This is a genomic window from Methanobrevibacter sp., from assembly GCF_015062985.1.
GTDB lineage: Archaea > Methanobacteriota > Methanobacteria > Methanobacteriales > Methanobacteriaceae > Methanocatella.
Window position 1 is genome coordinate 41,200 of the sequence record NZ_SUTI01000005.1, and the last position, 57,671, is coordinate 98,870.

The window sequence follows — 57,671 nt, forward strand, 5'->3', positions numbered from 1 at the left end:
TAGCAACCCTGACACCATCAGCCAATAAATAAACAGTAATATTAGCAGGTCTAGTACCCCAAGCATTATTACCATCATTCCAAATCTTGGTAGCATTAACAACAGTAACCAAAGTGTTATTAACAGTCCAATTATAAGCAGTGCTATTATCAACCACACTTACATACTCAACAGAAATAACACCAGCAGGAACATTAGTCATATTAACAGTAACATTCAATTCCTCAATAGAATATTTAATAGGATCATTACCATTAAAGACAGTCAAATTAGTAAACTCATGATACCAACCATTAGACTCATTCAAAGTAGCATTAGCAACCCTGACACCATCAGCCAATAAATAAACAGTAATATTAGCAGGTCTAGTACCCCAAGCATTATTACCATCAATCCAAATTTTGGTAACATCAACAACAGTAATCAATGTGTTATTAACAGTCCAGTTATACGCAGTACTATTACTAATCACACTTACATACTCAAGAGCACGAACACCAGCAGGAACATTAGTCATATTAACAGTAACATTATCTTCTTCAATAGTATAATTAATCTTTTCAGTACCATTAAATACTGTTAAATTTTCGAAAGAATGATACCAATTATTAGACCGATTCAATGTAGCATTAGCAATCCTAGTACCATCAGCTAATAAGTAAACAGTAATATTATCAGGTCTAGTACCCCAAGCATTATTACCATCATCCCAATATTTAGTAACATTTACACTAGTCATAGGAACATGAATGTTAGTAACAGTCACAAATGCAGTAGTTCCATTAGTACCATTAATTACAGTTAAGTAACCATCAATTGGCAATTCTCGAATTGTATAATTAATTACACTATCATTTTCATCTGTAATATTTAAATTATCGAAAACATATGTCCAATTGTTAGTGTCGTTTAAAACTACTTCACTTACTAAACCAGTGTCATTATACAATTGAATAGTAACATTATCAGGTCTGATACCATCATAATCGTCATAATCATCCCAAACCTTAGTTACATTGATTTCGGATACATCATAGATGATAATCCATGTCACGTTTGAAATCTCTGTGTAATAAGTAGTTCTAAGATAATTTGCATCGATTCTGTATCTTCCAACAGAATATCCTGTAAGATTTAAGCGTATACTACCTCTAATATCAGTTATATCGGAAGGATCTGGTTCTTCGCCAACACCGATTTTGGTTATAGTGTAGAATATCTCTTGATTGTCTTCTAAATCATCAAGATAAACAAGATTACCATCACCACTGTTTTCCCAGCCAATGACCGGAGTTTGGTCAATAGCGTCTGTTGTTTTGGTAGTTCGGTTACCATGATTATAGAACTCATATGTAATATTATTTATAGTAACATTACTTTGAGCATCCTTACTATGGATACCGTTAGCGATATTGTCTCCACCTATATGCCAGATTTCTACAATTATCTCTTCACCTAAACGGTAAACTGTACCTTTTTTAGGAGATATTGGTAAGGCCCAAGAGTGTGCCAAGTTGTCATATAACCTTGTGTCATATACTTTCAAAGTAGAGTCTTCAACATAAATTGCAGATCCGTTTCCGAATTCCGCAGTATTGTTGTAGAAATTACCTTGAATGGTTGCATTGGCTGTACCTGATACGATGAATGCACCACCAATACCATAACCATCACTAATATTTCCTAACGCATGATTGCTTATGAATGTTGAGTTTTCAACATCTAAATCGTTAGAAGAAATGATGTTTGCAAAACCACCTTTTAGAGCAGTGTTATTAAATGCATAGATTTGGTTAAAGTTTAAACTTTCATCTTCACTGTATATTGCACCACCAGAGCGGGTAGCACGATTTGATGAAATGTTGTTGCTTGTGAAATTAGTAACCTCATCATCATAACCATAAATATATACTGCACCACCATAGGAGGTAGCTTTATTAAATGTAATGTTGTTATCAGTAAATTCTGAACTTGATCCGTCTATATAAATTGCACCACCGAAGTTAGCTTCATTATAGGACATTTGGTTGTCTGAAAATTCAGAGCCATGTCCGGAAATATAAACTCCACCACCGGAATTTGCATCATTATATAAAATGTCATTATTTGTAAATGTGGCATTATCACCTTCAATATCTATTGCACCACCGGCCAAAGCATGATTATCTATGAACTTAGAATTATTAACGGTAGCATTAACTCCAGAGAGATATGATGAACCACCATAAAATCCTGCAGTGTTGTTTGTGGATGTGACATTATCCAGAGATGTGAAATTACCATCAGTAAATATTGCACCACCATTTTCTTCAGCAATACAATTTGAAAGGCTTACATTTACAAACTTACAATCGTTACCATCAACGTATACTCCTCCACCGGTATAAGCGATATTATTGTTCAGGTTACAATTCATAATTGTGGTATTGTTACCATTAATGTAAGATGAACCACCATGATATGCAGTGTTGTGAATGGAAGTAACATTGTCGAAAACATCGTTGTTACCTTCAACGTAAACAGCACCACCAAATTGGGTAGCATTACAATTGGAAAGAGCCACATTTTCAAAGGTACAGTTGTCACCAGAAACGTATAGTCCACCACCATTGTCAGTAGCACTATTATTGTCCAAGTTACAGTTCCTAACAATTACTTCATTACCCGCAATATATGAGGAACCACCTTCCACAGCAGTGTTGTGAATAGAAGTAACATTATCAAATAAGGCTTTATCACCTTCAACGTAAACAGCACCACCTAGAGTACCAGCCTCATTGTTGGATGCGCTAACGTTGATGATTTGAGAACCTATACCGCCACCAATGTTCAATGCTCCACCACGTAATTCAGCAGAGTTATTGTCAAGGTTGGAATTTTTAACTGTTACGTTACTACCACGGATGAATGTAGAACCACCAAGTCTAGCAGTGTTGTTGTTAGAGTGAGTACCATCTACAAGAATATTGTCACCAACAATATCGAATGCACCACCTAAACCGGTATTCTCAGATCCATTGTAAATAGCTCTGTTATTGTTCAACTCACCACCTGTAACGATAATGTCAGTACCGTTAATGAATGCAGCACCACCACGTTGAGCAGTGTTGTTATCAGCAGTAATATTAGTCAATCTAGTACCATTTGAGTTAACATAAATAGCACCACCCATAAGGCCTGCCCTATTGTTAGATACGCTAACATTTTCAACTGTACAACCATCACCAGCAATGTTAATACCACCACCACGTAAATCAGCAGAGTTATTGTCCAAGTTACAATTTTGAACAGTTACATCATTACCACGGATGAATGTAGAACCACCACGATAAGCAGTGTTATTGTTAGAGTGAGTACCATCTACAAGAATATTGTCACCAACAATATCGAATGCACCACCTAAACCGGTATTCTCAGATCCATTGTAAATAGCTCTGTTATTGTTCAACTCACCACCTGTAACGATAATGTCAGTACCGTTAATGAATGCAGCACCACCACGTTGAGCAGTGTTGTTATCAGCAGTAATATTAGTCAATCTAGTACCATTTGAGTTAACATAAATAGCACCACCCATAAGGCCTGCCCTATTGTTGGATACGTCAACGTTTTCAATAGTACAGTTGTCACCTGCAACGTTAATACCACCACCACGTAAGTCAGCAATATTGTTGTCCAGGATACAGTCTTTTACAACGGTGTTGTTACCACGAACGAATGTGGAACCTCCACGATGAGCTGTGTTGTTTACTGAAGTAACGTTGATGAATTTACAGTCGTTACCTACAACGTCTACAGCACCACCAAGACCGGAAGTTTCAGGTTCACTATCATTGTAAATAGCTTTGTTGTCGTTGAACACTGAATGTGAAATGGTAATGTTGTTACCTTCAATGTATACAGCACCACCACGTTTAGCACTGTTATTGACAGAGTGGATATCATAAATGTCTAAATCACTGGATTTGATGTATATTGCTCCACCTTCATTGGTTGCGAAGTTATTGGACACATCGATGTCGTGAACATCACAGTTTGCACCAGCAAGGTCTAATCCTCCACCTCTACCGGATTCTTCAGTTCCGTTGAAAAGAGCTCTGTTATTATCTAAAGTACAATTGTAAACTGTAGTATCGTTACCTATAATAAATGTAGAACCTCCTCTGGAAGCGGTATTGTTAACGGAAGTAACATTGTAGAATGTTGCATTGTTACCTCTAACATATACAGCACCACCTTCGGCACCTGCATTGTTGTCGGATACATCTACGTTATAAACTGTACAATTGTTACCGAAAATGTTCAAACCTCCACCACGGAGAGTAGCATTGTTTCCGTCAAAGATACAATCGTGAACAACAATGTTTTCACCGTAAATGAATGTTGAACCACCAAGCAAAGCTGTGTTGTTGGTAGAGTTAATATTATAAATTTTTAAATCATCGGATTTGATGTATATTGCTCCACCTTCACCGTCTGCACGGTTATCGGACACTTCAAGGTCGTGAACTTGACAGTTTGCACCAGCAAGGTCCAATGCACCACCTCTACCGGAACCTTCAGTTCCATTGAAGATAGCTCTGTTATTGTCTAAAACACCATTTATAACTTTAGTATTGTCCCCTTCTACAAAAGTGGAACCTCCTCTGGAAGCTGTATTGTTAATGGATGTTACATCTTCAAATGATGCGTTATGACCTCTAACATAAATAGCACCACCGTCGGTACCTGCATTGTTGTTGGACACTTCAACGTCTGTTGCGTTGAAATTGTTACCGTAAACGTTTAAACCTCCGCCTCTAAAGGTAGCGTTGTTATTGTCAAATGTTGAGTTTGTAACTTTTGTATTATTACCACGGATAAATCCGGCACCACCACGAGAAGCAGTGTTGTTGGTACAAGTAACAGTTAAAAGAGTACAATGGTCACCAATAACGTCAATAGCACCACCTACACCGGAGTCAGGATCTGCAGTGTTATTATTGAAGTTTGAATTGGCAATGTAGGTATTTTCACCTATGATATAAACTCCTGCACCATTGTTCGCAGTGTTATCGGTAAAGTTTGTATTGATAACTTTTGTATTTGGACCTTCGATGTATACTGTACCATTGACAGCAGAGTTATCATGTAAGGTTGAATTTTCAAAATGAGTTCCCCAACCATAAATGTAAACAGCACCACCATCATTTGAAGCCTTATTGTTCTCAAAGACGGTATTGAAGACTTTGGTATCATTACCATACACATAAACAGCAGCTGCATTACCGCTTGCATTGAATGTCAAATCCTCATCATGCTTCCAATACCATTCACCATTTTGATCTGGAATGTATTGACCATTTTCATATCTGTAAAGTGTTTGATTTGTACGTCCTCCATCCTCTACATTATGCCATCTGGCTATACACAATGAACTAGTTTGACCTTCAGTTTTTGCAACATTATTTATAAAGTTACAATTGTCAAGTGTAATATTATTTCCTTGAGTATTAAGACCCCAGAATCCGTCATGGTCGTGGTCAATTCCACCAACCATAACAGCGGAACCTTGTCCACCAGTGTTATTGATGAAATCACAGTTTCTTATAATTACATTGTTATGACTTATTCCAAGTGCACCACCATATTCGCCTGTTCCTGTACAATTAATAAACTTACAGTTATCAAGCACTTGAGGTCCTGAAATATAATAACCAGTCTCGGTGTAATTTCCATGTATATAAACTGCAAACCATCTAGAAGTAATATTGATAAAATTACAATTAATTAAACTACTTGCAACTTCTTGAGGACCACCACGATATTCGTCTGAAAGACAAAAAGCACCACCGTGATTAGCAGAGCTTGTATTAATAAAGTTACATCCAACCAGTTTGGCACCGAAGAGAACACCGAACTGACCGCTACCGTCATCAACACCATTATCACCAGGATAAGTTTGTTTACAGTTGGTGAAATTAACATTAGTCAGTGTTGTTGGCTGAGGATTACGAGCACCAGTAGAATCATAGGCACTTCCATATATGAAAAACATTTGCTGATTTGTCTCAATATTATTAAAAACAACATTTGTCAAAGATCCGCTACAGAATTCAAACATTCTCCCGGAAGACTTTAAATTTTCAAAAGTAACGTCCACTAAATCATAACCATTAGCAGTAGTATATTTCCCGTTTTGTTGAGCGCCTCTGAAACCAAATACATTTCCATCATCACCCACTTCAAATGTAGCAACTTGAGATGGATCATCTTCACTTCCTCCAAAAATCTTAACATTTTGAATAGTATGCCGCCCTGAAACAGTCTGATAAGTTCCCTGTCTATAGGTTCCACCATTTAGATATATTACATCTCCAGGTTGAGCATTTATAATTCTATTAAATATATCAGCTATTGTGTCACCAGTATGAAAATTATATGTAGCACCTAGCACAGGCTCATCATTAACAGCACCAAGAAGTTCAGAATCTTTCTCAGCGCCTAAAGTTGTTAAACTATCATCATTATTTATTTCAAAATCATTACTAGCACCAAGAACGTTTAAACCGTTCGCAGCACCAAGTATTTTATCATCATTATCATTATTTATTTCTGTATTATTACTAGAAAGCAATAATTTAGTTTTCTTTTTATAACCATCTATTTCAATTTCATCTATTTCACTGTCCGTACGCAATGAATTGTTACCTGCTTCATCGATAGAATCCACAGCCAAAGTGTTTGAAGTTCCCTCGAATGGATTTGCATCAGACATCGATAGAGTATTTAGTTCACCCGTGTTTTGGTCGTATGTTAGATTTTCACTTGCCGCCACAAATGAAATCGAAAATATCGTTAAAAATAGTATTAAAGTTAAAAACATATATCGCTTGAAATGCATAAATATCTCCTTTTCTAAACTTAATACCGTTTAACTTTAATTCTAATGAAAACTTTTTGCCTTTTAATAATAAGAAATAATGGAAAAAAACTTGCGAAAATTAATACATATAATACTAAAATATAGCACTATCGTTTTAATTTAACCAACGGAAAACTTTGCCTTAAATAATATACAAATACAAAAAAACTTCGAAATACAATAAATAATACTAAATCAGCACTATCGTTAAATTTAACCAAGTGAAAACATTTGTCCTTAAATAATATACAATATAATAGAAAAAAATTTTGGAATAATACAATAAAATACAAAAAAGCACTTTAAATGTATCAATTGATATATTGAACTTTAACTTATATAAATCTTTATATTGTAACCTGGAAGATGTAAAATAAATTAAACTCTTAAAGAATTGATAAAAAAAAGTAGGATAATAAATAAAATAAATATATAACTATAAGCGGCCACTGAAAAACATTAGATCCCTAATGATTTAAAGTAACCGGTTTGACTGATGCCAATACCTATGTAAATATAGCAAATAGTTATATTTAGATTATTTATTATTGGGTTAATACCCAATTCTTTCTATTTAAAATTTGGACTAAAATTAAATAGAAAGCCCGATTGTTTTTTTTACTAGGTTAGCTCCTAGAATTGAATCATGATTGCTCATGATTAAGCTTGGTTAAAGCTTTCGACAGTCCCTAAATTTAAGTAGGAATCTATCTAATTCCGATTTTTTTCAAATATTTAATACTATTTTTTAACAAATTTTTCATTAACATACATGCTCTAATTATATCTGCTATAATCCAAACATATATGCATATTAATTTATTACAAATTGTTCAATATAAAGTTTACTATAATATTTTGTTTTTATACAATAGAACAAAAAAAAATCTGAATAGTATATTTAACATTGAGCAAAAAGATATACTAAAAAATTAAAATTTGGAATTTTATTAAAAAAAGGAATGTAATATTTATATTACATTTGTAGAAATAATTGCATAAAATATACCCAGTCAAATGAATTCGTTCATAATTATTGTTAATTAATAACATCACAAAAAATACTGTGAAACTCAATTTTTATTTAATATAATATTAATATATAATCAGTATGAGTACATTAGAAAAGATGAAAGTCCTAACAGACTCTGCGCAATATGATCTTTGCGACTATGTCAGCCACAACAAAAGTTCACAGATCAATTTGCCTGGAATTTATGAAGCGATAGGCCATAACGGCTGTAAGATTCCTCTTTTCAAAACATTGCTTACCAACAAGTGTAAAAATGACTGCAAATACTGCATTAACCAATCTAAAAGGAACTTTACAAGATTGGAACTGTCACCTGAAGAACTTGCAAAGGCATTTCTTGGATACTACAACAGAGGTCTGGTTAACGGTTTATTCTTAAGTTCAGGTATATCAGGCGATGTGGACTCTACTATGGAAAAGCAAATAGAAACCATCCATCTGCTTAGAAACAAATATGGTTATGATGACTATATCCATCTTAAAGTTGTTCCCGGAGCAAGCAAGGATTCCATTGCTAGGGCAATGGCGCTGGCTAACAGGGTAAGTATCAATATAGAGGCCGCAACACCATCCGGTCTTGCTGAACTGTCATCCACAAAAGATTACAACAAGGATATATTAAAAAGATTGTCATGGATAAACTCTCTACAGAACAAAAGCACTACATATCCAAATTCTACCCATACTACACAGCTGATTGTCGGTGCAAACAATGAAAGTGACAAGGAAATATTAAGTAGAATGGAGAAAATTTACAAAAAATCCGATTTAAAGAGAACATATTTCTCCGCATTTACACCAATCGAAGAAACGGATTTTGGAAATAAACAAGCCTGTTCAACAGATAGAACTGCAAAATTGTATAATGCAGATAGTCTGCTTAATGATTATCATTATAAGGTTAAGGAACTTGTATTTGATGAAAACGATAAGTTATCACTCGAACAGGATCCGAAGATTCTGGCTGCAAAAAATATGGACATCTTTCCTGTAGAAATTAACAGCGCACCCCTTGTGGAACTTATAAGAGTTCCCGGAATCGGTGTGAAATCAGCTCGCAAAATCATATCTATTCGCAAAAAAAGGCCATTCTCCAATAAAGAACAGCTTAGAAATTTAGGTGTTGTAGTCGATAGGGCAGAACCTTACATAAAAATAAGTGGTGAATATCAAACCACTTTTGATTTTTAGGTTTTTCATTAAATTATATTAATATTGAAAGAATTTGACCTGATTAAAATTACAGGAAAATGAATCATAATAATAGAAAATATCAATATATAATATATTATTAATAAAATATACCAAATACGATTTCAAGTGTAAAATAGATTAAAAAAATTATATTAAAAAAATTTAGTAATCATCAAACAATGCCCATATTTCAGGGTATTTTTTAGCAACGGCCTCTTCAATTAAAAGGGATGCTTCTTTTGAAATACTAAATTCCGGTTCGGTTTTTCTTAAATATCTAAAAACAGCTGAAGATCTTGAAGACCATAAGGTAATTCTTGGATTCTTATCAACAATCTCTTTTACCTCAGCTACATGTTCTTCTTGAATTTTGATTTCTTGTGATGTTTGTACAGTTTCTTCGCTGCTACTATCGCCAGATAAGTTTTCGGATTCGCTAACAGCCACTTGTACCTCTTCCTGTGGGACAGGCTCTTCAGAGACACTGCTTGCAGCGGAATCTTCAGTATTCTCTTGATCATCTTCTTCCTCAATTTGTTCGAATATGGTTTTTTCTTCTATGCTAGATTCTTCATTTTCATTTAGCAAATCTTCAAGAGATTGGGTAGAATTACTGTCAAAATCTTCATTATAATAATCAGGAATCAATGAATCTAATCCTTTTCCAAGACCTTTTCTAGCCATTATTTACCTCCCATACTCCTTTCCAAATTTCTTTTAACCATCTTAAATTGGCTTTTGCCTTTAACGTCAATATTTTTTCTAGCTTCATTCAATTGAACATTTTCATCTCTTTGAATAATTTCCTTAGCTAACTTCAAATAGGCTTTTGTACCTGTACTTTCAGGGTCATAAATTAAGCAAGGTTTTCCGAAACTAGGAGCTTCAGCTAATCTAATATTTCTTGGAATGATAGTTTTAAATAATAAATTTGATTCACCAAAGTAACTTTTAAGTTCCTTGTGAACATCCTTACTAAGCCTTGTTCTCCTATCAAATAGAGTAAGGAGAATTCCTTTTATTGGAGTGGGACTTCTAAGTCTTCTTTCAACTAATTTTATTGTATTAATTAAATCAGCGACACCTTCCAAAGCATAATACTCAGCTTGGATAGGTATTAAAACACTATCTGAAGCTACTAATGCATTGACAGTAAGTACGCCTAATGAAGGTGGTAAATCTATGAATATGTAATCAAATAATGGTACAACATCTTTAAGAGTTTCCTGTAGGACAATATGATAATTTTCACGTCTGGAAAGCTCCATTCCAGCACCACTCAGGGATATATTACTTGGGATAATAAATAAATTTTTAATAAACGTAGGAATTGTTGCTTTTTTAACATTAATATCCCCAATTAGCGCATCGTATATTGTATTTTCTATCTTGGTCTTATCAATCCCAAAACTGGTTGTTGCATTAGCTTGGGGATCCATATCTACAACCAAGACAGATTTACCCATTACGGCTAGGGATGTTGCAGTATTAACAACGGTTGTTGTTTTTCCGCAGCCCCCTTTTTGATTCATCACAGCAATTACTTCACTCATTTAAAGAATTCTCCTATATCTGATAAGATTTAAGTTATCAGTTATGAATTATAACTTAAAATGCTTAAGGTTTAAAGAATAACTTTAAAGTTATTCAGTATAAGTTAAAAGGATTAAGTTAAATCTTTTAATTTAAAACTTAAAGGAAATAACTTATCAGTTTTAACTTCTAAGGGATAGGAATTAAGTTTTAAGTTAAAACGTTTAAGTTATAAAAAATAAGTTTTAAGAAATAACTTATCATAACTAACTTTTAACAAATAAGTTATATTTTATAACTTCTCTCTTATAAAGTATTTGTTTTCACAAATAAGTTATTAGTTATTTGTTAGTAGTTATAAGTTATAACATATAATAAAATACTAATAAGTTATAAGTTATAAGTAAAAAAAATTAAAAAAAATAAGAGGAAGAATTATTTAGCATTTTGCATTGTTCCTTCAAAATAGCTAGCATATCCTTTTAAATCCAACATTCCATGACCTGAGAAGTTCATGACAATTGTTTTCTCTTCACCAGTTTCTTTGCATTTTAAGGCTTGATCTATAGTAGCTTTAATTGCATGTGTAGTTTCAGGAGCCGGTAAGACACCTTCAGTACGTGCAAAAGTAATTCCCGCTTCGAAACAGTCTCTTTGATGGACGGCAGTAGGATTAATGAAGCCTTCCTTAGTTAAAAGTGAAACAATAGGAGACATTCCATGGTATCTTAATCCTCCGGCGTGGACTGAAGGAGCAACAAAGTCATGACCTAAAGTAAACATCTTGAGCATTGGAGTAAATCCGTTGGAATCACCAAAGTCGTAGTCATAAGATCCCTGGGTAAGTGTTGGACATGCGGTAGGCTCAACTGCGATAAATTCAGTTTCGGAGTTTCCATCTATTTTATCCTTAATGAATGGGAACAAAGAGCCTGCGAAGTTACTTCCACCACCTGCACATGCTATCATCACATCAGGAGTTTCTTCAGCAATCTCCAATTGGGTTTTCATTTCCTGACCGATGATTGTTTGATGGAGCATTACATGGTTTAAAACACTTCCTAAAGAGTATTTTACTTCATCATTTTCTAAAGCCTCTTCCATAGCTTCTGAAATAGCTACACCCAATGAACCAGGATGGTCCGGGTTGTCAGCCAGGACTTGGCGTCCGACATTTGTATTTTCACTTGGGGAAGCGTAAACGTTTCCGTTATAGATGTTCATGATGTTTTTCCTGTCAGGCTTCTGGTTGAAAGATACCTTAACCATATAAACTGTACATTCCAAATCAAGAAGATTACATGCAAGGGATAAAGCAGTACCCCATTGGCCTGCACCTGTTTCTGTAGTCAACCTTTCAACACCTTCCTTTTTAGCAAAATATGCCTGAGGAATAGCGGAATTTAGCTTATGGGAACCTGTAGGGGAGGTGTCTTCCCTTTTGAAGTAGATTTTAGCGGGGGTATTGAGGTACTCTTCAAGCCTGTTGGCCCTTACCAAAGGAGTAGGTCTTCCCATTTCCATATATAATTCTCTCACTTCTTCAGGAATTGTAATATAGCGTTCACTGGCAAATTCCTGTTCTAAAGCTGATTTTGTAAATGCGAGTTGTAATGATGCGATTTGGTCTTTTCCTTCACTGTTTTTAGGAGCGGGAAGTTCACAAGGCAAATCCGCAAGCATATTGTACCATTTTTTTGGCACTTCATCTGATGATAATTCAATTTTATAAGTCATAATAATAAGTTGTATGATGTACTATTTAAAGCTTTGTTGTACAAAAATGTACTATTAAATATATTAATATCATAAGAACCAATTAAAGACTATGAGAATATTAGCAATTGATGTGGGAACAGGAACCCAGGATATAATGATATATGACACTGAAAAGGAACTGGAAAACTCAATTAAGATAGTTCTACCCTCTCCGCACCTGTTCATATCCCAACAGATAAGGGAAACAGAAAATGACATTTATTTCAATGGAGAAATCATGGGCGGAGGAAAAATTAAAAAGAGTATCCTGGAACATATGGAAAAAGGATATAAAGTCGTGATGGAACCTAAATGCGCTAAAACCATTCGTGACAATATCGAACAGGTAAAGGCATTGGGAATTGAAATAGCTGACGATTCAAAGGAATACAAGGATTACTCAAAAATCACCTTGGGCGACATAAACATTACAAAACTATCCGAATTCCTCTTGGGCTATGACCTTGATTTCGACATCGATAAGATTGCAATAGCTGTGCAGGACCATGGCTATAATGAAAACATGGGCGACAGGGACTTCAGATTTGAAAAGATAAGGGAAAAGGTATCCGAGCCGATATCCCCACTTGAATTCGGCTTCAAAGATGACATACCGGATTACTTTACAAGAATGAAGGCAGTTAGAAGACAGGTTAAAGATGAAGGAATCGACGATGTGCCTTTAGTGATGGATACAAAGTTCGCATCAATTGCCGGAATGTGCTATGACGAAGAGGCCATGAAATTAAACAGTTACATCGTCATTGATATCGGGAACGGACATACGACAGCCGCTTCCATAGAAAATGATAAAATTCAGGGTGTCTTTGAACATCACACATCAAGCCTAACCGGAGAATCCCTTGAAAGATACATCAAAAGACTGGCTTCCGGTGAAATTACACATGAGGAAGTTCATGAAGACTTTGGGCACGGCGCACATGTATTAAATCCAATATCAAAAATTGAGAAGGTCATTGTAAGCGGACCGAAAAGAGAACTGATTGAAAAGACCGGCTTGGACTGGCACCATGCAGCTCCCGGAGGGGACGTCATGATGACCGGAACAGTAGGTTTGATTAAAACAGCAATGAGATAGATAAAATGTTTAAAATGGACTCCCACATTCACAGCGAATACTCGCCGGATTCAAATTCAAAAATTGATGATATTCTAAAAACCGCCAATGAAAGAAATATTGACATAATTGCAATAAGTGATCATAATACCGTTGACGGAACAAGTGAAGTTATGCAAAAAACAAGGAATACAGATATACTTGCCATTCCATCTATTGAAATTTCTTCAAGTAAAGGCCATATTCTTGGTTTTGGGTGTGAGGAAAATATACCTCGTGACTTAGAACCGGCAGATACTATTGACAGAATTCATGATTTAGGTGGTCTTGCAATAATACCTCATCCATACTGTTTTTACAGACATGGTCTGTTATGCAAAAGTGATTATAGGGACTTGAAAATTGATGCGATTGAAACAAAAAATGCCAGATTCATAGTGGGATACTGCAACAGAAAGGGAAAAAATCTATCAAAAAAGGAAAGCATTCCCGGATTGGGTGCAAGCGATGCTCATTACTGGAAATTTGTAGGAGATTGCTACAGTTTAATAGAATGTGAAAAAGATATTGACAGTGTATTGAAAGCAATAAAAAAAGGCAAAGTGAAAGCCCAAGGAAAAGGAACTTCAAATATTCTGCTTTCAAAATATCTCTTTGAAAGGAATATCCTAAAGAAATTTGATTAAAAAGAGTTTCATTCACTCTTTTCAATTAAAATTTCTATAATGGAAACATTAGTTTTTTCGTTGTTATAGTTTTCAATTTCTTCAGTAGAAATTTGAATATCTGTAACATCAGCTTCTGGAACAAACCTATTTCTAACGATTTCAGCAGCGTCAACTGCACGACTAATAGCTTTTCCCCTTGCACGAAGAACAACACTATCAGATCCTTCATTAAATTGAGTAACAACTGCCAAAACATAATTCATAACAGGTTTACTTCCAACAAATATTGTATTATTCTCCATTTTAATTCACCATATAACTATTAGTCATAGATGTATATAAAATTTTACATATTTAACTAATAATTATTAAACAGTGAAATACTATTAATGAATATTTTATAAAGTATATATAAATATAAAAATGAATTTTTGAACATAAGAAAGCATTAAAAAAAATAAATAAAAAAAATATAAAAAAATTGAAAAAAATTAAATAATATTAAATTGACCTTTTAATCAGCAGCAATTTATTTATCGAATCAAGAATCGCCAATATACTGGCCATTACAATATCCTGATTGATTGACCTTCCGGTGGACGTGTTGCCCTCAGGATCCGAACAGATTACAAATACGTCCGCCAAAGCATCGGTACCGCCGTTAATAGCTTCCAGATTATACTCTTCAAGTTCAATATTGACTGTGTCATGAATCAAAGTACGAATAGCTTTCAATGATGCGTCAACAGGACCTACACCAGTACTTGCAGTTTCCTTTTCGACGCCGTCGATTTCCAGCTTGACTGTAGCAGTAGGTGAAACGTTTGCCCCCATGGAAATGCTTAATCCTTTAATGACAATAGGAGTTTCGCGAGCTGAAGAAAGTTCAGTGATTGCAATAGCTACCAAATCATCGTCGGTGACGCATTTACCACTATCGCCTAAGGATTTGATTTCATCAAAAACTTTGCAGAACTGTTCTTCATTCAAGTCAATATGATACTCCTTAAGCTTGGATTTCAATGCATTGGCTCCGGTGTGTTTGCCCAAAACAATGCGCCTGGAGTGACCCACCATTTCAGGAGAAATCGGTTCATAAGTTGATGAATTGTTTAAGATACCATGGACATGGATGCCTGATTCATGCGCAAAGGCATTGTCGCCGACAATAGGCTTGTTTACAGGCATCTTCACACCTGTCAATCTGCCTACCAGATTGGATAAACTGTATAGTCTAGTGGTGTCAAGACCCAAATCTATTCCATAGGCAACCTTAAGCGTCATGACCAATTCCTCCAAAGAGCAGTTACCTGTCCTTTCACCTAATCCATTGACTGTTACATGAGCCTGATTAGCTCCGCATTCAATAGCTGTCAATGTATTTGCGGTAGCAAGTCCGAAATCATTGTGGAAATGTACGCTTATTGGAATGCTGAATTGATCTTTAAGATATGTAATCAGTTCGCGGGCATGGACCGGAGTCAATACGCCAACAGTGTCTGGAACATCCAAAAAATCACATCCGGCATCAATAACTTCGCCAAATACCTCAGTCAAGAATTCTTTTTCTGTTCGTGTGGCATCTTCAGCTGAAAACTCCACAGTCAGGCCATGGTCCTTAGCATATTCAATTGCTTCGACAGCGGTTTCGATGATTTTTTCCTTTGACATTTTAAGTTTATAATCACGATGTAGCGGGGAAGTGCCAATGAAAGAATGAACATAGCCTAAATCGGCATCAATGACAGCATCGATGTCACTTTTAAGTGAACGTGCCAAACCAACAAGGGTTGAATCCAAATCTAAAGCACCAATTCTTTTGGCTGATTCTATTTCACCTTTGGAAGATGCGGGAAAACCGACTTCAATCTTGTCAACTCCCAGGTTGTTGAGCTTCTGGGCGATTTGGATTTTTTCATCAACAGTCAAGGCGACGCCGGGAGTTTGCTCGCCGTCCCTTAAGGTTGTATCAAAAATGTAGATTTTATCGGCCAGATTCATATTTTCATTTTTCTGAATTTCAATATTTCTCATCGAATTACACCTTGATAATAGTTATATCTTAATGAAATAAAAAATTATTTTTTATTTTTGAGTTTTCTTGCAACAACTATGGCTAAAACAATTACAATTATTAGAATAGCTATTGAATAATACATTTGGGTTGATCCCGGAACTTCATGCTTATCTATATTCAATGAATAAAGATATCCTGCATCGTCACCGAAAAAGAGGCTGTTGCCATAGATGACCGGTGAGGAAGTAATTGCAGAATTGAACAATACAGTACCAGGATTATAAGTGAATTCCTCAATACCTGTATATTTATTCAAGACATATAAATTGCCGTTGTTGGATGCGAATGCAATCAAATTATCCTTTAATGCTGCTGTTGAGCGAATCTTATCACCGACAGGATGGCTCCACTTTACGGTTCCGTCCCTGATGTCGATGCATGTCAAATTGCCCTCATCCGAACCTATATATACGCTGCAGTCATGTTCATTGATTGTCGGTGAAGAAACTATCTTATTGTTCAAATCCACTTTCCAAATCAAATCCCCTTCAGACTCGTTCAAGCAATATAAATTGCCGTCGCTTGAACCGAAAATGACAGTATCGTTGACAAAAGCCGGAGAAGAGAGGATTTCATCGCCTGTTGTAAAATCCCAATTTGTCTTATTATCTGTTCCAACGCAGTATAATTTGGCATTTGTTGAACCGATATAGATTGAATCGTTGACTACTATCGGTGAAGACTTAAGTTCACCGTCCAATTTTACATCTAAAACCGCATCACCCTTCTTATCCAAACCGTATAGATGACCGTCATTGCTTCCAAAGTATACTACATCATCATCGAAAAATGGAGTTGATTCAACGCAATCGCAATCATATTCCCATTCGATTTCATGGTCGTTGATGTCAATGGCCTTCAAACCATCTTCACATCCTATATACAGCATGCTGGAATTCAGGATTGGTGAAGAATTTGTCTTGGCGTCCAAATCCAAGTCCCATTCCTTTTCACCGGTCTCCATGTTTATGGCATTCAAAATTCCATCCGCTGAAACTACATAAATATAATCCTCATAAATTGCAGGGGAGGAATGAACAGGAGATCCCATATTGAAAGTCCAAAGATTAGTTACGAAATCGGATGCGTCCTCCCTATAACCGCTGTGGTCTATTCCACCAGCAAATGAATTCCAATTTTCTGCAGCAATTGGAGATAAGCATACAAGACATATTATAAAACCAATTAAAAATTTTTTAAACATTATTAAACCCCCTATACATCCCTGTTAAATCTTTTTACTCCAACTATAAAGAACAAAAGAGTAAAACCTAATAAAACTACTAAGTCAAACCAGACATCACCTAAAGTTTGTCCCTTAAGCATGATTCCCCTCATGGCATCATTCAAGTATGTCAATGGAAATATGTAAGCCAGCTTCTGTAAAATCCAAGGCATTGTTTCTATCGGATAAAATACTCCTGAAACAAACATCATTGGCATCGAAAACGGAAGGGATATCTGAGCATAGTCCTCCTGTGTTGAAGTTCTTGCAGAAAGCATGATACCAAAGCCGACAAAACACAATGCTCCAACGACAAGGACAATGAAGGTCTGCAGGAAACCGCCCTTGATGCTGACATTGAACAATAATACCGCCATGAAAATTAATATCAATGCCCTTACCAATTCGATTAATAGCTTTGCGGCTATCTTTCCGCCTATAACTGTGGAGACTGAAGTCGGGGTCATGAACAATCTTGCAAGTTCGCCTGTTTCCCTTTCACCTGCTATTGTTGCGCCCATACCCATCATACAGCTCATCATTATTGTCATTCCTAAAATCGCCGGAACCAAAAAGTCAATGTATTTGATATTCCCATAAATCCTGTTGATGTGTAGACTGATGTCATCCTTAAAATTATTCAACGAATGGCCTAAGGAAGGAGCCACATTGGCATTCTGTGTTGAAACGCTGGTTTGAGCGGCTACCATATTGGACAATCTATAAAAGATTCCCTGGGTTGAAGATTCAAGGATTTGAGATGCCATCTGATCTGACGTATCAAGGTAAAGGGACACTGATTTCTGCCTGGACGAATTGTCATCATAATCGGATGGCAGAATTATGGCCGCTTTAACCTCGCCCGAATCTACCCTCTCTTTACCGTCACTCAGGCTGTCAATCACTTCAACAACATGATATGTTTCTGTTGATTTGATTGTGTCAAGTGTCAAATCAGTCAAATTGCCGTCACTTTGGGAAACTACAACTATCGGCAAATCTGTCATTTCTCCACCCATTCCATAACCAAAAAGCAAAATCATGATTATTGGAAAGGCCAGGATTGATATCAATCTTGCAGGATGTCTTTTTAAACTGATCAATTCTTTTTTAATCATCCACCAGAATTTCTTAGGCTCTATCATCTTCATTCACCTCAGATGTTGATTTAATAAATACATCTTCAAGAGACGGTTCTTCAGTGTAAATCGATTTGATAATAGCTCCTGAAGAAATTATCTGATTCAATACATTTTGAACAGCCATATCATCAAAGCTGTCAATTCTTAAATTTATTCTGCCGTTTTTAGCTATTTCCATACTTTTTACATCTTCTGATTGGTTAATGGATTCAAGAATGCTGTCATCACAATCCTTTAAAAGAACTGACATCTTCTTTTGGCTAAGCTTTTCCAAATCATCATTGCATGAAAGTGAAACTTCATTCTCATCTGAAATCTTGCTCAGGGCATTTGTGATTTCCTGCTTATTGCTTTCCAAAAGAGCATCCTTAAGACCTTGAGGCGTATCATAAGCTACAAGATTGCCTGTATTGATGATTCCAACATTGTCACAAAGCATATCCACTTCGTGCATATCATGGGAACACAATATTATTGTATGCCCATTATCATTCAATTCCCTTATCAAGTCCCATAATGTGCGTTTTGTAGTCGGATCAAGCCCTATGGTAGGTTCATCCAAAAATAGAATGTCAGGCCTGTGAACCAGACTGGCAACAAGGGAAGCCTTTTGTTTTTGACCTCCTGAAAGCTGTCCAACACGCTTGTCCTTTGCATATTTAATGTCAACAAGTTCCATTAAATCCTCTATACGTGAATCCCTTTCATCCTTGGGAACTCCATAATAGTCCGCACACAACTGTGAGTTTTCCATTACAGTCAAATCCTTATACAAGCTGACCTGCTGAGGAACCATTCCCAAAAGGTTTCTTACATCATCAGGATTTTTTTGAACATCAAAACCACCGACAGTTGCTCTTCCTGATGTAGGCTGTATCAAACAAGTGAGCATTTTAATTGTAGTTGTTTTACCCGCTCCATTCGGACCCAACATTCCGAAAATGGTTTCTTTGGGAATCTCCAAGTTAAGAGAATTAACAGCAATAAAGCCCTTATCGTAAATTTTGGTAAGATTTTCCGTTTCAATTGCGTTTTTCATTGTTAAACTCCCTTCCTGTCATGTCTTCAAAAAAAGTTAACCAATAAGGATTTTCCAATAAGGAATTCATACTTTTCTGAATCTGATTAAGAAGTTCTGTTCCCTCATCGGTTATTGAATAATACTTTACCCGCTTATTATTTTCATTCACTTTCCACTCACCAACAATCAAACCCTTTTTTTCCATTTTTGATAAAATCGGATATATCTTGCTGGAATTGAAGTTCAATTCGCAATTCGAATTCTCAAAATTAAAGAATTCCTCCAATTTCTTCATGATGCCATAACCGTGAATAGGCTCCTTAGAGATAATCCAGAGAATCAGCTTATGTGTTATTCCATTGGAAAAGTGTTTAAGGAGCTTTTGGCGAGTTTCATCAAAATTTTCATCTGTCATTTTTCACCTTATGTCAAAATTTGATATATATAAGCATTTATTATATTTACATTACTAATATATAAACATGAAATTAGGTTTCACAACACTTTCACTATTCATGGAAGACAACAACAAGATAATTGACTTGGCAAAAAAGCATGGATTTGAAATAATTGAAATTCTCGGGGAAGGTCCCTTCTATGAAAAGGATAACTTTGAATTCAGGGATTGTGGCCTTGACATGAGAATCCATGCGGCAACAGTAGACATAAACATAGCAAGCCTGAACAAGGGAATCAGAAATGAAAGTGTAAAGCAAATGATTCACTGCGGCCAATATGCCGAAGAAATAAATGCAAAAACAATAACTGTACATCCGGGAATAATCGGTAGAAACGAACCGCATTTAAGAAAATGGGCCTTGGAAATAGCATGTGAGAGCATTGGTGAGATAATCGACAATACCAATGTTGAAATTTCTGTGGAAAACATGCCTGTCCGAGGAAAATTCCTAGGAAATACCGTTGAAGAAATAGAAATGATTCAGGAAGCGACAGGCTGCAGCCTGACAATAGATACCGGTCATGGAAACACATGCGGCAATCTGGAAGAAATGCTGGAGTTAAAAAATATAAGCTATTGTCATTTGAATGATAACGATGGAATTAAAGACCAGCACATCACGCTGGGTGAAGGAACTTTAGACCTGAATCTGCTTAAAAAGATTGATACTGCAATCATCGAGTTAAACAACTTTGACAATATCCTGAAAAGCCAAGAAGTCATTAAAAATTTATTTAAAAGTCAATCATGGTGACTTCGAAAATGTCTTCGATAATATAATCCGTCTTGTCCATCATCTTAGGGGATACCTCTTCCTGCTGTTCGATTGTCAGGACACTTACATCGGCCTTTTTAAATGCGAGTATGTCATTGAGGCCGTCTCCAACCATCATTACCTTATATCCGCCTTCCTTCAGGATTGATACGACTTCGCATTTGCCTCGGGTAGAAACAGTTCCGAAGGCATTACCTTCCGGAACATCCAACATGTTAGCCAATCTATTGATGGCACCTTTTCTGTCTCCTGACGCGATGAATATTTCGATTCCACGAGATTTTAATGTTTCAACAGTTTCAAAGACCTTAGGGAAAAATTTGCCTGCTGAAGTGATGGTGTATGCAACAACGCCCAAATCCATATCAACAATCAGTGCAGATCCGTTGCACAGCTCCATGTGCGGAATCTTTTCACGCAAAATGTCAAATCCGTCGGTAATGTCTGAAACTTTCGTGAGACTTTCACGGTCAAGAATCTCCTTAACATCAGCCTTTGAGACCTGACGGGTTGAAAAACTTATATCAAAATCAATATCATATTCCTTAATGACATCGGAAATCAAAGTATCGGAATCCAGTTCTATAAGTTTATTAGTATTGAATTGAAGTACAACTAAAGCCAAGGCATCGGCTGCTTCAATCAAATCCAAAGAGTTAATATCAGTAAATATATTGCCATTTAAAACATCTTTAATAACTCTAAATCTTTCTATTAAAGTTCCGGAATTATCAAAAACAACTGCCTTTTTCATATTATCATGCCCTCATAACATGTATAAAACTATCAAGCATATACCAATAGCCATGTTTTATATAGTCTTTGTTTTTTAAACTTAAAAAAATTATTATTAGATTAAAATAGTTTGTATTATCTTTGAGTTTTGTTATGAAAAAAAACAACTATATAAACATTGAAAAATAAAATAATAATATTATAATTTACGATTATTAGGTGTTTTAATGAGCGTTATTGAAAAATTAAACTCCATTAAAAATGGAGAAATGACAGCTAAAGAAAATGTAGAAAATTACATTAAAGTTATTGACGAAAATAACGAAGCCATTAATGCATTTATTGAATTAAACTATGAAAATGCATTAAAACAAGCCGAAATTATTGATGAAAAAATAGCTAATGGTGAAGAAGTCGGTGCTTTGGCTGGATTAGTATTTGGTATTAAAGCAAACATTAATGTTGAAGACCTGATTATTTCAGCAGCTTCCAAAACATTGGAAGACTACATTGGAAGCTACAATGCAACCGTTGTCAATGAAATATTAGCTGAAGACGGAATAATCATCGGTATTTTAAATATGGATGAATTCGCAGCAGGAAGTTCAACAGAAACTTCATACTACGGACCTACCCAAAACCCTGCCGCAATGGGCAGAATCCCTGGAGGTTCAAGCGGAGGATGTGCAGCTGCAATCGCTGCAAAAATGTGTGACATATCAATCGGTTCAGACACAGGCGGATCCATCAGAAACCCTGCTTCACACTGTGGTGTTTTAGGATTCAAACCAACCTACGGTGCCGTTTCAAGACAAGGATTGCTTGACCTATCAATGAGTCTAGACCAAATCGGACCACTTGCAGATGATGTAAGCGGTATTGCACTTGCCTTAAATACAATTGCAAACTACGATGAAACCGAATGTACTACCCTTGACTGGGAAAAACCGGATTTCACTGAAGTGCTGGATGAAACTTCCCTTGAAGGCATGAAAATAGCTGTGTGCAGTGAATTCATTGACGTTACAGATGATGAAATCAATAAAACCGTCAATAAAGCTATTCAAAAACTAGTGGATGCAGGCGCCGAGCTTGTAGAGGTAAGCTTTGATTATATCGACTTATGTCTGCCGACCTACTACCTGATCAACTATGTGGAATTCTTCTCAGCCACCAGAAAATATGATGGAAGAGACTACGGTTACAGAATCGAAGAGGTTTGTGGAGAAGAAGTGTTAAGAAGAATTAAAATCGGTTCCCATATTGCAGAAGCTGAATTCAGTGGTAAATACTACAAACAAGCATTAAAAGCAAGGTCAGTTATTAGGGCAGAAATCACTTCAATGCTTGAAAATGTAGACCTGATTGTAGGACCTACCGTGCCTAAACTTCCTCACGAAATCGGAACTGAATTAGAACCAATGGAAATGTATGCATACGACATATTGACCGTTATAGCTAACCTTGCTGGAATTCCAGCAGCAAGCATTCCGGCAGGAGAAGTCGACGGCATTCCTGTAGGATTACAATTGCAGGCAAAACCATTGGATGACTTAAAAATTATTAAAGCTATGAGTGTTTTTGAAAACACTCAATAAACTCTTTTTTTTGTAAATTATTTTACACTTGAAACATACCTCTAAAATTTTTATACTTTTAAAATACAATAGAATATCAAGAGGTTATTTTTATGACAAGAATTGGACTTGCTTATGTTAGTGGGGCTGTTCCGGGATTTGAAGATTTTGGAAACCTGCCAACAGATATTGTTAAGGAAAACGGACTTGTTGATGGATTGAAAGCCAGTGAAGAATTGGACGCGTTGATAATTCCTGGCGGAACATTAATTGAGTCAAACGATATCAACATGGATTTGAACACTGAAATTAAAAAAATGGCACGTGATGGAAAACCTGTCATCGGAATTTGCGCCGGTTTTCAACTGCTGTCAAATCAGATAGATATCGGCAGAAAATCACCGGTGCCTATTGTAAAAGACGGCCTTGGCATAATTGATGTGAACTTTTCACCTCTGATTACAAGCGACCGCGTTAAAGCAAAAGTGTTTGACAATTCATTTTTCGTTAAAAACCAGACAGAAGATGTCGATGGCTTCCATACACACACATACGGTAAAGTGGAAGGAGATGCAAAGCCATTGTTCTATTCACAAGTCCAAAGAATGAACTATGGGGATACCAATGAAAAGGGAGAATATAATATCTTCTCCGGTGCCTGCAATGATGACGGCAATGTTATCGGTACAATGATTCACGGCATTCTTGATGAAAACCCAATTCTTGTAAAAAACCTACTTGAACAAATAGATGCTACAAATATTGATGAAATTTACAATAGAAATGTTGAAGTCAAAAAATATCTGCATAGTGAAGTTGGTATTCACAACAACATAAAGGTGCCTCAACTAAAAGATAAGCCTGAAAAGCCAAAATACCTGATGATTGGAAGCAACGGATCAGATTCTGGTAAAACATTTATTCTGACAGGCCTTGCAGGCGCACTGAGAAAAAGAGGTTATAAGGTTGCACTGCTCAAAGTCGGTCCTGATGTTCGTGACATTATACCAGGATTATATTTGACAAAGGGAAAGATGGAGGAATTCGCATCTGTAAAAATTGGTCATTTGGGTTGGGCCGACATAGAATCTACAATAGCAAGACTCAATTCTTCCGACTATGACATCGTCCTTATAGAAGGTGTCATGAGCGTGTTTACCGGTCTTTTGAATGAAAAGGTACCGTTTTCAGCTGCAGAAATCGCAATGTCTTCAAAAATACCGATGATACTGGCTTCAGGTGTTAATAAAGGTGGAATAGAATCTGCCGCAATTGATCTAGTTTCACATGCAAACATGCTTAAAAAATTCGGAATTCCGGTAGAAGCAATACTGCTGAACAAGGTATATAATGATGATATATTCGACCAAGTAGTGCCTTATATCAGAAACAATACAAATGTCGAAAAGGTATTGAAGCTTCCAAAATTAAAATCCGCCGACATGAGAGGATTCATTCCTGAAGTTGAAATAAGATATGAACTGTTCACAAGCCATGCAATGGAACTGATTGAAAACAATCTGGACATAGAAGAAATAATCGATATGGCTCGTGAAGTTGAATTTGAAAAGATTTATACATTTGATGAAATTAAAAGTAAGGTGATTTAATGGCTCTTAACTTAAGCCCAGAACCGGGCGTTAAACTTACAAAAAAAGATAGGGCTCATGTTCTTAAAAAAATGAAACAAGGATGGAAAGCAACTTGTTTGATTCCAGATTACGTGTTTGATGAAAATGGGGATATCCAAATAGGATCCGATAAAAATCGTCGTGTAGTCAAAATTGTCAAAATAAAAGAGGATGGAATCTACATAGAAAAAGCTCTGAAAAGTAAAAACTTGAGAATAGTTTGGGACAAAGTAGCCCTAATGAAAAAATCAAATGAAGTAAAGGATGGATTAGAGATAAAAATGCATGATGGGAAATATGTTGCCTTCAGTATCTATAATTCATACAAAATCCAACAGATTACCCAATTCATTGTAGATTATATCAATGATAAAAAGTTTAATAATGCTAATATGTATAATTAGCCTTATTATTCTTCTAAATATTTATTAATAATGTCTTCGCCTTTAAGTAAGACCAATCCATTTTCTTCTGCATATTTGCGGGCATCAGCAACGGAAGTAGCTTGTCCAGTTTCACCATCCATCATTTCACAAACTACACAAACAGGAGTGACACCAGCCATTTCACATAATGCAAGACCTATTTCGGTGTGTCCTCTTCTATTTTTAACTAATCCGTCAGCTCCCCTTAAAAGACATACGTGACCAGGTGACCTGAAAGTAGCACCGAATTCATCAAATCTTTCTTCTTTCATCATTATAGCCATTTCACTAATGGTCATTGCCCTGTCATGGTCTGTTACACCAGTGAAAGATTTTCTGTGATTGGTCCAAATTGAAAATGATGACCTTTCATCGTACGGAATGTCTGTTGGTGCTAATTCAGCTAATTCAGGATAAGTTTCGGTAGCCGCTTTCATAATATCAACCATAAACGGTAAATGAATAGCATCACAGAAATCAGCATGCAAACAATTGCAGATTAAACCACCAGCATCGTTTCTCATGGTTGCAATTGATTTAGGGGTTACAAACTCAGAAGCGATAATCATATCAACTTCTCCTTCCCTATCATCATCATCAAAAACTAGAACGAATTCACCATTTCTAATAGCTTCCAAAGCCATGTCTAAATTTGTTTCTTGATTCATAGTAACATCTCCTTATAGTACTAGAACCAGGGCTAAAAATAACTTCTTATTCTCTTCCATCCGGACTATCACCGTCGGTTTTGGAATTTCACCAAATCAACACTTTTCGTGCTCGTGGACTTATATTAAAAATCACCACCGGTGGAGAATTTCACTCCGCCCTGAGAACGTATTAAAAATTATATCGATTATATATAAAATACTTTTTGGTAAAAACTAAAATTCAAGAGTTACGATATCTCCATCTTCCAAATTCAATACATCCCTCAATTTAAGTTCAGCAATAAACTCCAAATAATTTTCTTCATGAGTTGTCTTGGCAGGAAAAACGATAGCTCCACCAATAACATCATTCAATTTGGCATCAATAAATTTAACAGCACCAAACCCTTCATCCGGTTTGATTAAATTCTCGCAATTATTTTTAATTTCATTTATTTCATCCAAATATTCTTCACTAACAATGACATTTAAAGTTCCCGGATATGGAACAAAACCACAATTTTTCTTGAATTCATTAGTGTAGAACTCCTGTGATAAAAAATATGCCGCTTTTCCCAAGCCTGTTGTTACTTCACCATTAATCTTCATGAAATACCTCAAAGTAATGCATATAACCATAATGTTAAAATTTAACCATGATTTTATTCAACTTAAATATTCATTCGAATGCTATATCAAAAAAAATATAGATTCATAACTATTAATTAATTGCTTTTGATTAATAAATATTTTCAGGTTTAAAGAAATTTATTTTAACAATCAACAATAAAAGTATTACTGATAAACATTTACAGGGTAATAGAAATGGAAATAAAAACTATCTCAACAGATGTATTAATAATTGGATCTGGTGGTGCAGGTTCAAGAGCTGCAATAGAAGTTGATGATGCTGGTTTAAAGGCAATCATTGTATCCAAAGGTCTTTCATTCAGATCTGGCTGTACTGGAATGGCAGAAGGCGGATATAATGCTGTATTTAAAGCCGTGGATAAGGACGATTCAATTGATGCTCATTTTAATGATACATTGAAAGGCGGAAGTTATCTCAATGATAAGAAACTAGTAGAAATCCTGGTCAATGAGTCACCGAAAAGATTGATTGATTTGGAAAACTATGGAGCTTTGTTTGACCGCCAGGAATCCGGTGAAATAGATCAAAGGCCTTTCGGTGGACAAAGCTATAGAAGAACCTGTTATCAAGGAGATAGAACAGGAGCAGAATTGCTGAATGCACTCAAAGAGGAAATAATCAAAAGAAATATTGAATGCATTGAAGAAGTTATGATAACATCCCTCATAACCGATGACGGACAGGTTATCGGTGCAACCGGATTGAATCTGAAGGATACCAGCCTAATCTATTTCAAGGCGAAATCCGTTATTCTGGCCAGTGGAGGCGCTGGACAATTATACCCTGTAACATCCAATACCTTCCAAAAAAATGGGGACGGCTTTGCAATAGCTTACAGAGCCGGAGCCAATTTAGTCGATATGGAACAAGTCCAATTCCATCCGACAGGAATGATAGCTCCCGAATCCAAAAAAGGAGTTTTAGTAACTGAAGCTGTGAGGGCTGAAGGCGGAAAACTCATAAACAAGGATGGAGAAAGGTTCATGTCAAAATATGCACCTGAAAAAATGGAATTGGCAACACGTGATGTTGTTGCCCGTTCAATCTATCAGGAAATCATTGAAGGCAGAGGAACCGAAAAAGGCGGAGTATACCTGGACATTTCACATTTGGATGACGATTACATTGATGAAAAACTTGAAACCATGGTTCTGCAATTTGAAAATGTCGGAGTAGACATCAAGCATGGGCCAATTGAAGTAGCGCCTACTGCGCATCATTTTATGGGTGGTTTAAAGATAAAAGAAGATGCATCAACATCACTGAAAAATCTGTTCGGAGCCGGTGAAGTCTGCGGTGGAGTTCATGGAGCAAATCGTTTAGGCGGAAATGCTCTAGCAGACACTCAGGTATTCGGAAAGATTGCGGGTGAAAGCGCATCAAAGGCCGCCAAGGAAAGCGAACTCAAGACAAATGAAGAGCAGGTTAATGCCGAAGCTTCAAGAATCGAAGGACTGATTAAAAAAGGTTCCATCAAACCACGTGAATTTAAAAACAACATTAAAAATCTTATGTGGGAAAAGGTAGCTATTGTAAGAGAAGAAAAAACCTTGAATGAAGCTTTAAAACAACTTCAAGAAATGCAGAACGACCTTTCAGAACTTGATGTCAAGGATATTAAGCAATACAATGAAGATTTGGTAACCGCTTTAGAAGTAATAAACATGGTTGAAATCTGTATCCTCACCGTAAAATCAGCAATATTGCGTAGGGAAAGTAGAGGAGCGCATTTCAGATCAGATTTCCCTGAAAGCAATGACGCCTGGAAAAAGAGTATTGTCTTAAATAAAAATAAAATAGAATTTGAAGCTAGATAGCTTCTTTTAATTCTTTAATTGCTTGTTTAGCTTTATCATAAATTTCTTGTTCATTTAAAACAGTCAATTTTTTATTTTCCATTAATATCTTACCATTGCAGATGGTAGTATCAACATTAGAACCATTTGCAGAGTAGATAATGTTGGAACTTAAAGATGAACTGTCTGGAACCATGTTGGCTGAATTGGTATCTATTAGAATAATATCCGCTTTTTTACCTACTTCAATAGAACCGATTTCACATTCAAGACCTAATGCTTCAGCACCTTTAATTGTACCCATAGCTATTGATTCATCGGAATTTAAAACCTTAGGGTCTAGTGTTGAAACTTTTTGAAGCAAGCTAGCTGTTTTTAACTCTTCAATCAAATCCAAATTATTATTTGAAGATGCGCCATCGGTTCCGATTGAAACACAGATATCATTTTCAATCAGTTTAGAAACGGGAGCTATTCCTGAAGCCAATTTCATGTTACTGCATGGATTATGTGAAACCTTAACATTATTTTTCTTGATAATGTCAATCTCGTTGTCACTTAGCCAGACTGAGTGGGCAGCAACGACATCAGGACCTAAAAAGCCAATTTTATCCAAATATTCGAAAGGTCTTAATCCCTTTTCATCCAATATGTCATTGATTTCCTTTTGAGTTTCAGAAACGTGAATGTGAATGCCCATATTATATTCATCCGCCAATTCACGGACCTTAATTAAGAGTTCTTCGGAAGCAGTATAAGGGGAATGCGGTCCGAAAAATACTTTAATTCTTCCATCGGCCATTCCATTGCAATTCTCGAACAATGTGAGATTTTCCTTAATTTCATTCTGTCTTCTTTCCTCATCTCCGAAATCTATCATACCGTATGACAGGACAGCCCTGATTCCCGCTTCGTCAACAGCACGGGCAACATCTTCCATGTAAAAGTACATGTCACTGAAAGTTGTTGTTCCTGACTTGATCAATTCAACAGCACCTAAAAGGGCACCTATATAACAATAGTCACCATTAAGATTAGCTTCCATTGGCCATATATGATCATTTAACCAACTGTCCAAACTTAAATCATCCGCTAATCCTCTAAATAAAGTCATTGATAAATGAGTATGAGTATTTACAAATCCTGGAAGCAAAATTTTTCCAGAAGCGTCTATAATCTTTTCTATATTGCTTTCATCTATTTCATCTGAAATTTCAGAAATTATATCATCCTTAATCAAAAGTGATTTTTTTCCTTCAAAACTATTATTCGGACTTAAAATCAATGCATTTTTAATTAAAATAGTATTATCACACATTATAACACCTAAAAAAAATAAAAAAAAGAAAGCTAAAAAACTATTTATAAGTTTTTGATAGCTAATTTAATATCATCTGCTTTAACAGTTTTACGTTTTGCAATTTTAGCAACAGCGTTTGCTTCTTTAGCTACATTACGAGCTACTTCTTCTAAGTATGCTGCTAATTCTTCTTTTGCATCTTCGCTAACTCTTTCAGCACCAGATTCTTTAATAATTCTTGCGATAGGAGCTTTTGGTATTTCAGACATATTTTCACCTCACAAAAGTTAATAAAAAACTTATGATTACAAACTTAATCATAAGTTAATAGAATTTAAGTTAACCTAATATTTAAATATTTTGTTTAATTGACTTATTTTTGAAATTAAGAAATAATACAATATATAATGAAAAAAATAAAAGTAATAAAAATTATTACTCTCTAAAAAGTATTAAATAAAATGATTCAAAATATAATATAAGAAAAAAAATATGAGAAGATATGATGAAGATAAAAATTGCTATCCCATCAAAAGGAAGAATAAGTGAACCTTCAATTAACATTTTAGAAAAGGCAGGATTAGGATTAGTCGATAAAAATAATAGGAAATTGATATCAAAAACCTTCAACGATGATATAGAAGTAATGTTTGCAAGAGCATCTGATATTCCTGAATTCGTAAACGATGGAGTTGCAGATATGGGAATTACAGGTGTGGATTTAATCAATGAAAATGAGGCAGACGTCAGTGAACTGCTTGACTTAAGGTTTGGACAAACAAAATTGGTGCTTGCTGCACCCGAAGAGTCAAATATCGATTCAATAGAAGACATTGACGAAAACATGAAAGTGGCTACCGAATTTCCTGTACTAACAGAAAAATACTTCAATGAAAAAGGCTTGAATTTAAAAATCGTTAAGCTGAGCGGATCAACCGAAGCCGCACCATTTATAGGAATATCTGACCTTATTACCGACCTGACAAGTACAGGAACAACATTAAAAATGAATCACCTTAAAATCATTGACATTATATTGAACAGTACAATTAAGCTTATTGCAAACAAAGAAAGCTTAAAGAACAAAAAAGAATTAATTGAAGCTGTCAGCACAAGCATAAAAGGCGTTCTAGATGCTGATAGAAAAAAATTAATTATGATGAACGTTAAAATCAAGGATTTGGATAAAGTCAAAGAGGTTATGCCTTCAATGGGTGGTTTAACAATATCAGAAGTATTATCTAATGAAAAAACTGTTGCTGTTCAGGCAGTGATAGATGAAAAGCAGGTATTTGAACTTGTAAATGATTTAAGAAATGCGGGTGCAAAAGACATCCTTGTTGTACCGATTGAAAGAATTATATAAGGGTTGATTAGCATTTTCAGATTAAAAAACATAATTTCAATAAAGGACTTTGAAAGAGACGATATCGAGTATATCATAAATGAGGCATCAAAATTGGAAAACATTGCCAAATCAAAAGAAATTTCCGAGGAACTTAAAGGAAAAATTCTTGGATTGATGTTTTTTGAACCGTCAACAAGGACAAGAATGTCATTTGAAACAGCCATGAAACGTTTTAATGGTGAGTGCATTGGGTTTGAAAATAGCGGATCCAGTTCCGTTTCCAAAGGTGAAAGCATTGCTGATACCGCAAAAATGTTTGAAGGATACTGTGATGCATTAGTAATAAGGCATGAACTGGAAGGCGTGTCAAAATTCGTGTCAGATATCGTTGATATCCCTGTAATCAATGCCGGTGACGGTGCAGGTCAGCACCCAACCCAGACATTGCTCGATTTATACACAATCAAAAAAGAAATCGGCTCAATTGACAATTTAAAAATCGCCCTAATCGGAGACCTGAAATTCGGCCGTACTGTCCATTCCCTATCAAACGCTCTATGCTTATTTGATAATGTTAAAATCTATTTAGTATCTCCTAAAGAGCTTAAAATGCCTCAGGAAATCTTAATTGACTTAAATAAAACAAAAGTGGAATATGAAGAAGTGGAAAATATCGAAAGCATCATCGACGACGTCGACGTACTGTATGTAACCAGAATACAAAAAGAGCGTTTTGCAGATGTTGACGATTATGAAAAAATAAAAGGGGCATACATCATAAACAAAAAAATGCTTGAAGGAAAAAACGCGATTGTAATGCATCCTTTACCTAGAATCGATGAAATAGACTGCGATGTCGATAACACAAAATACAATAAGTATTTCACACAGGCTGCTAATGCAGTACCTGTGAGAATGGCTATCCTAAAAACATTAATACAAAACAACCCTAAATAGAAAATAGGGTTGTTTCAAGTAATGTTTCATCACATTGAAGCTTAATAATATTGGTTCTTCCTTTTCCACGGCCACGGGAAACAGTATTTGTTGAAATTATACCTAAAAGTTCAAGTTCATTGATAAAATCAAATATTCTTCTGTAGGTTACGGCATCTTTTTTGGATACTTCCTTGTAGGCATCATATAACTTTCCGGAAGATATTTCTTCCCCTTCTTTTGTTAAATTTAAAATCGCTTCCAAGACCCTTTGCTGCTGAAGCGGTAATGTGGATATTATGTCAATGACCTTGTTATGTTCAATTGTATCTTTTGCCTTTCTTACATGTTCGCTTGTAACTTTCGGTGAATCATCATAAACTGCAATTTCACCTGCATTTCTAAGCAAATCAAGAGCGTAACGGGCATCACCCTCTTCTTTGGCAGCCATAGCGGAACATAATGGGATCACATCACTGTCCAATACATCATCATTGAAAGACAATAATGCCCTTTCAGATAATATGTCAGACAATTGATTTGCTCCGTAAGGAGGAAATACGATTTCCTTGTCGTTCAAACTGCTTGTAACTCTGGACTTGATTAAATTCTTAAAGTCCAAATAGTTACTGATACATAGAACTGATACATTGTCAGTTCTTGTAAGGGTGTATAGAATTCCATCACCATCCTTATCAAGCAGGATATCAATTTCATCCAAAATAACAATTAAATGTAATTTTTTACCGAATGCATTTGTTCTGAAGATATCCCTGAATGTGTTTACAACTTCACCTTTGGTCCATCCACGGTTAGGAACATCACGTCCAAGCTTGTTACACAATTCTGCAAGCACCTGATATTCTGTTGTATAGTCAGTACATCTGATATATTCGACTTTTACAAATACATTTTTTCTGCGTGAAGCTTCTATAAGCTGTTCACGAGCGAATTTTGATGCTGCTGTTTTTCCAGTTCCTGTTTTACCGTAAAGAGTTACATTTGATGGGGTAACATTATTTAAAACATCAATCCAACATTTTGCAATATCTTTTATTTGATCTTCCCTGTGGACTAACTTTTCAGGCAAGAACCTATGATCAAGTGGGGCCTTATTCTTGAATATACTTGGATTGACGTGTTCTTCCTCTTGTAGTGTATCGAAAATATTTGACATTCATCCACCTTTAAAAATTTAATAAAAATTATAAGTATAATTTCCAGTGTTAATATTATAAAACATATGATAAATAAAGGTTTTTATTACAATTTCATGAAAATGTATTAAAAATGATAAAAATGTGAAAAATTAACTCATTAAAAACTGTTTAAATCAAGATTAAATCAATAATTAATTGTATTAACGAATTATACATAATAATTTCTAATATTTTTTAAAATAAGATTGTTAAATTTAGTTAAAAATTGAATATGAAATTGTACTATTTCAAATATAACAGTAGAATTTCAAGTGTAAATATCGGGGAAAAACAGTGCATATAGATGCTCAAATTGGCTGAAAATCATTGATTTTGAAAAAATTATCACGATTTGTAATTAAGAGAGAGACATGTATTTCAAGTGTAAAATGATATTGTGCGAAAAACAAAATTGAAGAGATGGATTTCAAGTGTAATGAAAATGAAAAATTGATTAAAATCAAATAAAATAATAAATAAATCAATAATAATGCTTTAATTTAAAAAAAATAGGGAATGAAAAAAAGGGTAAATTTCAAGTGTTTTACAGTTGAAATATACCTCTTCAGTCTTAATATATCCACGTAAGTGTTATACTTGAAATGGACCTCTCCCTCTCTAAACGAACATGCTGTTTTCATTGGATTCGTTATGTGGAAGGTTGACACTGCCAAATTTTTTGTCAATTAACCAGATGCAGTGAAGTTTTGATTTGAAAACCCTTTTCAAAGTTCTGATGAAATTGTCTTTGGTCAGACCATCTTCAAATATCTGATCGGTTATTACAAATTGCTGCAATAGGTCCTGATTCAATTGAAGTTCATAGTCAACCAGGAACCTGTTCAATCCGAAATTCAAATCAAGAATGAAATCTCTTCTGGTTTTTGGATTAGCTGCATTCATCAATTCCAAATGTTCAGGAGAAACTTGTGTAGCGCAAGCAACAATAATGCAATCCTTTCCTTTTGGTTTAACGACATCCATTATATTTTCTTTCGGAAACTCTATTATATAATGGAAATCAGCATTTTCATCAAATTTCTTTTCTCTTAGATAACTTTCATCTAATAACCATTCTTTAATTTTTTCTTCAAAATCCATAGTATCATCAATAAAATTTATAATAAATTATTTATTTTTTTATTATATATAATATAAACTATGATTGGATATAATGAATTGATAAATGAAGTGATATTTACAAAAGTAAGTGGTATTGTTTCATTCAAATTATTTTTATTTATCATATCAATCATGATTATTTCAATTGTAATAGATATCGTGTTCGGTGAACTGCCAGGAAGAATACATCCAGTTGTGATAATCGGATCTTTAATCAACTTTTTCAAAAATCTGTTCATAAACATAAAAGGAAGAATATCCGGACTGTTGCTGATAGCAGGCGTTGTCATTGTTTCAATGATAATTTTATATCTGATTTATGTGGTATGTTCTTATAACGTGATTTTGTCAATAATTGTCTTTTCGGTTTTGCTGTCATCAACATATTCAATAAATATGCTTTTGCAAACGGCTATTGATGTTGAAGATGACCTGAATGAAGATATTGACAAGGCAAGGAAATCAGTTTCATATCTTGTAAGCAGAAATACAGAAGAGCTGACAGAAAGTTTCATTGTCTCTGCTGTTATTGAAAGCCTGACTGAAAACATAACCGATTCATATGTTGCACCGGTTTTCTACTATTTCATTTTCGGACTGATCATGTTGCATGTGCCAATGAACAATCCTATTTACAATTTGTTGATGGTTCCTTTCGTTTATAGGATATTCAACACAATGGATGCAATGGTTGGCTATGAGACTGATGAATTGAAGGATATTGGTTTTTTCCCGGCAAAGATAGATGATATTTTAAATTATATTCCATCAAGAATAGCTGGCATTTTCGTAGTCATATCATCTGCCATTCTTAGCTTTGATTGGAAAAACAGCTATAGGATAATGAGAAGGGATGCTCGCAATTGTCCTTCACCTAATTCAGGTTATACAATGGCATCAACTGCAGGAGCATTGAATATACAGCTGATAAAAAAGGATACTTATATTTTAGGTGACAACAATAAAGATATAATTGCGGATGATATTTCAAAAGCGGTGAAACTGTCAAAACTGACAATCGTTTTATTTACAATAGTAATAATTGTATTATTTACATTAATTTATGTGATATTATGAAAGTAGCAATAATTTCTGTTTCAAAAAAGGGCCATGATTTAGCTTTGGACTTAAAGGAAAAATTGGATAAGGATTCAACAGTTATTAAAGCGGACGTATATCATAAGGATGTTAAGCTTCATTTTCCTGTTTTGTTTGAAGAGTACGATTCAATAATTGCAATTATGGCTTCAGGAATCTTGATTAGAAGTATTGCTCCACTCATAGAATCAAAAGTGACAGATCCAGCAATATTGAATATTGACGATAATGCGAATTTTGTCATTTCAGTATTGTCCGGTCATTTGGGAGGTGCAAACAGGTTAACTCAAAAGATAGCGCGTCTGATTGATGCAACTCCTGTAATAACAACTTCCACTGATGTGAACAAAAAATTGGGAATAGATGTTCTTGCAAATGATCTGTATCTCTCAATCGATGATACTAAGGAAATTTTATACTTCAACAAGGGAATTCTTGAAGGTAAAAAAATTACTTTTGTAGTAAATTCTGATAAAAACATTGACTATTTATTGGAATATTTAGATGATAATACACTTGAAATAGATATCTATATAAATTATTCACCAGATGTTGAACATAATGAAATTCATGTTCAAATGGATGAACATGAACTGACTCTGAAAGAGAAAAATGTCGTCATTGGAATAGGCTGCAGGCGCGGAAAGGAATGTGAAAAAATCTATGATGGACTAAAAAAATCAATAGATGAATTAAACATACATGAATCAAGAATAAATTATTTAACATCTGCTGAAATCAAAAAGGATGAGAATGGAATCCTGGAATTGTCAAAAAAATTAAATGTACCTGTTTACTTTGTTGAATTGGACAAGCTTAGATTGTTCGAATCAAAATATATTCAAAAATCAGAATTTGTAAAATCAAAATTTGGAATTTATGGTGTCAGCGAACCATCGGCATTAATTACAGCAGGTTTCGATTCAAAATTAATTTATAAAAAAACATCATATGATGGTGTTACAATAGCTATTGCTATTTCAAAAGGATAAATAAAAAAAGAAAATGAAATTAGATAGATTCTAATTTAGATAAAACTTCCCAAATTAAAGTTCTTGCATGAACAGGAATATTTGGATCGTTACTAATTTCATCTAATTTGCCTAATACAGTACTAATTCTAACTGATAGGTCTTGTTCATCATCTTTTAATAAATCATTTGATTCACTTGCTGCTTCTCTAATATTACGAGGAACAGTATTGTTATCCATAATATATTCAAGTATTTCACATACTTCATTGATAGTTTGATTGCTCATGATACTCCCTCCAAAATCAATTATTAAAAATGAGTCAAATAAATATTATGTTTATATTTATTAGTAAATTCTTTAAATAGTTTTTGGTAAATTAACACATTCTTATAATACGAAAACTATATATTAAGAAAAAATTCAAAACTATATATTATGTCAGACATAAGCAAAACAACTATAAATTTACCAGTTGAATTAAAAAAAGAATTGAAGAAAATGGCAATCGATGAAGATACCTCATTATCCGGATTAATCATTAAAATGATTGAGGAAGGAATGAAAAATAGGAAAAATGTTGGTTCAGGCGAAGATTAGATTATATCTTCAACTGAATTTAACAAATATGTAATGAATTGAGTTTTTGCACTTTCTTCAACAAATGCAGCAAGCATTTTAGCTTCTTTTAAGTTTTCACCGACACAAATCACACCATGATTTTTTAATACCAATACATCCTCATTTTTAATGTTTTCACCAGCTTTTATGGCTAGTTCATCACTTCCCGGTTTTTCATAATCAACAGATGCTAAATAAGGTGAATTGATAGCTCCGAATCCTTCCAGTCTTTTGATTTTTTTGGATGAGAATGAAAATCCGGTTGCATATGGAGAATGGGTATGCACTATTGCATTGACGTCAGATCTTTTTTTATAGATTTCAAGGTGCATATAGACCTCTGATGAAGGCTTACCTTTAGTCAATGTATTGCCCTCCATGTCAACCAACACGATATCTTCCTCATTCAAGTCTGACAGTGATTTTAAGGTCGGAGTTATTGCAACAATATCCTGATTGTTCTGTCTGAATTTTACACTTATGTTTCCAGCTTTTCCGCTGACCAAACCTTTGTCATAAATCTCATTTGAAACGTCAATAATTTCTGCAATATTCTTTTTCATTATTAAACCTCATTAAATGAATTTGAAATGTTTGTATTTTCCTTTATGAAGAACAGGTACTTCAGCAGGGGTAGGTTCAATATTGTAGATTTTCTGGAATTCTGTTTGGGTCTGGAAAGTACCAGAATTGATTAAATGAATGCCTTTGTATCTTCTGTAGGTGTTAATGTGAACATGTCCTGTATGAAATACGTCTGGAATTTCATCGATTACAAGATAATCTTCAAGTTCTGAAGCAAGTGGAGTTCTTTCACCATAAATAGGAGCTAAATGTCTTTTGTTAAGCAATTCTTCCATTAATAAATCATTTCTTTCATGTGAAAAGTCTTTGATAGCCATAACTAGATCATCGAAACTTCGTCCGTGGTATATCAGGACATTGATTCCGTCCAGTGAAACTATACCGGGATTTGAGATGAATTCCACATTGTCCAGTTCATATAACGCTTTAGCGTATTCTTCAGGAACGGCAGGCTGTGGTTCCGCGACTCTTGATGCATCGTGGTTTCCTGGGGCAATGATGATTTTGATGTCGCTTCTGATGTTTCCTAAAAATCTTGCAGCCTCGTTATATTGCTGTGTAATATCCTTGATGGCAAGTTCTTTTTCCTGGTTTGGATATACTCCAATACCATCCACGATATCTCCGCCTATAATTAGATATTTTACATCTTCCGCAACTTTTCTCTGTTCTTCATTACCATATTCGCAGTTTATCCAGTCAATGAATCTTGAAAATGCATCTTCCAGAAATGTCAGGCTTCCAATGTGGACATCTGACAGGAATACGATTCCGAAGTCCATTTCCTTTTCAGGAATCCTAACAACTCCCGGAAAAATAATTTCCTGACCAAAAGCAAATCCTTTTTCACTCTTATTTGCTATAACACCAATCACTTCATCTTTTACGAGCTTTTCAGCATTGGCAAATAATTCTTCGTTTTTATTGGAGAACAGGATAGACATTGTTCCGGTGTCATCTTCGAATTCAACTATTTTATGACCATTTTTACTTGTTCTGATTTCTCGAACCATTAAAATTAAGCTTAAGTTTTCTTGCGCATCATCAATATCGGCAATTTTTGTAAAGTTTCTTAGTTCCGGCCTTTTTGAAAGGATATTTGCGAGCTTTTCATATCTGCTTTTAAAATAGGCAATAAGGTTTTCCAGCTCACCGCTGGTATATGATTTTTTACTTGTGTCCTGGATAATCTTGAAGTCATATTGCACATTGGTTTTTTGTTCATTTCTCTTGAACTTGATTTTTTCATCCTTGATTGTTTCTGATGCTTCTAGAATTTCCTTATTGACATGTTTTTCAACATTATCAGTATCCTTTTTAAGATTATCTATGGAATCAGTTTTTTCTATGGCTGCTTGTTGTGGTGTTTCTTTTGTTTTTTGAGTATTATTTTCAGCTGTTTTTTCTTCTTCATTTATCAGTGTTTTTTGAGTTTTATCTTCAGTTTTTTTAATACCCATAATTTCGTCAACAGTATCGCCGCTAACTGATACCAAATCCTTTGATGTAAATTTATCACTTTTCAGCTTGACTATTAAAGAGGATGCAAAATTTGTGGAATCGTCTGCGTTAATAACTTTGTCATATGCTTCAGGTGATAGGTTTATTCCTTTTTTTGCAAATTTTAATAGAATTTTATTAGTTGACATATTAATTAAAATTTTATTTTCTATATTAATAAACTTTGAGAATTTGATTTTTGAATTTTTACTTTACCTTAAGAAATGGCCATTTGATATTAGTTATATTTATTATATATTAAAGATAGAAATTATCATATTATATTAAGTTTGTATTTAATTTAAATAAAATAATGATTGTGATAAAATGGCAAATAAAGTTGTTAGAATTATTTTAATTATTGTACTGTTTATCATATTCTTTGAAGTAGGTCTTTTCAGTTCATATACTATTGTAACTGCAGAAGCTCCGAACGTTCAGGGATTGATAGAGATGCAAATAGATAAGGTTACAGGCTTATTAAATCCACAAAATGTTAATGATGCGTTAGTCAAAGATCCAACTCCAATTAACATTTCCAATAAAAAGGACGTCGGTCTGGCGATGGAGAATCTGACAAATGTTGACGGAGTCAATGTGGATTCAATGAACATCACAACCCGTGATGAGCCTAACAGCAAAAACTTGACAGTCAATATTGAGGCATTGGGTTATGCTTCTCCTAATTCAACATCCGGACAAATTGTTATAAGCCAAACTCCATCATATAAAATTATAGCCAGTGCTGATGCTACATATAAGGATGCCGGAATTAGGGTTAAGACAAATACACTTGTTATTACATCTGTATTAAAATTATATTAGGGATAAAATGATTAATGTAATAGGAATCGGTCAAAATAGAGAAAATATGACTTTAGGAGCTTTAAAAGCTATTGAAGAGTCTGATGTTATCATAGGTTATAAAAAATACATTAACCAAATTGAAGATTTGATTTCCGATAAGGAAATTGTCAAAAAGGGAATGGGCGATGAAATAGCTAGGGCGGAATTTGCAATTCAAAAAAGCTTGGAAGGTCAAACAGTTTCATTGATCAGTTCCGGAGATCCCGGTGTTTTTGGAATGGCAAACGTGTTATACCAGATTGTTAGCAAATATGATGATGTGGAAATAAAGGTTTATCCGGGAGTTTCCGCACTCAATTATGCTTCATCCAAACTTGGTGCGCCTTTGCATGATTTTGCGGCAATTAGCTTAAGTAACATTTTAACCCCATTGTCCGAAATTGAAAAGAAATTAAGATATGCTCTTGAAGCGAATCTAATCGTGGCTATTTATAATCCTATTAGTAAAACTCGTAAGGAACCTTTCAGAAGATTTAAACAATGTGTTTTAGATATTAAGGGTGAAGATGCTTTAATAGGTATTGTGGATAGTACTTATGAACCTGCAAAGGAAACAATTGTCAAAGCTAAAGACTTGACAGAAGACATCGTTAATATGTCCTGTACATTAATCGTTGGAAATGATTTGACCTATATTCAAGACAATAAGCTAATAACACCAAGAGGATATGTTATAAGGTCTAAAATCCATCCTTTATCACAAAATCATTATGAAAAATTCTTAAATGGAGAAGTTGCACACGGCCCTAATAGGGAATGTGAATTTTATCCTTGTCACTATGACGGCCAATATTGCGATTTCTGCTACTGTCCATTTTATCCATGCGGCGATTCCACAACAGGAGGAGAATGGATTAAAGGTAAAAACGTTTGGAACTGTAAGGAGTGCAGCTGGCTTCATGACAAGGACAGTGTCGAATGTTTAAGAGAACCTATTGAAAACATTTTAGAAGATGTTGAAGATTTAAAAACAAAGAAAAAAACTTTATTGAAACTTAGAAAAGCATGCTTATTAAAAACCAATCCAAATGATCTTTAGGGGAATTATAATTGTCAATTAAAAATCTTTTAATAGAAATGAAAAACATGTCGGAATTGATGGTCGACTTAGCGTATTCTGCTGTTTTATTCAATAGTAAAACCGCTGCAGAAGAAGTTATTACATTAGAAAATGAAGTTAATGCAATGAATTATGAAATTAAGAAAGAATCTTTAGTAGCCGCTCGATCATATGAAGATGCTGAAAAATTAACAGCATTGCTTGAAATTGCAGAAGCAACTGAAACTATGGCAAATGCGGCAAAAGATTTAGCTGATTTGGTCATAACAGGCTTTAAACCACATCCAGTATTTAAGATGGTTATGGAAGAATCAGATAAAAGTATTGCAAGAGTTGTAGTTGACGAATCATCAGACCTTGCAAACAATACATTAGGAGATTTGCTTTTAGTAAATCGTACAGGTATGAGAGTAATCTCCATCAGAAGAGGATCCTCCTGGATTTATGGACCTGATAAAAATACTACAATTTTGCCTGACGATACATTAATTTTAAAAGGAACAGATGAAGGTGTGGATTTACTCGAAAAATTGGCATCCGGTTCCTGTTCACTTGATGATATTCCAGAAGAATTAGAAGAATTAGAAGAAGACTAGGTTGTGAAAAAATGATTAAAGGTAGTGATATTTGTGAAAGAAAAACAGAAGAAGATTCGCACCTCACTATCTACTCAACCATTGGCTGATTTTTATTCAGAGCATGATTATGTAATTAAAGAAGGATTGATTGCTCTTTTAATTTGTGCTATAGGTGATTTAATAGCTGGTATCATACTTGGAAAGATGACATTTTTCCTTGAAACATTTCCTGGGTTATTAGTTATTATCCCTGGAGCTATTGGAATGAGAGGAAATATTTTCGGATCATTTGCTTCAAGATTATCCACCAGCTTACACATCGGTTTGATATCACCTGAATTTGGTTTTTCAGAGGATTTAAACTATAATATCTTTTCATCCTTCGTTTTGACACTAGTCCTATCAATATTTTTAGGAGTGGTTGGTAAGATATTCTGTATTTTCCTGAATTACCAGTCAATAAGCTTAATTGATTTTATATTAATCTGTACTATTGCAGGAATAATTTCCAACATAATAATGCTTCCTATAACCATGTTTGTTTCATTTAAAAGTTTTGAAAATGGTTGGGACCCGGACAATATTACTAGTCCAATCATTGCAGCTTTTGGAGATTTATTTACTTTACCGGCAATTATAATGTCCGTATTTATTTTACAGGCTTTGAGTGTTAATGCCATTGTTAAATACAGTATTCTTGTTATAATTTTAGTGGGTGTTGTTGTAAGTTTTGTTTATTGCTACAGATTATCCTATGAAACTAAGACAATATTAAAGCAATCCACACCTATTTTGCTTTTATGCTCCTTTTTAGGAGGTTCTGCAGGCGGAATATTGAACAGTTCAGTAGAGACCCTGCTTACCAATCCTAGTTTACTTACCTTATTGCCTCTATTTTCAGGTGAATGCGGAAGTCTGATTAGTATTTTAGGTGCAAGATTATCCTCTGGTCTTCACTCAGGGTTAGTCGAACCGTTATCCAAGCCTAAAGGCGAAGCTGTTCATAATTTTATAATATGCTTCATATTGGCCATTATTGTTTTCCCATTCATTGGAATACTTGCTGAATCCTCATCAATTGCTTTTGGAGTGGCTGGTGTAGGTTTTGCTAGGATAATTGGAATCAGCGGACTTTCCGGCATTATTTTAGTCACAATCATGGTGTTCCTTGTTTATTATATCTCAACAATTTCCTATAACAAAAACTTGGATCCGGACAATATTGTAATCCCAATCTCAACTAGCGTGACAGATTCAATTTCAAGCTTGACTCTAATTTCTGTTTCCCTGCTGATATTGGGTGTTTTTGTTTAATACCAGCATTTTAGGATTAGTTTGCATTCGTTCGTTATGAAATAACTGTAATCCAAATGATTTCTATCAAAGTTTTTAGGAACTGAAACAATCACAGCCTTTGCTTTGGGCTTGTCGAGATGAACAAATACGATTTCACCCGTATCATTATGAAATATTATCTTTTCATTTATTGAAATCACATTTGAAGAGGCTGTTTGCCAGTTAATGTTTTTTTCTGCTGTAGTGCCGATACTGTATTTTAAATGATATTTTTCGCTCTCATCAACAATCAGATAATAATTTGAGCTTTTGAGATTGCCTTTAAATATTTTGAAATAGTTGCAGCTATGGGTGTTTTGGTCATGTTCATGATTGCACTTTCCATCATTTTGAAAATCTTTAATCACATACTTCTTGAAAAAATCACATTTGACTAACCTGTTGACTGAGTATATTATGCTGGATTCATCATCATGGCCGATTTTTACACTTGAAATAGTGCTCTTTTGCGGAATCAGTTCCATCGAAGATTTTATTTCAGAATGGAAAGAATTTTCTGTAATCAATTTTTTATAATTTTTTCCCAATGCATTAAATTTCGTATATGAAACTGAATTCGGAATAATTTGTCCATCTTCATTGATGATTGCAAGCCCGGGTGTTCCCTTTTCGTATTCATACCATTTGACAGGTTTTCCAGGATTGTTAATAAGATTGTCAACTACCTCGTTTATCAAAGTTTCAATGTTTCCCGTTTCTTGGCTTTTGATTATTTTATCGGTCGTGTTTTCAACCGATGTTAGGATTGCACCCAGTATTAATATGATTATCACTAGGACAACCGTTATTTCAATTGTGCTGCTTCCTTTATCATCCATCATATCAACCCATATTTTTTTCTGTGGGATTCATCCAGAATTAGGCTATTCCAGTCATTTTCATCAATCTTTTTGCCATTATAATGGTCACTGAATACCACGTGATCGGAACAGGATAGTGATTCGTTCTTTAAGGGAGTATGTGTCTGGATAAAGACTTCAAAACCATAATGCGGACATTTTCCCTTTCCTTCCAATCTGCAGAGATAGCAGCTTCCGTCCGCACTTTCATGGAAATATCCGTTTTTGAGGCAATCATTCAGGACTCCGGGGTCGCCATGGTGAACATAGGGGTCATATGGGCATTTTTTAATAATCAGCGGTGCTGTTGCTTCAATGTATGATTCTGGAGAATCGAAGTTGTGTATAAGCATATAGGCTGACAGTGCTGTTTTATAATGTATTTTATTGTCATATGTTAGGATTCCGGAGGCTATTGTTAATTTGGCTATTGGCAACGGATCTCTCAAACCTTCAACGGATGCATTCTTTTCTATTATTTTTGAATATTTTTGCCCATCCTTTTCAGCGTCTAACTTTACCTTAAACAATACTTTCCATGGGCTGGCGGTGTTTTCTACAGACAGGGTCTTTGAGGTGATTTTCATGCCATATTTTTCTCCATATTCCTCATTTTTTTCACTCAATTTTTTATCAAGGTTTTTTTTGATTTGGTTTTGGCTGTTTAGGACGGGCAATCCATTGTATACTTTTTGTGTTGCCTCTTCTATCGATTCTCTTCCCAAAATCTCCAAATTTGATGTATAGTCTTCAATCATGTATTTAAAATTGTCATTTGACATGGAGTTGGTGTTTTTATTTTCAATATAATTCATGCTTGTTATAACAAAAATACAGAGCAACAACAATGATACGACCAGTATAGCGGTTGTACCCACCATCAGGTTTCCCTTTGAGTCTATCTTTATCCTTTTCATTTTTAAAAATTTAAAAGAATAGTTTTAAATTTGTTTTTGAACTGCGATTTTGTGATTTTGCACGTTGTTATTACATTTATTTTAAAAATGACAAAATAGTAATAAAAAAAATAGTTATTTATATTATTTATTATAAATTATACATATTGAAAATAAATGGAGGATTTACATGTCAGATACTGTAAGAACATGGCGTCATATACAGCAAAGATATAATCTTATTGGTTCCAAATGTACTACCTGTGGTGAATTGTTTTTCCCATCTCGTGTAGTATGTCCTAATTGTAGGAGAAAAGGGAACTTAGAACCTTTCCAATTTTCAGGAAAAGGTAAAATTCACACTTTTTCAATAATTAGATCTGCACCAGATGACTTTAAAAAAGCAGCTCCATACGCTGTAGCTGTAATTGAACTTGAAGAAGGTGCAAAATTAACTTCACAACTTGTTGATTGTGACGTTGATGATATTGAAATCGGTGACGATGTAGAAATGGTATTTAGAAGAGTAAGAGAGGATGGAGAAGACGGAGTAATTTCTTATGGATACAAATTCAAAGTTATCAAATGATACTGCTGTAATTTTAGTAAGTCATGGCAGTACTTTACCTTATGCCGAAGAGGTTTTCACTGAAATTAAGGAAAAATTCATCGACAAATCAGGTTTTGCAGCAGAAATCGGATATATGAAAGTATCCGAGCCTACAATTGCTGGAGCCGTTGAAATCTTAAAGGAAGAAGTAGATGATTTGAAAAGGATTATTGCTCTTCCAGTGTTTTTAGCTCCTGGTATTCACACAAGAATTGATATACCTCAACTGCTGGGCCTTGAACCGTTGGAAGTTGATCCGAGATGTCCTGATGGAAATTATCCGGATGATCATTATTTGTCAATTGCTGACGATGTTGATTTTGATGGAGACATTGAACTTTTGGATTCAATCGGTCCTCGTGATGAACTTTTAGATATAATCGATAAAAGAATTTCACAAGCTTTATCAGAATCTAAATTGGATGAAGATGCAAAAACTGGAATTTTGCTTGTTACTCATGGTTCCAGATTGAATTACAATAAGGAATTTGCAACTGCATTATACGGTAAATTTGAAAAAACCTGTGACTTGCCATCTAGCTTCGGATTTATGGAATTATGCGGTCCTAGCATCCCGGAATCCATTAATAAATTAGTGGATGAAAATGATTTGGAAAGATTAGTAGTTATCCCGGTATTTATTGCTCCTGGAATGCACACTACTCATGATATTCCGCATATCTTAGGGTTTTTGGAAGAACATGAACACTCACACAGTCATTCCCATGGCCATGGTGACCATGATCATGTGCATGATTTAACTCCGGTCGAGTTTGATGGAGAGATTTTATATCCAGAGCCTATTAAGGCAGATGACATTTTAATAGATATCTTAATTTCAATGTTAAATGAAAAATTATAGTTTTTCATATATTTTTTTGAAAAATTTTTTTTTCAAGATAACTTAAAAGAATTTAACCCAAAACTTAATGATTAAAAATTAATGGATGATAAATTATGACTGATGCAAAGACAGGAATTTTACTTTTGAGCCACGGTTCCAGATTGGATGATGGTGAAGAAGTAATTAAGGCTTATAAAGAAATGTATGCAGAGGAATTTCCAGACATGCCGGTAGAATATGGATTTATGGAAATCAGAAAGCCAGGTATCCCAGAAACAATTAAAAAATTAAGTGAAGAAGATGTGGATAGGATTATTGTGGTACCTGTATTTGTTGCACACGGATTACATACTAAAAGGGATATCCCGGGATTGCTTGGAATTGAAAGTGATTATGAAGGCGAATCTGGTCATCATCACCACCATCACGACCACGATGAGCATGATCACCATCACGAACATCATCATCACCACCATCATGACCATGACGAAGAGCCGGTCGAATTTGATGGCGAAATCATTTTAACCGATCCTCTTGGTGTTGATAAGCGTATGTATGAAATCATTAAAGACAGAGTTTCAGAACACTTATAGCTGAAACTTTTTTTTTACTTTTTGAAGATTGAAGCGACTATTTTTTCTTAAAACTTATTTAATTTAAAATTTATACTATTATCCATGACCCTTAAAGTCTCAGATATTGGCGAAAAAGAATTAGTAAAATACATTATCAGTAAATCAAAAGAAATCACACCAGATGACACGGCAATTACAAGATTGGGTGATACAAATTTAATTTCAACCAGTGACATGCTCATTCAGTCAAGACACTTTCCCAAAAACATGTCTTATTTTGACATGGGATTCAAATCCGTAACCGTTAATGTAAGCGACCTTGCGGCGATGGGTGCCGAGCCTTTGGGCTTTTTATTGTCTATGGCCATCCCTAAAAATTTGGGACTGGAAGATTTTAAAGAGATTATTGACGGCATATTAAGTGCCTGTGACTATTATTCCATCCCGTTGATTGGGGGAGATACCAACGAAGCCGATGAAATAATCATGTCCGGAACAGCATTAGGCCTGTGTGATGACCCGTTAATGAAGGACACATATTCAATTGGGGATTTGATTGCTGTTACAGGAGATATTGGCCTTGCTGCATTAGGCTTCAATTTAACTTTAATGGACAACATCTATGTAAAGAAGGCATTAAAGCCAATAGCTAGGGTTAATGAGGGTATTCTAATCAAAAGAGCTGGAGCAACTGCAGCTACAGATATTACTGACGGGCTAGCTAGTGAACTTTATACAATAAAAAAGGAAGGTTTCGGCTTCATGATATATGAAAATCTGTTAGGCATTTCAGATGAGTATAAAAATCTGGCCAATGAATTTGAATTGGATTATTTGGATTTAATTTTTCATGTTGGAGAGGACTTCGAGTTGCTTTTTACAATCAGCAAAGAAAATTTGGAGAAGCTGTCAATTGATTATAAAGTGATTGGTGAGGTCACAGATTCCGATGTCATTGAATTGACTTTGGATAATAATTTTGTTGAGCGTATTAAAAACAAGGGTTATGAGCACTATGTTAGTGAATAATAATCTTTATAAAAAAAGTTCCAAATCTCAAAAACTCAGATGTGAGATTTGTGCAAATTATTGTAAGATAGCTGAAGGCAATTTTGGAGTTTGCAGACAACACAAAAACATTAACGGAGAGCTGTTTGATACCAGCTATGGAATTGTTTCATCTTTAAGTCCGGATCCAATCGAAAAAAAGCCGCTTCATCATTTTTTACCATCAACATTTACATATTCAATAGGCGGTTTTGGCTGTAATATGACATGTTTACATTGCCAGAACTATATGATATCACATGAATATGATAAAAATTCACGGGGCATTAAGATAACGCCAGAAACAATCGTTGAAAATGCAATTAATTATAATTGTCAATCAATTGCTTGGACCTATAATGAACCTACTATACACTTGCCCTTCAGCAAAAAAACTTCCATGCTGGCAAGAGCTAAAAACCTGAAGGTGATTTATGTCACTAACGGATATTTTTCACAGCAGTCCATTGAGGAGATTCTGACATTTGTCGATGCATTCAACATAGACCTGAAGTCAATGTCAAGGGAGTTTTATAAAAAGGTCTGCGGTGCAGATTTGGATGTGGTTTTGGATAATTTGAAAAGGGTTTATATGGAAGGCAAACACCTTGAAGTTACAAACCTGATAATCAATGATTATAATGATTCAATAGATGAGATAAATCAATTATGCGATTTTGTCGCTAATGAATTGGGCCCCGAAGTTCCTTTACATTTTTCAAGGGCTTTTCCTTATTATAAAATGAGAGATATCAGCCCAACCAATCCTGAAATACTGTTCAAGGCACGTGAAATTGCAAATGAACACGGAATTGAAAATGTTCATTTGGGAAATATCTAAAAAAAGTAAATGAAGAAGTTAGTTATTCTCCAAAACTAACTCTTTCGAATTTTTCTAATGTTTTAAGTGATTTTGTTGCATCTACACCAATTTTAGTAGTGGTTCCATCACTTTCAGCTACAGGATCAAGAGATGAACCTCTGACATTTGGAACAATCATAATGTCCCTGTCACCTTTCACACGTGTAGATATGGCATATTCAACGTCTTCAGCGTCAAACACGTTGACGTCAGTGTCAACAACAACGCAATGCTTAAGTGAAGGGTGCGCTGATAACGCCGCCATGATTGCATTTTTACCGTCACCTTCAGTTTGCTTATTGATTGATATGACTGAATGCAGCCAGCAGCAACCCCCTTCGGTCAGAACAACATTTTCTACAGTTGGAACCGCATTTTTGACGGATTTGAATATTCTTGGTTCCTGTGGAAGGCCTTGCAGCAACTTATGTTCAAAACCTGCAGGTATGATTGCATGATAAGCAGGATTATCCTTTTTGATATGCATTTTGCTTAAATTGATAATAGGCTGATCCCTAATGATGTCGTAGGTATCTGTCAGGTCTACGAAAGGACCTTCAGCTACTGTTTCAGAAACTGAAATTTTTCCTTCCAGTATGATATCAGCCTGCGGAACTTCAAGTTCTCCGCATTTGATTAATTCCAAATTGCCGTCCTTGAATGCGTTTGCAACATCCATTTCATTGTAATCAATAGGTATTGATGTGGTACTTGCAAGCAAAATTGCAGGATCCATTCCAATAGCTATTGCAATTTCCAGGTCTTCACCTTTCTTTTGAGCATTTTGGAAGTATGTATAAAGGTTTCTTGGCACGATTCTAATTACAAGCCTTTTGTTATCCAATACCATCATTCTGTGAATTGAAGCATTCTGGATACCTGTTTCAGGGTCTCTTGCAAAGACGACACCTGCTGTAATGTATGCCCCACCGTCACGTTTATAATGGGTTAATATTGGAATTTTATCTAAATCAATGTCAGATGTATCATATTCGCTGAAATCAGTAAATTTGTCAACTTTAATAGGATTTTCCATCGCATCAATTATTTTTTCAGTGATTTCAGAGACTTCACAGTTAATGGATTTAGCTATTTTATCCCTGGTATTGCAAATTCCAGATATGACAGGCATGTCAAATCCTTTAACATTGTTGATAATGACGGTATCCTTAGGATATTGCCTTAAAACTTTAGCCACTTCAAATTCAGAAGAAAGCTCATCATTAATTTCAATCAAATTTTCATCGTTGATGTTCATGTTATCACTACAAATTAATTTTTTTGTTTTTTAATTTTCCAAGAAGTTCTGTAATGTTATTGTCGTTTATGGAAAGAATTTCACCAGCTAATACTGCAGCATTCTTACCGTTGTTTATTCCAACGGTAGCGACAGGAACGCCCGGCGGCATACTGACAGTTGTAAGCATATAATTGTCACCGTTTTCATTTGTACAAGGAACGCCAATCACCGGCCTGTCGGTCAATCCGACTATTCCCCCGGTAACCTGTGATGAGTTTGAACTGACACCAATGAATATTTTTGCATTTTCCATTGATTTAACATAATTTGTGAATTTTTTAGTGGACCTGATCGGACAGACAACTTTTGTGTCGTGTGTAATCTTTAATCTGTCTAATATTACTTCGATTTTTTTCGCGGTCACGACATCGGTTTGTCTTCCAACAATAATTGAAACTTCTGCATCTTTGTTTTTGCAATTTGAATCAACATCATCATATGAGTCAATTTCATTTATTTCGAGATTTTTTATTCTTAGGAAATCATTTTGAAGGAATTTTCTTTCGATTTTTTGAACAATTTCTTCGTTGCTGTTTTTTACCTTTTCAGCATATTCCTTTCTTAATTCAATTAATTTCTGGCGAATTTCATCGTCATTAATTCCAATGAACTGTGCAGCCAAAATCGCGGCATTGTCTCCCCTGTCTATTCCAACGGTAGCAATAGGGGAAGGGTAAGGCATTTGGACAATTGATTCGAGAGCATCAATACCTCCGGTTTTAACATCTACAGGAACACCTATGACAGGTCTAGGCGTATAAGCTGCAATTGAACCCGGTAAATGCGCTGCTAATCCGGCAATTCCGATAAATACTTCAATTCCCGCATCAGTACCTTGACTAACAATTTCACGAACTAAATTTGGTGTTCTATGAGCTGATGCAATTTTTAAGCTGTAAGGTATCTCCAGCTTGTCTAAAACATCCATACTTTTCTCAGCTATTGCAATATCTGAGCCGCTTCCAAGAATAATCATTATTTTTGGTGTCATTCAAAAATCCCTTCTAATAAAATTATTGTTCACATAATAATATTCTCATTTATATATATTAAATTTTCATTGATACGGGATTTTTTTTTGATTTTCAGGGCAATGATTTTACATTTAATTTTCAATTTTTTTGAATAAAAAATTAATAAGTATTTATTATATGAATTAATAAAATTATTAATGTAGAAATTATAAACGGAGAAATTTGTGTGTATTGGTTTTTTGTAATCCTCACCTTTTTACTTGCTAGTGTAAAGACTGCAAAACCGAAATATCAAAAGGTTTCAGTCATTATTCCGGCATACAATGAAGAAGATACAGTGGCCGAGGTTGTCAGTGTAGTTAAAAAAGTTTCTTTCGTAGATGAAGTCATAGTGGTTAACGACGGGTCAACAGACAGGACGGAAGAGGAAGCCTTGAAGGCTGGAGCCATTGTTATTAATCATCAAACTAATAAAGGTAAGGGGGAGGCTTTATATACAGGTTATAAAGAATCTGAATGTGATATTATTGCGTTTATTGATGCGGATATTTACAATTTAACTTCAAAAAAAGTTGAAGCAATGATCAAACCTATTTTGGATGGAAAGACCGATATTACCAAAACCAAATTTTCCCGTGCAAGCGGACGTGTAACAGAACTTACTGCAAAACCGTTGTTGAATTTCTTTTTCCCTGAAATTTCCTTTGAACAACCGTTAAGTGGTCAGTTTGCAGCCAAAAAAGAAATATTAAGAAGAATTAATTTTGAAAGCGATTATGGTGTAGACGTAGGTATCGTTATCGATGCCGATGTTTTAGGGATTTCAATCATGGAAGTCGACATCGGTGCAATTGAGCATGATATGTCTCCGCTGGCCGATTTGAATCTGATGGCCAATGAAGTTGTAAGAACTATTATAAACCGTGCTAATAAGTATGGTAGGGTCATAATGATTGATGACATAGGTTACTTCATTAGAATGTCCATTGTTGGATTATCATTAATCATGTTGGGTTTATTTACAATATTTTTCGTAAAATATGTTCCATTGGCAGTTGGAGTCCTCATCAGCGTCATCGGTATTGTCATTGCTGTTTATTACATTGTCAAAGTCATTGTCAAATCACTTTTAATGTTTAAAAAGATACCGCGTGCAAATTTAGTCAAGTCTTTTATTAAAATTCATTTTCCATTAATTATTTCAATCATTGTGCTGCTGCTCATGATTTCAACATTCATTGGTGCGGCTCACTTTGAAAACGGTGTTTTATCAATCGAGCCAAATTCAAGGAATTTAATCATATATGCAGACAATTCTCCAAGGGACAATACAATTTCCGTTAGGGGCCCTTATACAGTTGATATAGCTGTTGAAAATGAATCCGATCAAATAAGAATGCCTTCGGATGCAATGATGTCGTTGGGTATTAAAGTTAATGATACTATTAAAATCGATGGTGCGACATATGTCATTAATAGTACTAGGAGCGGTGAGTCTGATATGATAAGGTTGCCGATTGAGGCTAAAAATTCGTTAAATGTTGAAACGGGTGATATTATTCAGAATAGTCGATTGAAAGATGTTTTCAGAGGATCACATATTAATCATTATCATGAATTTAACAATACAACCATTATAGAGCAGTTCCTCGTTTCATCAAAGGACATGGAAGCATATCAGTATGAGGTAATTGTAGATAATGTTTCTACACTCAATTCAAGCGGAATTTTCACTGAAAACAATACATATAGCCTTTATGTCAACGGCGGACATTTGGATAAGTTTGTATTTGGTAAAAATCTTACACAGACATTTGAATCCGACGGTCATTCAGTTAAAATTGTATTCAAGGATACCAATTCAACTTCTATAAAAATTTTCACGGCGGTAAATCAGGCCGAATTCCTTGACATCAATTTATTATAGTTTTTTTAAAAAAAATAAAATAAGAATCTACATCAGAAGATGCAGATATTTAGTCTTTTTTATCGTATGCCTTAACTGCTTCTTCAACGTCATCGTAAAGACCCAATGCAGCTAATGCACCGACTTTTCCTTGCTCACCAGTCACGGCAATCAATGGAATGTTCAATTCCTCTGCAACTTTTTCTGCAGTTTCAACATCCATCATTCCAGATTTGGTAGCAATTGCATATTCTCTTAATTTTTCAGGGATATCCAAACCTTCCAAAATAGCTATGGCTGTTTTATCGGATAAGGTATCACGTTCGAGAATTTCAATAACTCTTTTAATCAATTTTTCTTTATTTTCAGTTTCCACAGCAAATGTAAGAGCTATTGATACGCAATTTTGGGTTTTGTGAGGATTGTGCGGGTACAGCTGGACAATGATATGGTCAAGGTATTCGAATCCTTCGCTTGCGAGTTCGACACCCAAGTTATGTGCCATGGTCCAGGTAGCTCCGGCATCTTTTGTATCGGTGTCATCCACACCAATAACCACTTTTTCAAGTTTTGGGGTTACTACAGTCGCCTTCCCGGCCTTTGAACCTCCACCTACTTGAATAAGTTCGACATATTTCACGCCTTTACCCATTCCTCTGCACATTCCAGCTCCAACACCTGCGCCTGCAAGTCCGGCATGTGTTACTTTAACTTCATCGCCGTCTACAATTATTTCATCTATTCCTGCAGCATTGAAACTTGCTTTCAAGTCTAGCGGTGCTGAGCCAACATGGCAAGAGTAAACATGCTTATTTCCGTCACGGTATGCTGAGTCAATTAATTCTGAGTTATTCCTGTATTGATTTAATAACCAGTGAGACCCTGAAATACATGGGTGATACTCGACGATTTCCACCTTGTCACCGTCCACCATAGTCAATACTTTTTCGTATGGTGCAATCCAAGGGTCTTGGAATTTTTCTCTTAGTTCGTTAGGTTTTAAAATTTCCATCCAATCACTAAATTTCTTTTAATCTGTCACACATTTTTATTGCAGCTTCAACAGCACTTTTTGCGTTTTTAACACGTCTGTGAGCATCTAATCTTGTCATGCCAGGACCAGTAATGCCAAGTGCTACCGGAGTGTCATATTCTAAAGCTAAATCAGCAATTTTACGGGATGCATGCTGTGCCACAATTTGGTCATGATCGGTTGCTCCTTCGATTACAGCACCCAAGGTGATAATTGCATCGTATTCCCCTTTTTGCAATAGTTTTTTGATTACAAGCGGCATATCGAAAACGCCAGGAACTGCAACTACCTTTGTGATTTCACAGTCTCTGTTTTTTGCTTCTGCTTTAGCTAATTCTAACATCATTTGTGTAATATCATAATTAAATTCTGCAACAACTGCTGCTATTTCATATTTTACCATTTTATCGACCTCTTTTTTGTTTATGCTCCACTGCTGAAAATAATGAGAAAGAATCCAGCAACCCCACTAACTACCATAATGAATATGATAAAAAGTGCTGCCAATTGCATTTTTGTTAATTTTTTTAAATTCATATTTTTTATCTCCATTTTGTTTTATAAGTTATTTTTAACTTCTCTAGCCAGTTCCATCGTAGTTGCAGAACCACCTAAGTCACCAGTTAAATTATTAGCGTCAGTTAATACTTTTAGAATTGCCGCGTCGAATTTGTCCGCAGCCTCATTTTCACCAAGATATCTAAGCATCATTATCGCTGAAAGCATCATAGCTATCGGATTTGCTTTATTTTGGCCTGCAATATCTGGTGCTGAGCCATGAACAGGCTCGAATAATGCTCCATCTTCACCAATATTGGCAGATGGAATTAAGCCAAGTCCTCCAACAAGACCGGCACCTTCATCAGATAGGATATCTCCGAAAAGGTTAGTAGTTACAATAACATCAAAGCTTTCGGGCTGTGTAATCAGATACATTGCGGTGGCATCGACATAAAAGTCTTCAGCTTCGATATCAGGATAATTTTTGGAAACCTCATAGAATATCTCTTTAAACAATCCATCACTTTTTTTAAGGACGTTAGCCTTATGGACACCAGTTACTTTACGTTTATTGTTGTCTTTTGCATATCTGAATGCATAATCGATAATGCGTTTTTCGGCTTCCCTTGTGATTATACGCCTTGCAACTGCACCGTCATCAGTATATTTTTCTTCACCTGCAATATATAATCCCTCGGTATTTTCGCGAACAATCATGAAGTCAATATTTTCTGAAAGCGAATTTGTATTAGGATATGCTTTCACAGGCCTTAGATTTGCAAACATTTTCATTTCTTGGCGTATTTTAACAATAACGTCCGCTGCAGTTTCACCGGCAGCACCGAATAAACATGCATCAGCATTTCTGATGATGTCTAATGTCTCATCTGGAAGTGCATTACCAGTTTTTTTAAGGCATTCATCTCCAGCTTCGCCGTAGATGTAATTGAAATTAATATCTAATGAGTCTAAGATGTATATTGCTGCTTCCATTACTTCCTTACCTATTCCATCACCGGGAATTACAGCAATCTGATATTCATTTTTTGTTTTTGAGGTATTCAATCAAACCACCCTGTTCCAATATTTCTAACATGAATGGAGGCAATTTTTTAAATGTTATTGATTCTCCATTTTTTGTTGTGATTATGGCATTTTCCATGTCCACTTCTATTTCTTCTCCATTTTCCACAAGTTCACTAATTCCGGGAGCCTCAAGAAGAGGAACTCCAACATTTGTAGCGTTCCTATAAAAGATTCTGGCAAATGATTCGGCTATAACCGCTGATAGGCCAACGCCTTTTAGTGCAATCGGAGCATGTTCCCTTGAAGAGCCACATCCGAAGTTGGTTCCGGCAACGATAAAATCTCCTTTTTTACATTTCTCACTAAATTCAGGATCCAAACCTTCCATGCAATGCTTTGACAATGTTTCTTCATCAGTGTAAATCAAATATCTTCCCGGCACGATAATGTCGGTGTCAATATCATTTCCAAATTTCCAAGCTGTTCCTTTCATGTAATCACTCCGGAGCCACGATTCTTCCTTCAATTGCTGAAGATGCAGCAACAGCAGCAGAAGACAGGAATACTTTTCCGTCAGGACTTCCCTGTCTGCCTCTGAAATTTCTATTTGAAGTTGAAAGACTTACTTCGCCAGGTCCGATTATTCCTGTATGGCCTCCAAGGCACGGACCGCAACATGGAGCTGATACAAGTGCTCCCGCATCAACAAATATTCTGATTAATCCTTCATCCAATGCTTTTGAGTAGACTTCCCTTGATGCAGGGATAACCAGCATTCTTGTGTCCTTGGCTATTTTTTTGCCTTTCAATATTTTTGCGGCATCTCTCAGGTCACTTATTCTGCCGTTGGTGCATGAACCGATAAAAACCTGATCTATCTCCTGGTCAACTTCACTGACCGCCTTTACATTGTCCACATTGTGAGGACAGGCCACCTGCGGCTCTAAATCAGTCACATCAACATCGATTATATTAAGAGAAGATGAATCTAAATCAGTCTTATAAATCTTATAAGGTTTTTTTGAGCGCTCTTCAACATATTTTATTGTCTTTTCATCAGGTTCTACCAAACCGGTTTTTCCGCCCATTTCAATAGCCATATTTGTCATAACCATTCTGTCGGAAACGCTCATATCTGAGACAGTTTCACCAGCAAATTCACAAGCTTTATAAGTTGAACCGTCAGCACCCATTTCACCAATTATATGTAAAATCACATCCTTTGCATACACGTTTTCTTTCAATTTACCTGTAATTTCAAATCGATTGGTTTCAGGCACTTTTAACCATAAGTTACCTTCAGCGAATACCATTGCCATATCTGTAGAGCCAATACCGGTTGAAAATGCTCCCAATGCTCCATGAGTACAGGTATGTGAATCGGCACCTACAATAACATCCCCCGGCACTACATGACCAAGTTCAGGCAAAATCTGGTGACATACACCTGCATTGACGTCATAGAAATTTTCAATGCCCTGTTCTTCAACGAATTTTCTCATCAGGATATGGTTGTTTGCTGAATCAATTGAATCGGCCGGAACCTGATGGTCGAATGGGATAACGATTTTTGAGGAATCCCATACCTTATCAGCTCCGATTTTTTCAAAAGATTCCACTGAAAGAGGTCCAGTCAAATCGTGTGTCATTGCTATATCAATATTTGCTATTACTATATCACCTGCTTCTACTTTGTCGTTATTTGAAGCTTTAGCTAATATTTTTTCAGACATTGTTGGCATATTTTTAACCTCTTTATTAATGATAAGTATTTATGAATAACAAAATATATAATCGTTGCTTTATTTTGGGGATTTCTTTATTTTAATATTTATATAATATGTTCAACATAGTATTCAATATGAGCATATCAATTTTCAAAAGATTTAGAAAAAAAGAAGAACCTGTCGTTGAGGAAAAACCTTCAATTTGGGAAGATAGAATTTTTTGGGTTTCAACATTGCAAAAAATAGCTTTCCCAGTTTTAAATAATCTTTCAAAGGCTTCATTAAGAAAGAACATGCCTTATGAATCTTTAACTGCTGATAATCAGAAATTTTCATATTTTTCAGCATTTGCACGCGTATTTAATGGTATTGCTCCATGGTTAGAACTCGGTCCAGATACTTCTCAGGAAGGTCAAATCCGTGAAAAATATACTTATTTGACTTTAAAATCAATTGCTAATGCAATAAATTCTAAAAGTAATGATTTTATTCTTTTTATTGAACCAAAACAATCTTTAATTGATGTCGCTTTATTTGCTCAAGGATTACTTAGGGCTAAAAATCAAATATGGCTCAATTTGCCTATGAAAGTCCAAGCCAGAATAATTCGTGAATTGAAGAGTACCAGAGTGATAGCTCCTTATGAAAATCATTG

Annotated in this window: 52 protein-coding genes, 1 pseudogene and 1 riboswitch (1 of these 54 running past the window's edge); of the genes and pseudogenes, 24 read left to right on the forward strand and 29 right to left on the reverse strand. The window is 35.0% G+C overall.

The window, feature by feature from the left end; genetic code table 11:
• Nucleotides 1-6,757: Cna B-type domain-containing protein (locus E7Z77_RS03440; RefSeq protein ID WP_292750275.1), on the reverse strand; the 6,757-nt coding region annotated here is incomplete at its 3' end.
• Between the two features lie 1,258 nt (nt 6,758-8,015).
• Between E7Z77_RS03440 and E7Z77_RS03445 the strand changes: the two genes are divergently transcribed.
• Nucleotides 8,016-9,128 (forward strand): radical SAM protein, encoded by a 1,113-nt coding sequence (locus E7Z77_RS03445; protein WP_292750277.1) that lies wholly within the window; start codon nt 8,016-8,018, stop codon nt 9,126-9,128.
• Nucleotides 9,129-9,293: 165 nt separating this feature from the next.
• On the opposite strand, the gene E7Z77_RS03450 is transcribed toward E7Z77_RS03445, so the two are convergent.
• From E7Z77_RS03450 to E7Z77_RS03460, 3 genes and pseudogenes are all read right to left on the reverse strand, one after another.
• Nucleotides 9,294-9,815 carry an AAA family ATPase gene (locus E7Z77_RS03450; protein WP_292750279.1) on the reverse strand — a complete coding sequence of 174 codons (522 nt, stop codon included), beginning with the start codon at nt 9,813-9,815 and terminating at the stop codon, nt 9,294-9,296.
• A 104-nt stretch (nt 9,816-9,919) separates the two neighbouring features.
• Nucleotides 9,920-10,684 (reverse strand): annotated as a pseudogene (locus E7Z77_RS03455) (ParA family protein); the annotation flags it as partial.
• A gap of 415 nt (nt 10,685-11,099) precedes the next feature.
• Nucleotides 11,100-12,401 (reverse strand): TrpB-like pyridoxal phosphate-dependent enzyme, encoded by a 1,302-nt coding sequence (locus E7Z77_RS03460; RefSeq protein WP_292750282.1) that lies wholly within the window; start codon nt 12,399-12,401, stop codon nt 11,100-11,102.
• Nucleotides 12,402-12,492: 91 nt separating this feature from the next.
• On the opposite strand from E7Z77_RS03460, the gene E7Z77_RS03465 reads away from it, so the two are divergent.
• Nucleotides 12,493-13,521, forward strand: coding sequence for a DUF1786 domain-containing protein (locus tag E7Z77_RS03465; protein ID WP_292750283.1), 1,029 nt, complete (start codon nt 12,493-12,495; stop codon nt 13,519-13,521).
• A 5-nt stretch (nt 13,522-13,526) separates the two neighbouring features.
• The gene (locus E7Z77_RS03470; protein ID WP_366510237.1) at nt 13,527-14,186 is read left to right on the forward strand and encodes a PHP domain-containing protein; all 660 of its coding nucleotides are present in this window, start codon (nt 13,527-13,529) and stop codon (nt 14,184-14,186) included.
• 8 nt (nt 14,187-14,194) lie between these two features.
• Here E7Z77_RS03470 and albA read toward each other — a convergent pair whose 3' ends face one another.
• The 6 genes from albA to E7Z77_RS03500 all read right to left on the reverse strand — a co-directional run bounded on the left by albA (nt 14,195) and on the right by E7Z77_RS03500 (nt 20,048).
• Nucleotides 14,195-14,470, reverse strand: a complete 276-nt coding sequence (gene albA, locus E7Z77_RS03475) for a DNA-binding protein Alba (protein WP_292750288.1) — start codon at nt 14,468-14,470, stop codon at nt 14,195-14,197.
• Between the two features lie 199 nt (nt 14,471-14,669).
• A complete protein-coding gene (locus E7Z77_RS03480; protein WP_292750291.1) occupies nt 14,670-16,202 on the reverse strand; it encodes a 2-isopropylmalate synthase in 1,533 nt (510 codons plus the stop codon).
• A gap of 44 nt (nt 16,203-16,246) precedes the next feature.
• Nucleotides 16,247-17,449, reverse strand: a complete 1,203-nt coding sequence (locus E7Z77_RS03485) for a PQQ-binding-like beta-propeller repeat protein (protein ID WP_292750294.1) — start codon at nt 17,447-17,449, stop codon at nt 16,247-16,249.
• An 11-nt stretch (nt 17,450-17,460) separates the two neighbouring features.
• Complete coding sequence (locus E7Z77_RS03490) at nt 17,461-18,615, reverse strand: ABC transporter permease (RefSeq protein ID WP_292750297.1); 1,155 nt, start codon at nt 18,613-18,615, stop codon at nt 17,461-17,463.
• Nucleotides 18,602-19,651, reverse strand: a complete 1,050-nt coding sequence (locus E7Z77_RS03495; RefSeq protein ID WP_292750300.1) for an ATP-binding cassette domain-containing protein — start codon at nt 19,649-19,651, stop codon at nt 18,602-18,604. The genes E7Z77_RS03490 and E7Z77_RS03495 overlap by 14 nt, the downstream gene beginning before the upstream one ends.
• Nucleotides 19,635-20,048, reverse strand: a complete 414-nt coding sequence (locus tag E7Z77_RS03500; RefSeq protein WP_292750302.1) for a PadR family transcriptional regulator — start codon at nt 20,046-20,048, stop codon at nt 19,635-19,637. The genes E7Z77_RS03495 and E7Z77_RS03500 overlap by 17 nt, the downstream gene beginning before the upstream one ends.
• 67 nt (nt 20,049-20,115) lie before the next feature.
• Between E7Z77_RS03500 and E7Z77_RS03505 the strand changes: the two genes are divergently transcribed.
• A complete protein-coding gene (locus E7Z77_RS03505; RefSeq protein WP_292750305.1) occupies nt 20,116-20,847 on the forward strand; it encodes a sugar phosphate isomerase/epimerase family protein in 732 nt (243 codons plus the stop codon).
• Here E7Z77_RS03505 and E7Z77_RS03510 read toward each other — a convergent pair.
• Nucleotides 20,828-21,622 (reverse strand): HAD family hydrolase, encoded by a 795-nt coding sequence (locus E7Z77_RS03510; protein WP_292750308.1) that lies wholly within the window; start codon nt 21,620-21,622, stop codon nt 20,828-20,830. The two genes, E7Z77_RS03505 and E7Z77_RS03510, sit on opposite strands and share 20 nt — an antisense overlap.
• 208 nt (nt 21,623-21,830) lie before the next feature.
• On the opposite strand from E7Z77_RS03510, the gene gatA reads away from it, so the two are divergent.
• The 3 genes from gatA (at nt 21,831) to E7Z77_RS03525 (ending at nt 25,215) form a co-directional block, all read left to right on the forward strand.
• Nucleotides 21,831-23,201: an Asp-tRNA(Asn)/Glu-tRNA(Gln) amidotransferase subunit GatA gene (gene gatA, locus E7Z77_RS03515; protein WP_292750311.1), complete on the forward strand. Its 1,371-nt coding sequence runs from the start codon at nt 21,831-21,833 to the stop codon at nt 23,199-23,201.
• Nucleotides 23,202-23,293: 92 nt separating this feature from the next.
• Nucleotides 23,294-24,790 carry a DJ-1/PfpI family protein gene (locus E7Z77_RS03520; protein ID WP_292750314.1) on the forward strand — a complete coding sequence of 499 codons (1,497 nt, stop codon included), beginning with the start codon at nt 23,294-23,296 and terminating at the stop codon, nt 24,788-24,790.
• A complete protein-coding gene (locus tag E7Z77_RS03525; protein WP_292750316.1) occupies nt 24,790-25,215 on the forward strand; it encodes a hypothetical protein in 426 nt (141 codons plus the stop codon). The genes E7Z77_RS03520 and E7Z77_RS03525 overlap by 1 nt, the downstream gene beginning before the upstream one ends.
• Nucleotides 25,216-25,220: 5 nt before the next feature.
• Here the strand turns inward: E7Z77_RS03525 and ribB are convergent, their stop codons facing one another.
• Both ribB and E7Z77_RS03535 read right to left on the reverse strand, forming a co-directional pair.
• Nucleotides 25,221-25,904 (reverse strand): 3,4-dihydroxy-2-butanone-4-phosphate synthase, encoded by a 684-nt coding sequence (gene ribB / locus E7Z77_RS03530; protein ID WP_292750318.1) that lies wholly within the window; start codon nt 25,902-25,904, stop codon nt 25,221-25,223.
• A 44-nt stretch (nt 25,905-25,948) separates the two neighbouring features.
• A riboswitch (FMN riboswitch) is annotated at nt 25,949-26,077 on the reverse strand.
• Between the two features lie 43 nt (nt 26,078-26,120).
• Nucleotides 26,121-26,495 carry a DUF120 domain-containing protein gene (locus E7Z77_RS03535; protein ID WP_292750320.1) on the reverse strand — a complete coding sequence of 125 codons (375 nt, stop codon included), beginning with the start codon at nt 26,493-26,495 and terminating at the stop codon, nt 26,121-26,123.
• Nucleotides 26,496-26,711: 216 nt separating this feature from the next.
• On the opposite strand from E7Z77_RS03535, the gene tfrA reads away from it, so the two are divergent.
• Nucleotides 26,712-28,355 (forward strand): fumarate reductase (CoM/CoB) subunit TfrA, encoded by a 1,644-nt coding sequence (gene tfrA / locus E7Z77_RS03540; RefSeq protein WP_292750322.1) that lies wholly within the window; start codon nt 26,712-26,714, stop codon nt 28,353-28,355.
• Here tfrA and E7Z77_RS03545 read toward each other — a convergent pair.
• Nucleotides 28,348-29,652, reverse strand: a complete 1,305-nt coding sequence (locus tag E7Z77_RS03545; RefSeq protein ID WP_292750324.1) for an amidohydrolase family protein — start codon at nt 29,650-29,652, stop codon at nt 28,348-28,350. The two genes, tfrA and E7Z77_RS03545, sit on opposite strands and share 8 nt — an antisense overlap.
• Nucleotides 29,653-29,696: 44 nt before the next feature.
• Complete coding sequence (locus tag E7Z77_RS03550; protein ID WP_292750326.1) at nt 29,697-29,903, reverse strand: histone family protein; 207 nt, start codon at nt 29,901-29,903, stop codon at nt 29,697-29,699.
• A gap of 236 nt (nt 29,904-30,139) precedes the next feature.
• Between E7Z77_RS03550 and hisG the strand changes: the two genes are divergently transcribed.
• Both hisG and pyrB read left to right on the forward strand, forming a co-directional pair.
• A complete protein-coding gene (gene hisG / locus E7Z77_RS03555; protein WP_292750330.1) occupies nt 30,140-31,000 on the forward strand; it encodes an ATP phosphoribosyltransferase in 861 nt (286 codons plus the stop codon).
• A 3-nt stretch (nt 31,001-31,003) separates the two neighbouring features.
• The gene (gene pyrB, locus E7Z77_RS03560) at nt 31,004-31,939 is read left to right on the forward strand and encodes an aspartate carbamoyltransferase (RefSeq protein ID WP_292750333.1); all 936 of its coding nucleotides are present in this window, start codon (nt 31,004-31,006) and stop codon (nt 31,937-31,939) included.
• On the opposite strand, the gene E7Z77_RS03565 is transcribed toward pyrB, so the two are convergent.
• Both E7Z77_RS03565 and E7Z77_RS03570 read right to left on the reverse strand, forming a co-directional pair.
• The gene (locus tag E7Z77_RS03565) at nt 31,932-33,095 is read right to left on the reverse strand and encodes an orc1/cdc6 family replication initiation protein (RefSeq protein ID WP_292750336.1); all 1,164 of its coding nucleotides are present in this window, start codon (nt 33,093-33,095) and stop codon (nt 31,932-31,934) included. The two genes, pyrB and E7Z77_RS03565, sit on opposite strands and share 8 nt — an antisense overlap.
• Nucleotides 33,096-33,735: 640 nt before the next feature.
• A complete protein-coding gene (locus E7Z77_RS03570; protein WP_292750338.1) occupies nt 33,736-34,218 on the reverse strand; it encodes a DUF2299 family protein in 483 nt (160 codons plus the stop codon).
• 60 nt (nt 34,219-34,278) lie between these two features.
• Here E7Z77_RS03570 and E7Z77_RS03575 point away from each other — a divergent pair, with 60 nt between their 5' ends.
• Together E7Z77_RS03575 and E7Z77_RS03580 are read left to right on the forward strand one after the other, a co-directional pair.
• Complete coding sequence (locus E7Z77_RS03575) at nt 34,279-35,316, forward strand: cobalamin biosynthesis protein (protein WP_292750341.1); 1,038 nt, start codon at nt 34,279-34,281, stop codon at nt 35,314-35,316.
• Nucleotides 35,313-36,329, forward strand: a complete 1,017-nt coding sequence (locus E7Z77_RS03580) for a cobalt-precorrin 5A hydrolase (RefSeq protein ID WP_292750343.1) — start codon at nt 35,313-35,315, stop codon at nt 36,327-36,329. The genes E7Z77_RS03575 and E7Z77_RS03580 overlap by 4 nt, the downstream gene beginning before the upstream one ends.
• 19 nt (nt 36,330-36,348) lie before the next feature.
• On the opposite strand, the gene E7Z77_RS03585 is transcribed toward E7Z77_RS03580, so the two are convergent.
• Nucleotides 36,349-36,597: a UPF0147 family protein gene (locus E7Z77_RS03585; protein WP_292750345.1), complete on the reverse strand. Its 249-nt coding sequence runs from the start codon at nt 36,595-36,597 to the stop codon at nt 36,349-36,351.
• Nucleotides 36,598-36,747: 150 nt separating this feature from the next.
• On the opposite strand from E7Z77_RS03585, the gene E7Z77_RS03590 reads away from it, so the two are divergent.
• A complete protein-coding gene (locus tag E7Z77_RS03590) occupies nt 36,748-36,909 on the forward strand; it encodes a Met repressor (protein WP_292750347.1) in 162 nt (53 codons plus the stop codon).
• On the opposite strand, the gene E7Z77_RS03595 is transcribed toward E7Z77_RS03590, so the two are convergent.
• Together E7Z77_RS03595 and E7Z77_RS03600 are read right to left on the reverse strand one after the other, a co-directional pair.
• Nucleotides 36,906-37,493 (reverse strand): class II aldolase/adducin family protein, encoded by a 588-nt coding sequence (locus tag E7Z77_RS03595; RefSeq protein ID WP_292750350.1) that lies wholly within the window; start codon nt 37,491-37,493, stop codon nt 36,906-36,908. The two genes, E7Z77_RS03590 and E7Z77_RS03595, sit on opposite strands and share 4 nt — an antisense overlap.
• 12 nt (nt 37,494-37,505) lie before the next feature.
• Nucleotides 37,506-39,164, reverse strand: a complete 1,659-nt coding sequence (locus E7Z77_RS03600) for a DNA-directed DNA polymerase II small subunit (RefSeq protein WP_292750352.1) — start codon at nt 39,162-39,164, stop codon at nt 37,506-37,508.
• 178 nt (nt 39,165-39,342) lie between these two features.
• On the opposite strand from E7Z77_RS03600, the gene E7Z77_RS03605 reads away from it, so the two are divergent.
• Genes E7Z77_RS03605 through E7Z77_RS03620 form a run of 4 tightly spaced genes read left to right on the forward strand, consistent with a single transcriptional unit; the run spans nt 39,343 to nt 42,834 of the window.
• Nucleotides 39,343-39,840, forward strand: a complete 498-nt coding sequence (locus E7Z77_RS03605; RefSeq protein WP_292750355.1) for a hypothetical protein — start codon at nt 39,343-39,345, stop codon at nt 39,838-39,840.
• Nucleotides 39,841-39,847: 7 nt separating this feature from the next.
• Entirely contained in the window at nt 39,848-40,921 is a 1,074-nt protein-coding gene (gene cobJ, locus E7Z77_RS03610; RefSeq protein ID WP_292750358.1) for a precorrin-3B C(17)-methyltransferase, read from the forward strand.
• 11 nt (nt 40,922-40,932) lie between these two features.
• Complete coding sequence (locus tag E7Z77_RS03615) at nt 40,933-41,538, forward strand: potassium channel family protein (protein ID WP_292750360.1); 606 nt, start codon at nt 40,933-40,935, stop codon at nt 41,536-41,538.
• A 54-nt stretch (nt 41,539-41,592) separates the two neighbouring features.
• A complete protein-coding gene (locus tag E7Z77_RS03620) occupies nt 41,593-42,834 on the forward strand; it encodes a magnesium transporter (RefSeq protein ID WP_366510239.1) in 1,242 nt (413 codons plus the stop codon).
• On the opposite strand, the gene E7Z77_RS03625 is transcribed toward E7Z77_RS03620, so the two are convergent.
• Both E7Z77_RS03625 and E7Z77_RS03630 read right to left on the reverse strand, forming a co-directional pair.
• Nucleotides 42,831-43,697, reverse strand: a complete 867-nt coding sequence (locus E7Z77_RS03625) for a hypothetical protein (protein ID WP_292750365.1) — start codon at nt 43,695-43,697, stop codon at nt 42,831-42,833. The genes E7Z77_RS03620 and E7Z77_RS03625 overlap by 4 nt on opposite strands.
• Nucleotides 43,694-44,632 carry a hypothetical protein gene (locus tag E7Z77_RS03630; protein WP_292750367.1) on the reverse strand — a complete coding sequence of 313 codons (939 nt, stop codon included), beginning with the start codon at nt 44,630-44,632 and terminating at the stop codon, nt 43,694-43,696. Before E7Z77_RS03630 ends, E7Z77_RS03625 begins: the two co-directional genes overlap by 4 nt.
• 169 nt (nt 44,633-44,801) lie before the next feature.
• On the opposite strand from E7Z77_RS03630, the gene E7Z77_RS03635 reads away from it, so the two are divergent.
• From E7Z77_RS03635 to amrS, 5 genes are all read left to right on the forward strand, one after another.
• Nucleotides 44,802-45,200: a Zn-ribbon domain-containing OB-fold protein gene (locus E7Z77_RS03635; protein WP_292750369.1), complete on the forward strand. Its 399-nt coding sequence runs from the start codon at nt 44,802-44,804 to the stop codon at nt 45,198-45,200.
• Entirely contained in the window at nt 45,172-46,083 is a 912-nt protein-coding gene (locus E7Z77_RS03640) for a CbiX/SirB N-terminal domain-containing protein (protein ID WP_292750371.1), read from the forward strand. The genes E7Z77_RS03635 and E7Z77_RS03640 overlap by 29 nt, the downstream gene beginning before the upstream one ends.
• 95 nt (nt 46,084-46,178) lie before the next feature.
• On the forward strand, nt 46,179-46,658 hold the full coding sequence (gene cfbA / locus E7Z77_RS03645) for a sirohydrochlorin nickelochelatase (protein WP_292750373.1): 480 nt from the start codon (nt 46,179-46,181) through the stop codon (nt 46,656-46,658).
• Nucleotides 46,659-46,742: 84 nt separating this feature from the next.
• Nucleotides 46,743-47,669 carry a thiamine-phosphate kinase gene (gene thiL, locus E7Z77_RS03650; RefSeq protein WP_292750375.1) on the forward strand — a complete coding sequence of 309 codons (927 nt, stop codon included), beginning with the start codon at nt 46,743-46,745 and terminating at the stop codon, nt 47,667-47,669.
• Nucleotides 47,656-48,528 carry an AmmeMemoRadiSam system radical SAM enzyme gene (gene amrS / locus E7Z77_RS03655; RefSeq protein WP_292750377.1) on the forward strand — a complete coding sequence of 291 codons (873 nt, stop codon included), beginning with the start codon at nt 47,656-47,658 and terminating at the stop codon, nt 48,526-48,528. Before thiL ends, amrS begins: the two co-directional genes overlap by 14 nt.
• Before the next feature lie 22 nt (nt 48,529-48,550).
• On the opposite strand, the gene E7Z77_RS03660 is transcribed toward amrS, so the two are convergent.
• Entirely contained in the window at nt 48,551-49,807 is a 1,257-nt protein-coding gene (locus E7Z77_RS03660) for a UbiD family decarboxylase (protein ID WP_292750379.1), read from the reverse strand.
• Between the two features lie 7 nt (nt 49,808-49,814).
• Nucleotides 49,815-50,840, reverse strand: a complete 1,026-nt coding sequence (gene purE, locus E7Z77_RS03665) for a 5-(carboxyamino)imidazole ribonucleotide mutase (protein ID WP_292750381.1) — start codon at nt 50,838-50,840, stop codon at nt 49,815-49,817.
• Nucleotides 50,841-51,049: 209 nt separating this feature from the next.
• Here purE and E7Z77_RS03670 point away from each other — a divergent pair, with 209 nt between their 5' ends.
• Complete coding sequence (locus tag E7Z77_RS03670; RefSeq protein ID WP_292750383.1) at nt 51,050-52,750, forward strand: glycosyltransferase; 1,701 nt, start codon at nt 51,050-51,052, stop codon at nt 52,748-52,750.
• A gap of 49 nt (nt 52,751-52,799) precedes the next feature.
• On the opposite strand, the gene mmp11 is transcribed toward E7Z77_RS03670, so the two are convergent.
• The 5 genes from mmp11 to hacA form a co-directional block, all read right to left on the reverse strand.
• On the reverse strand, nt 52,800-53,741 hold the full coding sequence (mmp11, locus tag E7Z77_RS03675) for a methanogenesis marker protein 11 (RefSeq protein WP_292750385.1): 942 nt from the start codon (nt 53,739-53,741) through the stop codon (nt 52,800-52,802).
• A gap of 7 nt (nt 53,742-53,748) precedes the next feature.
• The gene (ribH, locus tag E7Z77_RS03680) at nt 53,749-54,165 is read right to left on the reverse strand and encodes a 6,7-dimethyl-8-ribityllumazine synthase (RefSeq protein WP_292738685.1); all 417 of its coding nucleotides are present in this window, start codon (nt 54,163-54,165) and stop codon (nt 53,749-53,751) included.
• A 155-nt stretch (nt 54,166-54,320) separates the two neighbouring features.
• Entirely contained in the window at nt 54,321-55,328 is a 1,008-nt protein-coding gene (locus tag E7Z77_RS03685; RefSeq protein ID WP_292750387.1) for an isocitrate/isopropylmalate family dehydrogenase, read from the reverse strand.
• Complete coding sequence (locus tag E7Z77_RS03690) at nt 55,303-55,782, reverse strand: 3-isopropylmalate dehydratase small subunit (protein ID WP_292750389.1); 480 nt, start codon at nt 55,780-55,782, stop codon at nt 55,303-55,305. The genes E7Z77_RS03685 and E7Z77_RS03690 overlap by 26 nt, the downstream gene beginning before the upstream one ends.
• A gap of 4 nt (nt 55,783-55,786) precedes the next feature.
• Nucleotides 55,787-57,031: a homoaconitase large subunit gene (gene hacA, locus E7Z77_RS03695; protein WP_292750391.1), complete on the reverse strand. Its 1,245-nt coding sequence runs from the start codon at nt 57,029-57,031 to the stop codon at nt 55,787-55,789.
• Nucleotides 57,032-57,129: 98 nt separating this feature from the next.
• Between hacA and E7Z77_RS03700 the strand changes: the two genes are divergently transcribed.
• Nucleotides 57,130-57,671: the beginning of a DUF2264 domain-containing protein gene (locus E7Z77_RS03700; RefSeq protein ID WP_292750393.1), read on the forward strand. Its footprint extends 688 nt past the window's final position; 542 of the gene's 1,230 nt are visible here — the first part of the coding sequence; its start codon is at nt 57,130-57,132; its stop codon lies off the right edge, out of view.

Excerpts from the sequence above, each read along its gene's own strand:
- E7Z77_RS03605 (WP_292750355.1), top strand. The coding sequence starts at position 39,343 with ATGGCAAATAAAGTTGTTAGAATTATTTTAATTATTGTACTGTTTATC.
- E7Z77_RS03485 (WP_292750294.1), bottom strand. The coding sequence starts at position 17,449 with ATGTTTAAAAAATTTTTAATTGGTTTTATAATATGTCTTGTATGCTTA.
- albA (WP_292750288.1), bottom strand. The coding sequence starts at position 14,470 with ATGGAGAATAATACAATATTTGTTGGAAGTAAACCTGTTATGAATTAT.
- purE (WP_292750381.1), bottom strand. The coding sequence starts at position 50,840 with ATGACACCAAAAATAATGATTATTCTTGGAAGCGGCTCAGATATTGCA.
- E7Z77_RS03465 (WP_292750283.1), top strand. The coding sequence starts at position 12,493 with ATGAGAATATTAGCAATTGATGTGGGAACAGGAACCCAGGATATAATG.
- ribH (WP_292738685.1), bottom strand. The coding sequence starts at position 54,165 with ATGGTAAAATATGAAATAGCAGCAGTTGTTGCAGAATTTAATTATGAT.
- E7Z77_RS03545 (WP_292750324.1), bottom strand. The coding sequence starts at position 29,652 with ATGTGTGATAATACTATTTTAATTAAAAATGCATTGATTTTAAGTCCG.
- E7Z77_RS03535 (WP_292750320.1), bottom strand. The coding sequence starts at position 26,495 with ATGAAGATTAATGGTGAAGTAACAACAGGCTTGGGAAAAGCGGCATAT.
- E7Z77_RS03510 (WP_292750308.1), bottom strand. The coding sequence starts at position 21,622 with ATGAAAAAGGCAGTTGTTTTTGATAATTCCGGAACTTTAATAGAAAGA.
- E7Z77_RS03690 (WP_292750389.1), bottom strand. The coding sequence starts at position 55,782 with ATGAAAGGAACAGCTTGGAAATTTGGAAATGATATTGACACCGACATT.
- E7Z77_RS03500 (WP_292750302.1), bottom strand. The coding sequence starts at position 20,048 with ATGACAGATGAAAATTTTGATGAAACTCGCCAAAAGCTCCTTAAACAC.
- E7Z77_RS03630 (WP_292750367.1), bottom strand. The coding sequence starts at position 44,632 with ATGAAAAGGATAAAGATAGACTCAAAGGGAAACCTGATGGTGGGTACA.
- E7Z77_RS03480 (WP_292750291.1), bottom strand. The coding sequence starts at position 16,202 with ATGAGAAATATTGAAATTCAGAAAAATGAAAATATGAATCTGGCCGAT.
- E7Z77_RS03580 (WP_292750343.1), top strand. The coding sequence starts at position 35,313 with ATGAAAGTAGCAATAATTTCTGTTTCAAAAAAGGGCCATGATTTAGCT.
- E7Z77_RS03590 (WP_292750347.1), top strand. The coding sequence starts at position 36,748 with ATGTCAGACATAAGCAAAACAACTATAAATTTACCAGTTGAATTAAAA.
- E7Z77_RS03575 (WP_292750341.1), top strand. The coding sequence starts at position 34,279 with ATGATTGGATATAATGAATTGATAAATGAAGTGATATTTACAAAAGTA.
- E7Z77_RS03640 (WP_292750371.1), top strand. The coding sequence starts at position 45,172 with ATGGATACAAATTCAAAGTTATCAAATGATACTGCTGTAATTTTAGTA.
- E7Z77_RS03635 (WP_292750369.1), top strand. The coding sequence starts at position 44,802 with ATGTCAGATACTGTAAGAACATGGCGTCATATACAGCAAAGATATAAT.
- gatA (WP_292750311.1), top strand. The coding sequence starts at position 21,831 with ATGAGCGTTATTGAAAAATTAAACTCCATTAAAAATGGAGAAATGACA.
- cobJ (WP_292750358.1), top strand. The coding sequence starts at position 39,848 with ATGATTAATGTAATAGGAATCGGTCAAAATAGAGAAAATATGACTTTA.
- mmp11 (WP_292750385.1), bottom strand. The coding sequence starts at position 53,741 with ATGGAAATTTTAAAACCTAACGAACTAAGAGAAAAATTCCAAGACCCT.
- E7Z77_RS03600 (WP_292750352.1), bottom strand. The coding sequence starts at position 39,164 with ATGTCAACTAATAAAATTCTATTAAAATTTGCAAAAAAAGGAATAAAC.
- E7Z77_RS03525 (WP_292750316.1), top strand. The coding sequence starts at position 24,790 with ATGGCTCTTAACTTAAGCCCAGAACCGGGCGTTAAACTTACAAAAAAA.
- E7Z77_RS03490 (WP_292750297.1), bottom strand. The coding sequence starts at position 18,615 with ATGATAGAGCCTAAGAAATTCTGGTGGATGATTAAAAAAGAATTGATC.
- cfbA (WP_292750373.1), top strand. The coding sequence starts at position 46,179 with ATGACTGATGCAAAGACAGGAATTTTACTTTTGAGCCACGGTTCCAGA.
- E7Z77_RS03595 (WP_292750350.1), bottom strand. The coding sequence starts at position 37,493 with ATGAAAAAGAATATTGCAGAAATTATTGACGTTTCAAATGAGATTTAT.
- tfrA (WP_292750322.1), top strand. The coding sequence starts at position 26,712 with ATGGAAATAAAAACTATCTCAACAGATGTATTAATAATTGGATCTGGT.
- hacA (WP_292750391.1), bottom strand. The coding sequence starts at position 57,031 with ATGCCAACAATGTCTGAAAAAATATTAGCTAAAGCTTCAAATAACGAC.
- E7Z77_RS03660 (WP_292750379.1), bottom strand. The coding sequence starts at position 49,807 with ATGAACATCAACGATGAAAATTTGATTGAAATTAATGATGAGCTTTCT.
- E7Z77_RS03565 (WP_292750336.1), bottom strand. The coding sequence starts at position 33,095 with ATGTCAAATATTTTCGATACACTACAAGAGGAAGAACACGTCAATCCA.
- E7Z77_RS03585 (WP_292750345.1), bottom strand. The coding sequence starts at position 36,597 with ATGAGCAATCAAACTATCAATGAAGTATGTGAAATACTTGAATATATT.
- E7Z77_RS03520 (WP_292750314.1), top strand. The coding sequence starts at position 23,294 with ATGACAAGAATTGGACTTGCTTATGTTAGTGGGGCTGTTCCGGGATTT.
- E7Z77_RS03450 (WP_292750279.1), bottom strand. The coding sequence starts at position 9,815 with ATGGCTAGAAAAGGTCTTGGAAAAGGATTAGATTCATTGATTCCTGAT.
- E7Z77_RS03505 (WP_292750305.1), top strand. The coding sequence starts at position 20,116 with ATGAAATTAGGTTTCACAACACTTTCACTATTCATGGAAGACAACAAC.
- E7Z77_RS03570 (WP_292750338.1), bottom strand. The coding sequence starts at position 34,218 with ATGGATTTTGAAGAAAAAATTAAAGAATGGTTATTAGATGAAAGTTAT.
- E7Z77_RS03445 (WP_292750277.1), top strand. The coding sequence starts at position 8,016 with ATGAGTACATTAGAAAAGATGAAAGTCCTAACAGACTCTGCGCAATAT.
- E7Z77_RS03625 (WP_292750365.1), bottom strand. The coding sequence starts at position 43,697 with ATGATGGATGATAAAGGAAGCAGCACAATTGAAATAACGGTTGTCCTA.
- E7Z77_RS03460 (WP_292750282.1), bottom strand. The coding sequence starts at position 12,401 with ATGACTTATAAAATTGAATTATCATCAGATGAAGTGCCAAAAAAATGG.
- ribB (WP_292750318.1), bottom strand. The coding sequence starts at position 25,904 with ATGAATCAAGAAACAAATTTAGACATGGCTTTGGAAGCTATTAGAAAT.
- E7Z77_RS03470 (WP_366510237.1), top strand. The coding sequence starts at position 13,527 with ATGTTTAAAATGGACTCCCACATTCACAGCGAATACTCGCCGGATTCA.
- amrS (WP_292750377.1), top strand. The coding sequence starts at position 47,656 with ATGTTAGTGAATAATAATCTTTATAAAAAAAGTTCCAAATCTCAAAAA.
- E7Z77_RS03550 (WP_292750326.1), bottom strand. The coding sequence starts at position 29,903 with ATGTCTGAAATACCAAAAGCTCCTATCGCAAGAATTATTAAAGAATCT.
- thiL (WP_292750375.1), top strand. The coding sequence starts at position 46,743 with ATGACCCTTAAAGTCTCAGATATTGGCGAAAAAGAATTAGTAAAATAC.
- hisG (WP_292750330.1), top strand. The coding sequence starts at position 30,140 with ATGAAGATAAAAATTGCTATCCCATCAAAAGGAAGAATAAGTGAACCT.
- E7Z77_RS03495 (WP_292750300.1), bottom strand. The coding sequence starts at position 19,651 with ATGAAAAACGCAATTGAAACGGAAAATCTTACCAAAATTTACGATAAG.